Source organism: Bacillus sp. RC251 (genome assembly GCF_044908765.1).
In the GTDB taxonomy this organism is placed as follows: Bacteria; Bacillota; Bacilli; order Bacillales; family Bacillaceae_G; genus Bacillus_A; species Bacillus_A wiedmannii.
Genome location: NZ_JBIYDP010000001.1, coordinates 1,844,477 through 1,901,087, shown reverse-complemented (window position 1 = coordinate 1,901,087; position 56,611 = coordinate 1,844,477). Strand labels below are relative to the sequence as shown.

71 protein-coding genes (1 of these 71 only partly in view) are annotated in these 56,611 nt (G+C 32.9%); 49 read left to right on the top strand and 22 right to left on the bottom strand.

Going from position 1 to position 56,611, the window contains the following annotated elements:
- Positions 1–282: 282 nt before the first annotated feature.
- The 13 genes from aacC to ABH961_RS09640 all read left to right on the top strand — a co-directional run bounded on the left by aacC (position 283) and on the right by ABH961_RS09640 (position 10,433).
- Positions 283–1,083: a BA2930 family N-acetyltransferase gene (gene aacC / locus ABH961_RS09700; RefSeq protein ID WP_404519329.1), complete on the top strand. Its 801-nt coding sequence runs from the start codon at positions 283–285 to the stop codon at positions 1,081–1,083.
- A 12-nt stretch (positions 1,084–1,095) separates the two neighbouring features.
- Positions 1,096–1,785, top strand: coding sequence for a phosphopantothenoylcysteine decarboxylase domain-containing protein (locus tag ABH961_RS09695; RefSeq protein ID WP_404519303.1), 690 nt, complete (start codon positions 1,096–1,098; stop codon positions 1,783–1,785).
- A 137-nt stretch (positions 1,786–1,922) separates the two neighbouring features.
- Complete coding sequence (locus ABH961_RS09690) at positions 1,923–2,396, top strand: tetratricopeptide repeat protein (RefSeq protein WP_141545766.1); 474 nt, start codon at positions 1,923–1,925, stop codon at positions 2,394–2,396.
- Between the two features lie 12 nt (positions 2,397–2,408).
- Entirely contained in the window at positions 2,409–3,458 is a 1,050-nt protein-coding gene (locus tag ABH961_RS09685; protein ID WP_098681448.1) for a hypothetical protein, read from the top strand.
- Entirely contained in the window at positions 3,451–3,945 is a 495-nt protein-coding gene (locus ABH961_RS09680) for an NUDIX hydrolase (protein WP_098079265.1), read from the top strand. The genes ABH961_RS09685 and ABH961_RS09680 overlap by 8 nt, the downstream gene beginning before the upstream one ends.
- A 103-nt stretch (positions 3,946–4,048) precedes the next feature.
- Entirely contained in the window at positions 4,049–4,558 is a 510-nt protein-coding gene (locus ABH961_RS09675; RefSeq protein ID WP_098079268.1) for a ribonuclease FAU-1 family protein, read from the top strand.
- Between the two features lie 202 nt (positions 4,559–4,760).
- Entirely contained in the window at positions 4,761–5,351 is a 591-nt protein-coding gene (locus ABH961_RS09670) for a TetR/AcrR family transcriptional regulator (protein ID WP_098132741.1), read from the top strand.
- On the top strand, positions 5,348–6,076 hold the full coding sequence (locus ABH961_RS09665; RefSeq protein WP_098681449.1) for a hypothetical protein: 729 nt from the start codon (positions 5,348–5,350) through the stop codon (positions 6,074–6,076). The genes ABH961_RS09670 and ABH961_RS09665 overlap by 4 nt, the downstream gene beginning before the upstream one ends.
- A 227-nt stretch (positions 6,077–6,303) precedes the next feature.
- On the top strand, positions 6,304–7,059 hold the full coding sequence (locus ABH961_RS09660; RefSeq protein ID WP_098681450.1) for an ABC transporter ATP-binding protein: 756 nt from the start codon (positions 6,304–6,306) through the stop codon (positions 7,057–7,059).
- 18 nt (positions 7,060–7,077) lie between these two features.
- Positions 7,078–8,064 (top strand): aliphatic sulfonate ABC transporter substrate-binding protein, encoded by a 987-nt coding sequence (locus ABH961_RS09655; RefSeq protein WP_048547539.1) that lies wholly within the window; start codon positions 7,078–7,080, stop codon positions 8,062–8,064.
- Between the two features lie 16 nt (positions 8,065–8,080).
- A complete protein-coding gene (locus ABH961_RS09650; protein ID WP_048547537.1) occupies positions 8,081–8,929 on the top strand; it encodes an ABC transporter permease in 849 nt (282 codons plus the stop codon).
- A 76-nt stretch (positions 8,930–9,005) separates the two neighbouring features.
- Complete coding sequence (ssuD, locus tag ABH961_RS09645; RefSeq protein ID WP_098079284.1) at positions 9,006–10,118, top strand: FMNH2-dependent alkanesulfonate monooxygenase; 1,113 nt, start codon at positions 9,006–9,008, stop codon at positions 10,116–10,118.
- Positions 10,119–10,340: 222 nt separating this feature from the next.
- Entirely contained in the window at positions 10,341–10,433 is a 93-nt protein-coding gene (locus ABH961_RS09640; RefSeq protein WP_001289320.1) for a putative holin-like toxin, read from the top strand.
- 228 nt (positions 10,434–10,661) lie between these two features.
- On the opposite strand, the gene ABH961_RS09635 is transcribed toward ABH961_RS09640, so the two are convergent.
- On the bottom strand, positions 10,662–11,483 hold the full coding sequence (locus ABH961_RS09635; RefSeq protein WP_000189705.1) for an HNH endonuclease: 822 nt from the start codon (positions 11,481–11,483) through the stop codon (positions 10,662–10,664).
- Positions 11,484–11,632: 149 nt separating this feature from the next.
- On the opposite strand from ABH961_RS09635, the gene ABH961_RS09630 reads away from it, so the two are divergent.
- On the top strand, positions 11,633–12,718 hold the full coding sequence (locus tag ABH961_RS09630; RefSeq protein WP_000837880.1) for an AI-2E family transporter: 1,086 nt from the start codon (positions 11,633–11,635) through the stop codon (positions 12,716–12,718).
- A gap of 241 nt (positions 12,719–12,959) precedes the next feature.
- Here ABH961_RS09630 and ABH961_RS09625 read toward each other — a convergent pair whose 3' ends face one another.
- The 6 genes from ABH961_RS09625 to ABH961_RS09600 are packed head-to-tail and all read right to left on the bottom strand — an operon-like array spanning position 12,960 to position 13,945.
- Entirely contained in the window at positions 12,960–13,100 is a 141-nt protein-coding gene (locus tag ABH961_RS09625) for a YrzI family small protein (RefSeq protein ID WP_000668503.1), read from the bottom strand.
- 25 nt (positions 13,101–13,125) lie between these two features.
- Positions 13,126–13,266: a YrzI family small protein gene (locus ABH961_RS09620; RefSeq protein WP_000669812.1), complete on the bottom strand. Its 141-nt coding sequence runs from the start codon at positions 13,264–13,266 to the stop codon at positions 13,126–13,128.
- Between the two features lie 25 nt (positions 13,267–13,291).
- Positions 13,292–13,435: a YrzI family small protein gene (locus ABH961_RS09615; RefSeq protein WP_098079287.1), complete on the bottom strand. Its 144-nt coding sequence runs from the start codon at positions 13,433–13,435 to the stop codon at positions 13,292–13,294.
- 26 nt (positions 13,436–13,461) lie between these two features.
- Entirely contained in the window at positions 13,462–13,605 is a 144-nt protein-coding gene (locus ABH961_RS09610) for a YrzI family small protein (RefSeq protein ID WP_000668975.1), read from the bottom strand.
- A 28-nt stretch (positions 13,606–13,633) separates the two neighbouring features.
- Positions 13,634–13,777: a YrzI family small protein gene (locus tag ABH961_RS09605; protein ID WP_000142721.1), complete on the bottom strand. Its 144-nt coding sequence runs from the start codon at positions 13,775–13,777 to the stop codon at positions 13,634–13,636.
- Between the two features lie 27 nt (positions 13,778–13,804).
- Positions 13,805–13,945, bottom strand: coding sequence for a YrzI family small protein (locus ABH961_RS09600; RefSeq protein ID WP_000156189.1), 141 nt, complete (start codon positions 13,943–13,945; stop codon positions 13,805–13,807).
- A 438-nt stretch (positions 13,946–14,383) separates the two neighbouring features.
- Here ABH961_RS09600 and ABH961_RS09595 point away from each other — a divergent pair, with 438 nt between their 5' ends.
- From ABH961_RS09595 to ABH961_RS09565, 7 genes are all read left to right on the top strand, one after another.
- Positions 14,384–14,962, top strand: a complete 579-nt coding sequence (locus ABH961_RS09595; protein ID WP_048547530.1) for a DUF4825 domain-containing protein — start codon at positions 14,384–14,386, stop codon at positions 14,960–14,962.
- Between the two features lie 23 nt (positions 14,963–14,985).
- Positions 14,986–15,474, top strand: coding sequence for a DinB family protein (locus tag ABH961_RS09590; RefSeq protein ID WP_048547528.1), 489 nt, complete (start codon positions 14,986–14,988; stop codon positions 15,472–15,474).
- A 125-nt stretch (positions 15,475–15,599) separates the two neighbouring features.
- Complete coding sequence (locus ABH961_RS09585) at positions 15,600–15,974, top strand: GntR family transcriptional regulator (RefSeq protein ID WP_048547526.1); 375 nt, start codon at positions 15,600–15,602, stop codon at positions 15,972–15,974.
- A gap of 2 nt (positions 15,975–15,976) precedes the next feature.
- Positions 15,977–16,849: an ATP-binding cassette domain-containing protein gene (locus tag ABH961_RS09580; RefSeq protein ID WP_098079289.1), complete on the top strand. Its 873-nt coding sequence runs from the start codon at positions 15,977–15,979 to the stop codon at positions 16,847–16,849.
- Positions 16,846–17,517, top strand: a complete 672-nt coding sequence (locus tag ABH961_RS09575; protein ID WP_098079292.1) for a DUF4052 family protein — start codon at positions 16,846–16,848, stop codon at positions 17,515–17,517. The genes ABH961_RS09580 and ABH961_RS09575 overlap by 4 nt, the downstream gene beginning before the upstream one ends.
- Positions 17,518–17,553: 36 nt before the next feature.
- Positions 17,554–18,033 (top strand): CcdC family protein, encoded by a 480-nt coding sequence (locus ABH961_RS09570; protein WP_404519295.1) that lies wholly within the window; start codon positions 17,554–17,556, stop codon positions 18,031–18,033.
- A 117-nt stretch (positions 18,034–18,150) separates the two neighbouring features.
- A complete protein-coding gene (locus ABH961_RS09565; protein WP_088608854.1) occupies positions 18,151–18,660 on the top strand; it encodes a 2'-5' RNA ligase family protein in 510 nt (169 codons plus the stop codon).
- A 6-nt stretch (positions 18,661–18,666) separates the two neighbouring features.
- Here ABH961_RS09565 and coaW read toward each other — a convergent pair whose 3' ends face one another.
- The 8 genes from coaW to ABH961_RS09525 form a co-directional block, all read right to left on the bottom strand.
- Entirely contained in the window at positions 18,667–19,497 is an 831-nt protein-coding gene (coaW, locus tag ABH961_RS09560; protein WP_404519293.1) for a type II pantothenate kinase, read from the bottom strand.
- Between the two features lie 92 nt (positions 19,498–19,589).
- Positions 19,590–19,988: a 3-hydroxyacyl-ACP dehydratase FabZ family protein gene (locus ABH961_RS09555; protein WP_098079295.1), complete on the bottom strand. Its 399-nt coding sequence runs from the start codon at positions 19,986–19,988 to the stop codon at positions 19,590–19,592.
- A 56-nt stretch (positions 19,989–20,044) separates the two neighbouring features.
- Positions 20,045–21,244, bottom strand: a complete 1,200-nt coding sequence (locus ABH961_RS09550; protein ID WP_404519291.1) for an LL-diaminopimelate aminotransferase — start codon at positions 21,242–21,244, stop codon at positions 20,045–20,047.
- Positions 21,245–21,929: 685 nt separating this feature from the next.
- Positions 21,930–22,292 carry a hypothetical protein gene (locus ABH961_RS09545; RefSeq protein ID WP_098076216.1) on the bottom strand — a complete coding sequence of 121 codons (363 nt, stop codon included), beginning with the start codon at positions 22,290–22,292 and terminating at the stop codon, positions 21,930–21,932.
- Between the two features lie 170 nt (positions 22,293–22,462).
- The gene (locus ABH961_RS09540) at positions 22,463–22,762 is read right to left on the bottom strand and encodes a hypothetical protein (protein WP_116443016.1); all 300 of its coding nucleotides are present in this window, start codon (positions 22,760–22,762) and stop codon (positions 22,463–22,465) included.
- Positions 22,763–22,913: 151 nt separating this feature from the next.
- Positions 22,914–24,116 carry an MFS transporter gene (locus tag ABH961_RS09535; RefSeq protein ID WP_000269246.1) on the bottom strand — a complete coding sequence of 401 codons (1,203 nt, stop codon included), beginning with the start codon at positions 24,114–24,116 and terminating at the stop codon, positions 22,914–22,916.
- A 305-nt stretch (positions 24,117–24,421) separates the two neighbouring features.
- A complete protein-coding gene (gene exsC / locus ABH961_RS09530; RefSeq protein WP_098681453.1) occupies positions 24,422–24,856 on the bottom strand; it encodes an exosporium protein ExsC in 435 nt (144 codons plus the stop codon).
- Between the two features lie 169 nt (positions 24,857–25,025).
- Positions 25,026–25,178 (bottom strand): YqbF domain-containing protein, encoded by a 153-nt coding sequence (locus ABH961_RS09525; RefSeq protein WP_071680000.1) that lies wholly within the window; start codon positions 25,176–25,178, stop codon positions 25,026–25,028.
- 451 nt (positions 25,179–25,629) lie between these two features.
- Here ABH961_RS09525 and ABH961_RS09520 point away from each other — a divergent pair, with 451 nt between their 5' ends.
- The 8 genes from ABH961_RS09520 (at position 25,630) to ABH961_RS09485 (ending at position 30,931) form a co-directional block, all read left to right on the top strand.
- The gene (locus tag ABH961_RS09520) at positions 25,630–25,998 is read left to right on the top strand and encodes a hypothetical protein (RefSeq protein WP_048547509.1); all 369 of its coding nucleotides are present in this window, start codon (positions 25,630–25,632) and stop codon (positions 25,996–25,998) included.
- Between the two features lie 196 nt (positions 25,999–26,194).
- On the top strand, positions 26,195–26,980 hold the full coding sequence (locus ABH961_RS09515) for a class I SAM-dependent methyltransferase (protein WP_098076210.1): 786 nt from the start codon (positions 26,195–26,197) through the stop codon (positions 26,978–26,980).
- A gap of 69 nt (positions 26,981–27,049) precedes the next feature.
- Entirely contained in the window at positions 27,050–27,238 is a 189-nt protein-coding gene (locus ABH961_RS09510) for a DUF3970 family protein (protein ID WP_087980738.1), read from the top strand.
- 77 nt (positions 27,239–27,315) lie between these two features.
- Positions 27,316–28,281 carry a nucleoside hydrolase gene (locus ABH961_RS09505; protein ID WP_098642451.1) on the top strand — a complete coding sequence of 322 codons (966 nt, stop codon included), beginning with the start codon at positions 27,316–27,318 and terminating at the stop codon, positions 28,279–28,281.
- Between the two features lie 172 nt (positions 28,282–28,453).
- The gene (locus ABH961_RS09500; RefSeq protein WP_000638305.1) at positions 28,454–28,696 is read left to right on the top strand and encodes a GlsB/YeaQ/YmgE family stress response membrane protein; all 243 of its coding nucleotides are present in this window, start codon (positions 28,454–28,456) and stop codon (positions 28,694–28,696) included.
- A 77-nt stretch (positions 28,697–28,773) separates the two neighbouring features.
- Positions 28,774–29,169 carry a hypothetical protein gene (locus ABH961_RS09495; protein WP_000847586.1) on the top strand — a complete coding sequence of 132 codons (396 nt, stop codon included), beginning with the start codon at positions 28,774–28,776 and terminating at the stop codon, positions 29,167–29,169.
- 219 nt (positions 29,170–29,388) lie between these two features.
- Positions 29,389–30,234 carry an aminopeptidase gene (locus ABH961_RS09490; RefSeq protein ID WP_098076207.1) on the top strand — a complete coding sequence of 282 codons (846 nt, stop codon included), beginning with the start codon at positions 29,389–29,391 and terminating at the stop codon, positions 30,232–30,234.
- Positions 30,235–30,262: 28 nt separating this feature from the next.
- The gene (locus ABH961_RS09485) at positions 30,263–30,931 is read left to right on the top strand and encodes a YjgB family protein (protein ID WP_404519288.1); all 669 of its coding nucleotides are present in this window, start codon (positions 30,263–30,265) and stop codon (positions 30,929–30,931) included.
- A 79-nt stretch (positions 30,932–31,010) separates the two neighbouring features.
- Here ABH961_RS09485 and ABH961_RS09480 read toward each other — a convergent pair whose 3' ends face one another.
- Complete coding sequence (locus ABH961_RS09480; RefSeq protein WP_098047744.1) at positions 31,011–32,237, bottom strand: MDR family MFS transporter; 1,227 nt, start codon at positions 32,235–32,237, stop codon at positions 31,011–31,013.
- Positions 32,238–32,338: 101 nt separating this feature from the next.
- On the opposite strand from ABH961_RS09480, the gene ABH961_RS09475 reads away from it, so the two are divergent.
- From ABH961_RS09475 to ABH961_RS09455, 5 genes are all read left to right on the top strand, one after another.
- Positions 32,339–34,075, top strand: coding sequence for an ABC transporter substrate-binding protein (locus ABH961_RS09475; RefSeq protein WP_098819492.1), 1,737 nt, complete (start codon positions 32,339–32,341; stop codon positions 34,073–34,075).
- A gap of 158 nt (positions 34,076–34,233) precedes the next feature.
- Positions 34,234–34,857, top strand: coding sequence for a YhbD family protein (locus tag ABH961_RS09470; protein WP_098047743.1), 624 nt, complete (start codon positions 34,234–34,236; stop codon positions 34,855–34,857).
- A gap of 13 nt (positions 34,858–34,870) precedes the next feature.
- Entirely contained in the window at positions 34,871–35,581 is a 711-nt protein-coding gene (locus ABH961_RS09465; protein WP_098047742.1) for a bactofilin family protein, read from the top strand.
- Between the two features lie 18 nt (positions 35,582–35,599).
- Complete coding sequence (locus ABH961_RS09460; protein ID WP_098047741.1) at positions 35,600–36,307, top strand: cytoplasmic protein; 708 nt, start codon at positions 35,600–35,602, stop codon at positions 36,305–36,307.
- Positions 36,308–36,330: 23 nt separating this feature from the next.
- Positions 36,331–37,866, top strand: a complete 1,536-nt coding sequence (locus ABH961_RS09455; protein WP_404519285.1) for an MDR family MFS transporter — start codon at positions 36,331–36,333, stop codon at positions 37,864–37,866.
- Between the two features lie 54 nt (positions 37,867–37,920).
- On the opposite strand, the gene ABH961_RS09450 is transcribed toward ABH961_RS09455, so the two are convergent.
- Positions 37,921–38,241 carry a hypothetical protein gene (locus ABH961_RS09450; protein ID WP_046954336.1) on the bottom strand — a complete coding sequence of 107 codons (321 nt, stop codon included), beginning with the start codon at positions 38,239–38,241 and terminating at the stop codon, positions 37,921–37,923.
- A gap of 253 nt (positions 38,242–38,494) precedes the next feature.
- Here ABH961_RS09450 and ABH961_RS09445 point away from each other — a divergent pair, with 253 nt between their 5' ends.
- Together ABH961_RS09445 and ABH961_RS09440 are read left to right on the top strand one after the other, a co-directional pair.
- Positions 38,495–39,274, top strand: a complete 780-nt coding sequence (locus ABH961_RS09445; RefSeq protein ID WP_098642449.1) for a BC_2878 family exosporium-associated protein — start codon at positions 38,495–38,497, stop codon at positions 39,272–39,274.
- Between the two features lie 259 nt (positions 39,275–39,533).
- Entirely contained in the window at positions 39,534–40,304 is a 771-nt protein-coding gene (locus ABH961_RS09440; protein WP_098642448.1) for a GNAT family N-acetyltransferase, read from the top strand.
- A 119-nt stretch (positions 40,305–40,423) separates the two neighbouring features.
- Here ABH961_RS09440 and ABH961_RS09435 read toward each other — a convergent pair whose 3' ends face one another.
- Together ABH961_RS09435 and ABH961_RS09430 are read right to left on the bottom strand one after the other, a co-directional pair.
- Positions 40,424–40,597, bottom strand: a complete 174-nt coding sequence (locus tag ABH961_RS09435; protein ID WP_088122379.1) for a hypothetical protein — start codon at positions 40,595–40,597, stop codon at positions 40,424–40,426.
- Between the two features lie 247 nt (positions 40,598–40,844).
- Positions 40,845–41,276, bottom strand: coding sequence for a GNAT family N-acetyltransferase (locus ABH961_RS09430; RefSeq protein ID WP_098076197.1), 432 nt, complete (start codon positions 41,274–41,276; stop codon positions 40,845–40,847).
- A gap of 213 nt (positions 41,277–41,489) precedes the next feature.
- On the opposite strand from ABH961_RS09430, the gene ABH961_RS09425 reads away from it, so the two are divergent.
- Positions 41,490–42,350 (top strand): DegV family protein, encoded by an 861-nt coding sequence (locus tag ABH961_RS09425; protein WP_048547477.1) that lies wholly within the window; start codon positions 41,490–41,492, stop codon positions 42,348–42,350.
- 33 nt (positions 42,351–42,383) lie between these two features.
- Here the strand turns inward: ABH961_RS09425 and ABH961_RS09420 are convergent, their stop codons facing one another.
- Positions 42,384–42,818, bottom strand: a complete 435-nt coding sequence (locus tag ABH961_RS09420) for an Lrp/AsnC family transcriptional regulator (protein WP_404519281.1) — start codon at positions 42,816–42,818, stop codon at positions 42,384–42,386.
- Between the two features lie 142 nt (positions 42,819–42,960).
- Here ABH961_RS09420 and ABH961_RS09415 point away from each other — a divergent pair, with 142 nt between their 5' ends.
- The 7 genes from ABH961_RS09415 (at position 42,961) to ABH961_RS09385 (ending at position 50,264) form a co-directional block, all read left to right on the top strand.
- Entirely contained in the window at positions 42,961–44,229 is a 1,269-nt protein-coding gene (locus ABH961_RS09415) for an APC family permease (RefSeq protein ID WP_098132730.1), read from the top strand.
- A 114-nt stretch (positions 44,230–44,343) separates the two neighbouring features.
- Positions 44,344–45,933, top strand: a complete 1,590-nt coding sequence (locus tag ABH961_RS09410; RefSeq protein WP_098076191.1) for a M3 family metallopeptidase — start codon at positions 44,344–44,346, stop codon at positions 45,931–45,933.
- A gap of 12 nt (positions 45,934–45,945) precedes the next feature.
- The gene (locus tag ABH961_RS09405) at positions 45,946–46,698 is read left to right on the top strand and encodes a WecB/TagA/CpsF family glycosyltransferase (RefSeq protein ID WP_048547473.1); all 753 of its coding nucleotides are present in this window, start codon (positions 45,946–45,948) and stop codon (positions 46,696–46,698) included.
- A 15-nt stretch (positions 46,699–46,713) separates the two neighbouring features.
- Positions 46,714–47,712 (top strand): phosphotransferase, encoded by a 999-nt coding sequence (locus ABH961_RS09400; RefSeq protein WP_048547471.1) that lies wholly within the window; start codon positions 46,714–46,716, stop codon positions 47,710–47,712.
- A gap of 20 nt (positions 47,713–47,732) precedes the next feature.
- Entirely contained in the window at positions 47,733–49,124 is a 1,392-nt protein-coding gene (locus ABH961_RS09395) for a 5'-methylthioadenosine/adenosylhomocysteine nucleosidase (protein ID WP_404519278.1), read from the top strand.
- Between the two features lie 81 nt (positions 49,125–49,205).
- Positions 49,206–49,664, top strand: coding sequence for a GNAT family N-acetyltransferase (locus ABH961_RS09390; RefSeq protein WP_048547468.1), 459 nt, complete (start codon positions 49,206–49,208; stop codon positions 49,662–49,664).
- Between the two features lie 102 nt (positions 49,665–49,766).
- Positions 49,767–50,264: a DinB family protein gene (locus ABH961_RS09385; protein ID WP_048547466.1), complete on the top strand. Its 498-nt coding sequence runs from the start codon at positions 49,767–49,769 to the stop codon at positions 50,262–50,264.
- Positions 50,265–50,308: 44 nt separating this feature from the next.
- Here ABH961_RS09385 and ABH961_RS09380 read toward each other — a convergent pair whose 3' ends face one another.
- On the bottom strand, positions 50,309–50,725 hold the full coding sequence (locus tag ABH961_RS09380) for a hypothetical protein (protein ID WP_048547464.1): 417 nt from the start codon (positions 50,723–50,725) through the stop codon (positions 50,309–50,311).
- Between the two features lie 121 nt (positions 50,726–50,846).
- On the opposite strand from ABH961_RS09380, the gene ABH961_RS09375 reads away from it, so the two are divergent.
- The 3 genes from ABH961_RS09375 (at position 50,847) to ABH961_RS09365 (ending at position 54,861) form a co-directional block, all read left to right on the top strand.
- Positions 50,847–51,494, top strand: a complete 648-nt coding sequence (locus ABH961_RS09375) for a response regulator transcription factor (protein WP_098076181.1) — start codon at positions 50,847–50,849, stop codon at positions 51,492–51,494.
- On the top strand, positions 51,487–52,863 hold the full coding sequence (locus tag ABH961_RS09370) for a sensor histidine kinase (protein ID WP_098079512.1): 1,377 nt from the start codon (positions 51,487–51,489) through the stop codon (positions 52,861–52,863). Before ABH961_RS09375 ends, ABH961_RS09370 begins: the two co-directional genes overlap by 8 nt.
- 201 nt (positions 52,864–53,064) lie before the next feature.
- Positions 53,065–54,861, top strand: coding sequence for a Xaa-Pro dipeptidyl-peptidase (locus tag ABH961_RS09365; RefSeq protein WP_048547458.1), 1,797 nt, complete (start codon positions 53,065–53,067; stop codon positions 54,859–54,861).
- A gap of 62 nt (positions 54,862–54,923) precedes the next feature.
- Here the strand turns inward: ABH961_RS09365 and ABH961_RS09360 are convergent, their stop codons facing one another.
- Positions 54,924–55,205 (bottom strand): hypothetical protein, encoded by a 282-nt coding sequence (locus tag ABH961_RS09360; RefSeq protein WP_095205752.1) that lies wholly within the window; start codon positions 55,203–55,205, stop codon positions 54,924–54,926.
- 194 nt (positions 55,206–55,399) lie between these two features.
- Here ABH961_RS09360 and ABH961_RS09355 point away from each other — a divergent pair, with 194 nt between their 5' ends.
- Entirely contained in the window at positions 55,400–56,164 is a 765-nt protein-coding gene (locus tag ABH961_RS09355) for a class I SAM-dependent methyltransferase (RefSeq protein WP_048547454.1), read from the top strand.
- A gap of 204 nt (positions 56,165–56,368) precedes the next feature.
- A protein-coding gene (locus tag ABH961_RS09350) for a hypothetical protein (protein WP_000432423.1) crosses the window boundary here: on the top strand, positions 56,369–56,611 show its 5' portion. The gene runs 21 nt beyond the window's last position; the window shows 243 of its 264 coding nt (coding positions 1–243); it begins with the start codon at positions 56,369–56,371; its stop codon lies off the right edge, out of view.

The following is a 56,611-nucleotide window of genomic DNA, read 5'->3' as shown; positions in this document are numbered from 1 at the left end:
TTTATATAGTGTTTGTATTGTTTTAACGTATCACTATTATTTTGCTACATACTGAAAAAACGTATGCAATTAAGCAAATTAGTTCAAATAGTAGAAAAGAGAAGAAAGTTTTTTTATTTATCTGCTTTTGTTATTTGAGATCAATATATAGTCACTTAATTATTATGCATGTGAATATATACCCTTTTTTCTAGTGACAGAAATGATTAAGTTAAAAATTAAGAAAAATATGATAATATATGTATGTATTAGTTTTAAAAAAATGGGGGAACAATCGTGAAAATGAATGACATAGTGGCAAGTACACAATTGCCAAATACAATCAAAACAATTACAAATGATTTAAGAGAATTAGGGTTAGAAAAAGGAAGGACGGTTATTGTGCATTCTTCGCTCAGTTCTATTGGCTGGGTATCTGGCGGAGCCGTTGCGGTAGTAGAGGCGTTAATGAAAGTGATTACGGAAGAGGGAACAATTATTATGCCAACTCAATCTTCGGATTTATCTGATCCGAAACATTGGTCAAGACCACCTGTACCTGAAGAATGGTGGCAAATTATTCGAGATAACGTCCCGGCTTTTGAGCCACATATAACACCAACAAGGGCAATGGGAAAAGTAGTTGAATGTTTTCGTACATATCCGAATGTAGTACGTAGCAACCATCCATTAGGAAGTTTTGCTGCATGGGGAAAACATGCAGAAGAAATAACGATGAATCAGTCGCTATCAATGAGTTTAGGAGAGGAATCTCCATTAAGAAAAATATACGATTTAGACGGATACATATTATTAATTGGTGTTGGATATGATTCCAATACGTCTGTACATTTATCTGAAGTACGTACTGGTGCATGTGAGTTAATAAAAGTAGGGGCACCAATTATAGAGAATGGTGCAAGAGTATGGAAAGAGTTTGTTGATATGGATTACGATTCTGATAAGTTTGTAGAAATCGGTGTAGAGTTTGAGCGAAAAGGAACTGTAACAAATGGAAAAATAGGAAATGCAACGTGCCGTCTTATGAAGCAACGAGATATCGTTGACTTTGGAACAGAATGGTTTCGTAAGAAAAATCAGTAAGGGATGGTTACAATGAAGGGGAAAAAGGTATTAATTACGAGTGGTGGTTGTTTAGAAAAATGGGACCAAGTGCGTGGTCATACGAATATGGCAAAAGGAACAATTGGTAGAATAATCGCGGAAGAATTTATAAGTAAAGGAGCACATGTTATATATTTACACGGTTATTTCGCTGAGAAACCGAACGATGTAAACAATCAATTAGAATTACACCCGTTTGAAGGAATTGTTGATTTACAAGATAAAATGAAAAGTATAATTACACATGAAAAAGTCGATGCGGTCATTATGGCAGCGGCTGGATCAGATTGGGTTGTAGACAAAATTTGTGATCAAGATGGTAATGTTCTTGATATGAAAGGGAAAATTTCAAGTAATATAGTGCCAATTATTCATTTTCAAAAGGCTCCAAAAGTATTAAAGCAAATAAAAGAGTGGGATCCAGAAACCGTACTCGTTGGCTTTAAACTTGAAAGTGATGTAAATGAAGAAGAATTGTTTGAAAGAGCGAAAAATAGAATGAAAGAATCTAAGGCAAATGTAATGATTGCAAATTCACCACATTCTTTATATTCACGCGGAGCGGTGCACTACGTAATTGGACAGGACGGTAAAGGGAAGTTATGTAATGGGAAAGATGAAACGGCGAAAGAAATTGTCAAAAGGTTAGAAGTACTATGTAATCACATTACTGCTTTATAATTTTAAGTATTTGGATAAGAGTGAATCCGCATAGTATATATAGGTAAGCGAAACTTTAATTTATGGGAATTTTACTTTTACACAAATGTTAACCATTCGAGATGGATACATAAAATAATTGGTGAGGAGTGGATTCTATGGAACATTTATTAAAGCAAGCGATTAAACTAAGAAATGAAAAGAAATATGCGCAATCTAGAGAGATACTTATGGGGTTAACCAATTTTACGCGGGATGCAGAAGTGCTTTTTCAATGTGCCTGGATACATGATGTAATGGGACTTGAAACAGACGCTGTGCCGTATTATGAACAGGCAATTGCAAATGGTCTTGATGGGGAGTCACTTTGCGGTGCATATATCGGTCTTGGCAGTACATATCGTTGTATAGGTGAGTATGACAAAGCAATTACTGTTTTAGAAACAGGTTTGCAGCAGTTTCCGGATAATGCCGTGATGAAAGTATTTTTGTCATTAGCAAAATATAACGTTAACGATTATGAATCCGCGATGAAATTATTACTTGAAACGGTTATAAAAGTAGACGAAGTTAAAGAATTTGAACGTGCCATTACATTTTATAAAGATCATTTAAACGAGGTTTTTAAATAGAGGAGTGAACGTATGAATGACTCACTATCGCGAAGGCGAAAAGGTATTTGGGTTGGACTCGTATCTTTCATCTTGTTATCAAACTATTTATTGTATGCCCTTCCGATTGTACCAGCCGCTCCGAAAGAAGTAGTGCTTGGTTCTTTGTTAGATTGTATGTTTGTAATTCCGGTTATTACATATTTCTTTATTATTCGAAAAAGATACTCGCTAACGTATATATTTCCTGTCGTAATAGCTGGATATATATTTGCGAGATTTATTATTCCAAGTGACTATTTACAAGCTTTTTCAAACGTTTCTTATATTATAGTTGCGGGAGAAATTGCTTTTGTAGGTCTAGAATTATTCCTTCTCTATAAAATCGTTAAAGTGCTTCCTGAAACAATCAAACGATATAAAGAATATAGAAGAGAATATTCTTCATTTTCTTATGCGATTGATGCAGCGTTTGATGCTACTATGAAAAGAAATAAATTAGTAGATATCATTGTAACAGAGTGTAAGTTAATCTATTATGCATTTTTATCGTGGCGTGCAACAGTACAGGAAGGTGAATCTGTATACTCATATCACAAAAAGACTGGTGCAATAGGTGTATATATTATGATTATCCATGCAACCTTAATAGAAAGTATTGGTTTTCATTATTTGCTTCATCAATGGAATCCAGTAGTAGCATGGGTGTTACTTATTTTAAACGTATATGCAATGTTTTATTTTTTAGCTGAAATACAAGCAATGCGTAAAAACCCAATTATTGTTACGGAAGAAAAAATAATTATTCAAATTGGATTAGGGAAGAAAATCATTATACCGTTTACACAAATTGATAAGATTACGTTTTATAAAGGAGAACTTTTAAAAAAAGAGAAAGAGGTTCTTGACGCAACGGTGATGGAATTTATAAAGGAACCTCCAACATTTGAAATAATACTCAAAGAGCCAATGGAAGCACAATTATTATATGGATTTTCTAAAACAGTAAGTCGTGTTTACTTAAATGTTGATGAGGAACGGAAATTTTATGATGTGATAGCGGAGAAATTGAACCATGAATAATGCTACTAATTTTCATCGTGCGTTTGGTGTGTACGGCATTTGTATCGAAAACAATCACATATTAGTAATAGATAAAATTAAAGGTCCATATAGAAGTCGGTATGATTTACCTGGTGGTAGTTTAGAAGATGAGGAAGCATTATTAGCTGGACTTCATAGAGAGATTAAAGAGGAGACCGGGCTAAATGTAACGGTAGTAAAACAAATAGGTACAATTGATTTCCAATTTTCATCAAAATTTCAGGAGTACACACATGTACATCATATCGCAGTTTTCTACGGTGTTGAAAGATGCGAAGGTGAATTCGTAGTACCGGAACAATTTGAAGGTCAAGATTCTTTAGGAGCGAGATGGGTTTCAATAGAAAGCATTACAGAAGACAATTCATCTCCACTTGTATGTAGTGCAGTGGAGTGGTTGAAAACGAATGAGCTTCCATTAGAAGTGAAAAAATATGAAACATGGACAGCGAAAAACTCCTTCTAAAATAAGAGGGAGTTTTTATTGTGTATTTGGAGGCCAAACACTTCTTTATCACTATATAAATGGATATAATTAAGATTAGAAATAGCATAAGGGGAAATAAAGAATGAATAAATTACTAACACTGAAAAGTAAAATTGTAGAAAGAAAAATCCGGTATGACTCAACCGTAGTAGATCACACTTGCTTATTACTTGAAAAGCAGTTGCAAAGTATCGTGTTATTTCATGAGGTTCAGTATTCATTTACAATGACTGCACATGGTGCGAGTTTAACAATCCCAAAAGGAAGTTACACCATTGCATACTACTGGGAAAATCGTCCGTACAATTTATACATATGGAGAGATAAAAATGGAATGTATGTAGGCTCTTATTTTAATGTTGTAAAAAATACGCAAATAACAGACAAATTCGTGTCATTTGAAGACTTAATTATTGATATATTGGTACTTCCAAGTGGAGAATATTTTATTTTAGATGAGGATGAGTTACCTGAGCCTTTAGAGGGTTTTGAGGGTGGTTATGTGAATGAAGCTCTTAATGTATTAGAGGAAATAATTCAAAAGACGCTTCCTCAAATGATTGTAGAGACAGAAATGGTGTGGTTAAACTAAAGCGATTTGGAAAGAAAATATGTGTTTAATGAAATTGAGTAGTCTTAAGTTATATGATCTAACTTTTTTGATAAGTCTAAGGTTAGATGTGTATTTCTTGAGATTACTCTTTTTTGTGGAAACTAATATTGACTGAATATAGTTCAGTCGTTTATGATTGAATCAGATTCAGTCGAAGGTAAAACATAGTAGGAGATGACCTATGAAAAGAATATCAAAAGAACCAGATGTTAGAAGGCAAGAGTTAATGGATATTGGTTTTGAACTATATATGAAAAATGGTATGAAAGGATTTGGCATAAAAGATGTTGTGAATCATGCTGGTGTAGCAACGGGCTTATTTTATTATTACTTCAAGTCTAAAGAGAATTTTGTTGATGAAGTATTAAATGATTTTATTGTGAAAAATCTGGAGTTAATTGAAGAAATACTTATTTCTAATGAACGGTCTGTCATGCAAAAGCTGAAAGATTCTCTAAATATATTTTGGGCATTTATCGAAAAATTAGCACCTTATAAAAATGTAAGTTCGTTTCAGACGGAACAACATTTTCAACTGGAACAGAAATTATTTACGCGAATGCAGCCATTAATTCGACAAGTAATCGAAGAAGGGGTGAAAACTGGGATTTTTAATACTGATAACTCATTATTAGCATCAGGATTTATTTTATACGGTCTTAGCAGTATTGCTCATTCAGAGGTGAATTTGAATCTAGACACGAAGCAAGAAATGATTAATTTAGTATTAAATACACTACGATACGATCAAATCGAAGGAGAATGTATATGAAAATTATTATTGATGGAAACAATATTTCGAATGAACAACTTACAAAGTGGAAAAGAGAACGTATTAAAAAAGTTTTAAATACATTAGGACATAAAGAACCGGAATTAAATGATACAGACGTTATGATAAAAAAACTAACGGAACTAAAGTTAAATTATTCATACAATGAAATGTATGATAAGTTGAAAATTAAACTGAAATTAAGTGAAATGGGTATGCGTATTTGTACTGTTTTATCTGGTGATAGACGAAAATTTTCAAAAACAAGTATCTATTTAGATGGGATTACAGCAGAAGAAGCGATAAATGGAATTGATAGTTTTATGCTTGAACAATCGGATGAAAATGATCAAGTGAATTTATCAGCCTGTCCAGATCACTACGTACTAAGACCCTTTGGGGAAAAGGAATTAGAGGTTATCGAAACTACTGGTAATTCTCCATTTCCAGTTCAATTTTTTATTGTTTTTGGTGACGAAACGGGATTGAAGACACCTAGAGATAAGTCTTATCAATATCAATCAATGGGTGTTGCACGTATGAAAGATGGTACTACAATTGGTGGAGTTCGACATCAATTCAAAGATACAGATACTGGTTTAGAAGTAAGTCTAGTTGTAGAGTTTCCAGCACTTTGTCCAAATAGCCTTATTAAATCGCATCAAATGCATTTGGCATGTGAGTTTTCTTATTGGTTACAGTGGATTAAAAGCCATAAAAAATAATTTTTAAATAAATAACAATAAGGATGTTCAAACAAATCATATGTATTTTTTCACAAAACCCAGTTGACTTATCGGAAATATTTGTATAATATGTACTTAATTCTATTACGTATTGCTGATTGGAGAAACCAAAGGCATTTTATCTATTGATAAAATGCCTTTGGTTTTTTTATTGCATAAATACTGAATCTGTTCATTTAGATGAAGCATTTCAAGGAGGGGGAAAATTGACTGTTTCAATTGATGGAGTATCAAAATATTTTTCGAAACAAACTCGTACTGTTCAAGTATTAGAGAATATTAATTTTCAATTAGAGAAAGGGGACTTTGTTACAGTAATTGGTCCGAGTGGTTGCGGAAAAAGTACACTGTTAAAAATTATTGCAGGTTTAGACAGCGATTTTGAGGGAGAAATCATTATTGACGGGGAGCGTATAACAAAACCGAGTAAGAAGCAAGGATTTATATTTCAAGAGCATCGATTGTTCCCATGGCTAACAGTGGAAGAAAATATTGCAGCTGATTTGTCATTAAAAGATAAGTATGTGAAGGATAAGGTAAAGGAATGGGTTGAAATTGTTCGATTAGACAGTTTTGAAAAATCATATCCGAAAGAAATATCAGGCGGGATGTCACAACGTGTTGCGATTGCAAGAGCGTTGTTAAGGGATCCGAATGTATTATTGCTTGATGAACCATTTGGAGCACTGGATGCATTTACCCGAAGTCATTTGCAAGAAGTACTGCTCAACATTTGGGAACAAAAAAAGACGACAATGATATTCGTTACACATGATATAGACGAAGCAATATATCTTTCGAACCGAATTGTCATCATGAGTGCAAAGCCTGGAAAGATACATAAAGTGATTGAAAATAATTTACCTTATCCACGAAATAAAACTTCTCAATCGTTCCAACAACTTCGAACGAAGGTGCTACATCAGTTTGAACACGGGGGACTGATTCAAACAAGTATATAGGAAAAGGGTGGATTATATATGTATAAAAAATGTAAGGTTCTTTCTTTTGCGTTAGTTATATCTTTGTTTCTATTAGGTTGTGAAAAAAGTACAGCGAGTAGTAAGAAAGAAGATGTAACAATACAAATTGGTATACAGCAAGGATTAAGCCCGCTATTATTAGCACAAAAAAAAGGATGGTTTGAAGAGGAGTTTAAAAAAGAAGGGGTTAAGGTGAAATGGACAGAGTTTCAAAGCGGACCTCCTTATTTTGAGGCAATCGCATCAAATCGGTTGGATTTTGGTGAAGTGGGGAACTCCCCAGTTATTTCAGCGCAAGCTGCAGGTATTGAATTTACTGAAATTGCTAATACAAGTTATGCGAGAAAAGGAACAGGGATTCTTGTACAAAAAGATAGCAAGATTACGAGTGTAAAAGATTTAAAAGGTAAAAAAATTGCAGTAGCAAAAGGAAGTAGCGCATTTAATTTATTATATCGAGCATTAGAAAAAGAAGGTATAAATGCGAAAGATGTAAATGTCATTCAACTGCAACCAGATGAAGCGCAGCCGGCATTTGAATCCGGATCGGTAGATGCATGGGCCATTTGGGATCCCTTCATTTCACTACATACGTTAAATAAAGGGGCAAAGGTTATTGCAGATGGTGAACGATTAAATGTTTCTTCACCAGAGTTTTTAATTACGAGAACAAAATTTGCGAAGGAACATCCAGAATTAGTTGAGAAATTCCTTAAAGTTTATGAAAAAGCACGTGTATGGCAAGAGTCAAACTTAGATGAAGCGATAAAAATATATACTTCTACAAAGAAGATAGATGAAGAAATTGTAAAAGAAGTGTTTGATCACGACAAACCAATTTTAGTTCCGGTAACGAAAGAAATAATAGCCGAACAGCAAAAGACAGCGGATTTTCAATATAAGCTCGGCTCTATAAAGAAAGAAATCAAAACAGATAAAGTTGTAGATAATTCTTTCGTAGAAAAAGCATTAAAGGCGAAATGAAAAGAGGTTTTGTAAATTGGAGAATACGAAAGCTGTTATGAAAAGGGTGAGTATAACGATTGGCAAAAACAATGTAAAGAAAGTGCGAAAGACGAATGTAAAAGTGCTAGTAAGAGCGATTACTATACCGATTATCGTATTAATTATTTGGCAGTTAGCCGGCGTATTCGATTTAGTTTCTAAAACAGTTTTACCAACGCCAGTAGATATATTACTAGCTTTTCAAGAACTTATTAAAACAGGAGAGTTATTCGGTCATTTAAGTATTAGTGTGTTCAGGGCTGCGGCTGGTTTCTTTATCGGCGGGAGTTTAGGAATTATTTTAGGAACGATTGTTGGATTTTCAACGAGAAGTGAGCAATATTTAGATCCATCTGTACAAATGTTAAGAACTGTACCTCATCTAGCTGTTGCGCCACTTTTCGTATTATGGTTCGGTTTTGGAGAAACATCGAAAGTATTATTAATTGCGGACGGTGCATTTTTTCCTTTATACGTAAACGCATTTTTAGGAATACGAGGTGTAGATTCAAAATTATTTGATGTTGCGAGAGTGCTAGAGTTTAGTAAAAGAAAATTAATTACGAAACTAATTTTACCAGCGGCACTGCCGAACCTATTACTTGGAGCAAGATTATCTTTAGGAGTTGCTTGGGTGAGTTTAGTAGTAGCAGAACTTATGGGATCTACAGAAGGTATTGGCTATATGATTATGGATGCAAGGCAATTTTCAAATACAGACATTGTATTTGTCGGTATTATTATCTTTGCGTTCGTTGGGAAGTTTTCTGATTCACTCGTACGTTTATTGGAAGTGAAGTTTTTAAGATGGAGAGATAATTTTAAAGGCGAGACAGGGAATTAGCATATAAATTATTAGGGGTAATTTATATAGAGTGTTTTAGTAGGTTTTTCAAAACAATTAAGGGGTGTGTAATAGTATGGAATTGTTATGGTTTATTCCAGCTTATGGAGATGGTCGATATTTAGGAACGACAAAACGAGGAAGAGCAGCTGAATATGGTTATTATAAACAAGTTGCACAGGCAGCTGATTATTTAGGATTTACTGGTGTGTTACTTCCAACGGGTCAAGGTTGTGAAGATCCATGGGTATTAGCATCAGCTCTTGCGGCTGAGACAGAGAAATTAAAATTTTTAGTAGCAGTTAGACCAGGGTTAATGTCACCGACAGTTGCAGCGAGGATGGCATCTACATTTGATAGAATTTCAGATGGGAGATTACTTATTAATGTAGTTGCTGGAGGAGATCCTGTTGAATTGCAAGGTGATGGATTGTATCTTGAACATGATGAAAGATATGAAGTTGCAGATGAATTTTTAAAGGTTTGGAAGTCAGTATTACAAGGTGAAACAATCTCTTTAGAAGGAAAACATATTAAAGTTACGGAGAGTAAAGTTGTATTTCCTCCGGTTCAAACACCGTATCCACCAATTTATTTTGGCGGATCGTCCGCTGCAGGTAAAGAAGTTGCGGCTGAACATAGTGATGTATATTTAACTTGGGGAGAACCACCAGAGCAAGTGAAAGAGAAAATAGATGAAGTAAAAAAACTTGCGGAAGAGAAGGGGCGTAACGTACGATTTGGTATTAGACTACACGTAATTGTAAGAGAGACAGAAGAAGAAGCATGGGAAGAGGCTGAAAGGTTGATTCAATATGTAGATAATGAAACAATTGAGCTCGCTCAAAAAACATTTGCAAGATATGATTCAGTTGGACAAAAACGAATGACACATTTAAATAAAGGAACGAGAGAGTCGTTAGAGATAAGTCCTAACTTATGGGCTGGAATTGGGCTTGTAAGAGGTGGTGCTGGCACTGCGCTTGTTGGAGATCCGCATACAGTAGCAGAAAGAATAAAAGAATATGAAGCGTTAGGAATTGATACGTTTGTATTATCAGGATACCCCCATTTAGAAGAGGCATATGAAGTGGCAGAACTGTTATTTCCTTTATTGAAAGACGAGAAGAAACAAGAAAATAAAATTGTTGGTGAAATGATAGCTGATGCATATGCATTAAAAAAATAGTGAGAAATAAAGTTGAACCAATCGGTCATTAACAGGCAGTTTCACCTATGTTTTGCTTCATTTTGTTTACTGCCTGTTAATACGGGATAAAAAACTCGCAAGTATTTCACTTGCGGGTTTTCGTCGTAAACTATTAGAAAATATGGTAAAATTAAATAGTAACTTAAGGTACGGTTGGTTGTTCAATTATCACTTCTCCAAATAGGAGGGGGGTGATAATACGTGAGTGAAATAGCGTTGCTACTGCAGGGTGGACTGTTTCTCGTTGCATTGTTAACGTTCGTCGTCGTTTTAATAGACAAGCTCAAAAAATAACAACCCACCTATGCCAATAGAATGTGGGTTGTTTTGTTTGTAAGAAACAAATAGGATAAATGAACAATCCAATCTGCTAAGTTACGTGGACTAGTGTGTAGCCGCACACTGGTCTTTTTTATTTATTTACAATTAATAATTGGTTTATGTGATTGTATTGTTCTTTTCATACTTATTATAACACAGTGTCTTTTCATCAAGAAAGGAGACCGTATGTTCTGGTTTCGATTAAATAGTAGGTTTTTTTTCTTTAAATAGCCCATCCATATACTGTTTTAAAGTTTGGACATAAAATTCCTGCCTATTTACATCATTTACGCCGACAATTGGAGATGAAAGTTCATATCTCTTTTCTGATAAATGAACGACAACGTCAAATATATCAAATAGACGAATGAAACAGAACAGGCCATCTTTATCACTTAATAAAATAAAGTAATGGTTCTCGCTATTTGTATTTAATGTATTCCATAAAGAACTTTTACTTAAATCGCGAACTATACTTTTTTCTTTTAATTCCATAAAATCGGCATTTGATAGAATGTTTGAAATAACAATCGCATCTGGATCTTCAAAATAGCCATCAACAGCTTGGACAGCGAAAGTATAAGCTGTTTTTAATACACTCATTTTGTATTTACGGTTATCTAAAAGTAATTCACGTTGAATAGAGCTAGCAACTTTCGTTACACGTTCTTCTTTCCAAATTTCATTATGTAGCGAAATATCGTGCTTTTTACATAGTTTCATAATTAATGCATTGGAATAAAGTATTTCATCACTTACTTCAACAACATCTGTCTCAGCAGCCGCAAGTTCCTCACCATGTTCATTCGTATAGAGCGGAGAATCAATTTGTTTTTTCATTTGCTCAATCTTAAATTGACTTAATTTATGCCGAATTAAGGGGCGATCAATATTTGTTGTCATTTGTTCGTGGCAAGTATCACAAATTGAGTTTGTGAAATAATATCCACATAATATTTCGGGGATGACATATTGTTCACTAAGTTCTTTCGTATCTTTTCTGCATATGATGCATTGTGTCATTTTTATCACCTTTACCTGCAAATTTGTATGTAATCTCATTGTAGTGTATTTATTGGTATTTTGGAATATTGTAAAGGAAAATATTATGTGAAATTCGTGCTTATTTTGGTACAATGAAGAGAAGTGCTAGTTTAAAGGAGGACGTTTTTTTGAAATCGAAAGTGCACTTTTGGACATTAGAAGTGCTAATGGTTGTAGCGATCATATTTATTTGCACAAAAATATCGTTTCTATTTCAACCGATTGGTATCTTCATATCAACGTTGTTTTTCCCAATCTTAATCGCGTTATTTTTATACTTCATATTTAACCCATTGTTAGTCTTTTTGGAGAATAAAAAAGTACCTAGAAATTTAGCGATTTTACTGTTATATCTTTTTATTATAACATTAACTGCAGTTGGAGTTGGGGTAGTTGTTCCAACGATCTCGCAACAGTTAATGGATTTAGTAAAAAATATGCCCGGTTATATTAAAGAGGGAAAACTATACATACAAGATTTATCCCATCACAGATTATTTGAATGGTTATCTACACAAAACTACGTTTCCATTGAAACAATTGAGAAAAACGCGATTGAATACTTAAAGGATATACCAAACACGATTACGTCGAGTGCAACGGCTTTATTTGGTATTATCACAAACGTTGCATTAGTTATCTTCACAGTGCCGTTTATTTTATTTTATATGTTTAAAGATGGACATGCGTTTCCAGGGAAAGCAGTTAGTCTATTACCTGAGTCTTACCGTGAAGAAGGACTTCGTATCATTAAGGAAACGAACGAAACATTATCTGCATATATTCAAGGGCAAGCGCTCGTTTGTATATTTGTAGGTGCTTTTACTTTTATCGGTTATTTAATTATCGATTTACCGTACGCTTTCGTTTTAGGAATTATAGCAGCATTTACAAATATCATTCCTAACCTAGGTCCATTTATCGGTGCAGCACCAGCTGTTATTGTAGGTCTGTTCGTATCTCCGATGCAAGCGTTGTACGTAATTATTATCGTAACAATTGTACAACAGTTTGAAAGTAACATCATTTCACCGCGTATTATGAGTTCAAAATTAAATATCCATCCGTTAACAATTATTATTTTAATTTTAGGGGTAGGTAACTTTGCGGGAATTATCGGAATGATTTTGGCAGTACCAGTTTATGCAGTAACAAAAACAGTTGTATCGAACTTAGTGAGATTGTTTAAGACGAAACGAAGTAATCGAAAATAGTATAAGTTGAGAAAGATACACCGCTTTTTAAGTGGTGTATCTTTTGTTTGTTAATCAATGTAAAAAAGTGTATGCATAAACTTTTATTATATATTTATTACATATCAAATATAACGATAAACTTGTATGATATAGCCTCTATAAAACTATGTGGAATCCCTCTGAACTATCCAAATCATTTCCTTACAGCGTGCTAGCAACATCATAATCGACCCCTTTCAAATTTTATATTTTTAAAGGATTATAGATGAGAGTAGTACTTGCTTCTACGATCTCGAATTTCGTCCATAATCTCTTTATATTGTTCTTCTTGTTTTAATTCAGCTTCAGAAAGGTTCTTTTTCTGAATTGTAATTGTTAAAAAGAATAGGTGAAACTTCATGATACATTCCTCCTTTCGAAAGGAATTATAGATGGCTACAGTAGTGACTTTGACGTTCTTTTACATCCTCCATAGCTTTATTAATTTGATGGTCATGCAATATCTCACTGTCTGAGAACTTAGTTTTTTGAATGGTGATCGTTAAAAAGAATACTTTAAATTTCATTTGTTTTTTCCCCTTTAAAAGTTATTTAGAAAAGACGGCTATAATAAGAGGCTTGACGCTCTTTCAGTTCGCCCATAATAGTTTGAATGTGTTGCTCACGCAAAATTTCTTGCTGTGAAAGCTTACGCTTTTGAATGGTAATCGTTAAAAAGAATGCTTTAAATTTCATTAGGATAATGCTCCTTTAAAAGTTATTTAGAAAAGACGGCTGTAATAAGAAGCTTGGTGCTCTTTCACTTCGTCCATAATAGTTTGAATGTGTTGCTCACGCAAAATCTCATTCTGTGAAAGCTTACGTTTTTGAATGGTGATTGTTAAAAAGAATGCTTTAAATTTCATGAAGGTATTGCTCCTTTAAAATATATTTTTAATACATTTGCGTATAGTATGAACTTTTAATGTCAGTCATTTTATCAGTCAGTTGTTTTAATTGTTGTTTACGAATGATTTCATCTTCTGATAAAGTATTTTTCTGAAGTACAGTTGTAAAAAAGAAAATATGAAAAGTCATAAATGAATTCCTCCTTTCGAAAAGGAATTACAGGTGATCACAATAAAGCGCTTGGCGCTCCTTAACATCATTCATAGCTTTTTCAATTTGCTCATTATGAAAAATTTCATCTTTGGAAATTGTATTTCTTTGAATCGTAATACTTAAAAACAATACGCTAATAGTCATCGAATGTTGCTCCTTTCTTTAAAAAATAATACAAGAGGCTAAAAAATCGCACAAAAAAGCCACAGGAAGATATAGTTCTCCTATGGCTGGGCGTCAAAAAGCCACAGGAAAGTATACGACCTCCTGTGGCGAATTTATGAATTAATAGAAATAAAGTGCGATTTTCAATTCTCCATTAGGGTGGTCGAATTCATATTTAATTGTCCGAAAAACAAAGGTGCAGTTAACGCTAAAGTTAAAGCATGTAATTGTAATTTCATCATTTTCTTCGACCTCCTTTTAGAATTTTTTCTTACGTTAGTAAGTATATACAATTAATGGATAATTGTAAACATAAAAATTGAAAATTTTTAATTTTGATTAAAATGCGTATATTTTAAAGGGTTTTGGAAAGAAGTATTGTAATGAACGAAATATCGATAAAATGGGGGATGCTAAATGAAATATATGCATCGTAACGTAGTTGTTATGCTAACAATTTTTTTATGTATTACTGCTTGTTCTAGCGGAGAAAGAATAAAAGAAATATCTGATGTTGAACCTAGTGACTTTAAGAAATATGCTTGGACATACGTTGGTAATAACTCAGATGTAGTTGCAATTGTTAATCATTTACCCGGTGGTGATACATTTCAAAGTATTAGTTTGGAGAATGAAAGTATAAAGGTAAACTATGGTGCAAATGGAACTCTGACAGAAGACATGGTTGAGACGTATTGGTTTGATGGCAAGGACACAATGGAGAAGAATTTTCTCTTTAACGTTATTTATCTAGCGATTTTAGTACCAAATGCGAAAAGTTACGAGTTTCAAGTAGAAAATAAAAATTTCACGATAAAAAGAGAAGATATACTATCAATCTTGTATGAAAAATTTGATGATTTTCCAAAAGAAAATGATAAATGGGATAAAAAGAAAGTAGTAAAGTTCCTTAACGATAATAATGAAAAAATTACAATGCTTATAAATGATAAAGAGTTTCGGAAATCTATATTTGTTAAATATCCAGTGCAGTAGTTGAAATGATAGGAGGAGAAAAGGTGGAATTAGTATACAAAATTATCTATCATAGAATGCAGGATCATTATTTACCTAAGCTAGTACATGCAATAAGGCTCATTAATGAAGAAGATTTGTGGAAACAAGGGGACTCTATTAATTCAATTGGTGGAATCGTACTGCATATTTGTGAACATATACAGAGAAATACTAGTCGTTATAAAGATCCAAATATAGTTTTGGAAAAGGGAATCGAGGAGTATTTTCCAGTAAAACGACAAAGTTCTGAAGTTTTGCTACAGTACGTTGAAGAAGTATTTGATGAATGGGGAAAAGCATATTTACAAGCATGCGAAGAAAAAAAGCATATGGATCTTCATAGCTTATTACATTTAGTGGAGCATACAAGTTATCATTTAGGGCAAGTAGTAGATCGTACAAAGTCCATAACGGAACAACAATTTAACTTTTGTCAAAATGGAATAAATGAAAAGAATTTGAGAACAAGAGTTGAAACTTCAACATTTTAGAAAGAGAGCCATTCTTAAACGAATGACTCTCTTTTTTTGTAAAAGAAATTTATGGAAATAAATAATTTGATGTGATATGGTTAATTACATAAGTAATGAACCTAAGAACCTAAGGTGGTGAAATTGTGAAACCTACTCTGGAGCAAAATAAATTAATATACTTACAAATTGCAGAAACGATTGAATCTGATATTTTAAAAGACATATTACTTGAAGAAGAACAAGTTCCATCAACAAATCAATTTGCGAAGATGTTACAAATAAATCCAGCTACTGCAGCTAAAGGGGTAAATGTATTAGTGGATGAAGGGATTCTATATAAAAAGAGAGGGATTGGGATGTTTGTTGCAAAGGGAGCGAAAGAAGTCGTACTTAAAAAAAGACAAAATACTTTTATGACTGAATATTTACCTAAAGTGTGGGAAGAAGCAAAAGTACTAGAAATATCCAAAAATGAATTGATGGATATGATTCAAAAAATTACGAAGGAGGGGAAATAGGGATGATTGCACTTGAAACAAAAGCCGTAACGAAAAAATATAAAAAGAAAATAGCAGTAAATGAAGTAACGATTTCATTGGAAGAGCATAAAATATATGGTTTGCTCGGTAGAAACGGGGGAGGAAAAACGACACTATTAAATTTACTTGCAGGCCAAATTACTTCAAGTAGTGGAAGTATATCAATATTTGGCGAACATGTTTTTGAAAATAGTAAAGCAATGCAAAATATTTGTTTTGTTAGAGTGAAAGAAGAAGCACATCTAAGTTTTAAAGTAAAAGAAATTTTTAAGATGTGCAACATGTTTTATAAAAACTGGGATGGAAAGTACGCTGAAGAACTCGCTGATAAATTTCAGCTTAATATGACAGTGAAATATCATAAATTATCACATGGCATGCAAACAGTCGTCGGCATTATTCAAGGGTTAGCAAGTAGGGCACCTATAACAATTTTTGATGAACCGACTACAGGTTTGGATGCAGCACATCGAGAGTTGTTTTATAGTTTACTACTAGAAGAGTACGGTGAGTATCCACGAACAATTATATTATCAACACATCTAGTAGAAGAAGTAACCCATGTTATTGAAGATGTAATCATCATAAAAGAAGGAAAACTAGTTGTTCAATCATCGGTAGAAGATTTATTGCAACAAGCTCATATTATTTCAGGAAAAAAAGATAAAGTAGATGAGTTTTCAATAAATAAAAAAATTATAAATCGAGAAGTTTATGGGAATAAGGGGATTGCTGTTATATGGGAAGAACTTTCTAATGAAGATTATTACTCTCTTGAAAAAGAAGGGTTACTGATTGATAGAATTACATTACAAAAGCTATTTATTCACATAACTGGTGGTGAAGTGAAATGACGATGTTAATGAAGCAGTTGAAGTTACATATAAATTTTCATAATAAAGCAATTATAATATTTTGGATTGTAGCTTTATTAATAAAAGGGACGTTAAATGCTGCTCATTTAAATGGAGCGAACATGGGTTATTTACCCAAAATTATAAATAACCCTTCAATAGCAATTATGTTATTTATAGTGGGGAGTGTTTTCATCATACAAGATGAGCTATTTCGTTTAGCTGTTTCATTCGGTGTAACGAGAATACAATATTTTATCGGAGCAATTTGTTACATTGTACTTCAATCTGCATTATTTTCATTTCTTCAAGTTATGCTTTTACAAGATTTAAAATATAACGTAGTAAGTGTTAATTTTTGGGAGCAATCGGTACAACAATTTATTTTGCAATTTTTATTTTATGTTACAACAGCATGTTTCTTTCAAGTGGTAGTAGTTTTTAAGCAACGATTTAAGTGGATTGGTCTTATGATTGGTGGAACACTTTTCTTATCAACAAATAGTGTGCTTTATGGAGAGGCGGGAGTAACCAGTTTATTATTTACGAGTGATGTATCCTCAGTAGATATTCCATATTTTACTGTTATTTCAATTGGATTAACTGTTCTTTATATCATAACTAGTAGTATATTTATTCGAAAAGTATCATTCGAAAAAACGATTTAAAATAGTATTAGATTACTATAGAGAGAAGGGTAGCAAATGGGAGACACATCTTCACTCATTACAGTTTTTTTATGCATTGCACTAATAATATTCTGGCGTCGTTATCGATCTATGTATAAACCTATAAAGGGAACTGGGCTACGTATTTTGTGGCCATTACTATTTTTAACACCGGGTGTTTTATGGTTTTTTGGTCCCGTGCATCCAGCTATCTTACAAGTTATAATAGCAGCATTCATTGGAGTTCTTTTCGCCGTACCACTTATAGTTTTAACAAATTATGAACGAAGAGATGATGGGAATATTTATACGAAAAAAAGTGCAGCTTTTTTAATTACTTTTATTGCACTTGTCTTTTTAAGATATGGTTCAAGACAATATATTGTTGACTTAGATCAACAAACAATAGGTTTATTATTTTATGTTGTTGCTGTCTCGTATATTATCCCTTGGAGAATTGCTTGTTATATAAAGTTTAGGAAAGTTTGGCGGGAAAATAGTAATCATGCTTTATAAGAAAAAACTTTTCTTTTGAGAAGTTTTTTCTTTTTATATGTAATTGAAATCATTTGTTGAAGTGCAAGTTACCATACAATATGATGAATATAAAAAGAGAAAGTAGGGGATATAAAAATGCGTACAATTTTACTTTTTCTAAACGACATGTCTATTAATGAAATAGAGAACATTAGGAAAAAACATGATCCTTTATTTGGTTTAATCCCACCGCATATTACAGTTGTATTCCCATTTGAAAGCTCGATTTCAAATGATGAGCTGAAATTACATATTTTAAAATTATCAAAAGGGATACAAGAGATAGAAATAGAATTTGCGAATCAAATTTCGGGTGAAGGGGAATATTTATTTTTACGAGTTGAAAAGGGGCAAAAACAAATAGAAGAACTACATGACTTGCTATATACAGGAGCCTTATTACAATTTTTGAAAGAAGATATTCCGTATATACCGCATGTAACAGTCGGGAGAAAAGAACGTACTGAGTTAGCTGCTGAAGTAGCTAAGGATATTCATAATTTCCCTGAAAAGTTACAATGTATAGTTGATAGAGTTAGTGTAGAGCGAATTGGAGAGAATGGGGAATCAATTATAGAATTTGAAGTACCGTTGCAAAAAAGCTGACAAAAGTCAGCTTTTTTTATTCGTAACATGAAGTAAAGCACCAATCGCACCGCTATTACCACCATCTTGTGAAAAAATAGGTATTTTATTTTGATATTTAGTGTAGCTACTAATAATATTTTGAAGGTGTACGTTATTACATAGAGTCGAACCAATATAAATAATATGGTTTATGTTTTTTGTTTCGGCGAATTGAAGACTTAATGCAGTAACAACTTCACCGACAAGTCCTTGCACAGTAGCAAGTATGTCTGAGCTATTATATTTTGATTCCGAAATAGCGGCTTTACCAAAATTGCTAGCAGTTAAGCTATTATCAATAGGAGAGAGAATACCACCATAAATATCTCCAACCGTAATATCTAAATCTGTTCTAGAACCTAATTTTGTTAAAGGAATCACATCTTCAAAATGATCTATATTTGTTAACAATTTTGAAAGCCCCATAATAGTACCACCACCAACACCGGTTCCACCAGCACGAACATATTTGTCATTATACACGTAATGAATGGAAGTACCTGTACCAATATTTGTTAAAATGAAGTTATTTATATCATATTTCTCTTCTTTTAATATGTATCGTACACCTACAAGAGTAGCTTCAAATTCGTTTAGTTCTACTATTTTATATGAGGGGGAAAGTAGTTGCTGTAATTGTTTTGCTTTACCACCTGTAATACATATTTGTTTTATACGAGTGCTTTTCTTAAGCCAATCTATTATTTTATCTTGTTCATTTGAATAAAATTTTTCAAAAGCTAATTGCTTTTGTTCGTTCAAATAAGCAATTTTCGTTAATGTTCCTCCAGCATCGATACCGATCGTACTTTCCATTTTCCTGCTCCTATCCAAGTAATTTGTTTACTCTGTTCATGTTGGTGAGACGAATTTGTAGGAGGGAGATATCCTGACGAATTACATCGTCTCTATTCTGCTTGATATATTAATAGCTTTTCTATCGTTACAATCGGTTGATTATTAACAGTTGCGGTGCCGTTGCCTAGAATAAAACCTCGGCGATTACGAGTTAGCTCATAATGTAAATCCAGTTTATCACCGGGGTATGCTTTTCCGTGGAATTCAACCCCATCTAATGAGGAGAGGAAGCCTAGTCCTTCAGAGCCAATCGCATGTACAAATGCACTAAGCTGAGCAAGTGCTTCTACAATTAACATATGAGGCATATGTTTTTGATTATCATTTATAAACCACTCATTATTTGAAATCAATTTATATCCCGTAACGGATTCACCATGTTTTACATTTGTTACTTTATCAATCATTAAAAAAGGATAACGATGAGGAAGAGTGTCTTGAATATGCATATGAAAGTACCTCCAACAAATAATAGCCCTGCTACAGTGAAGCAGGGGAGTTATCATTAATTCTTAACTAATTCATTTACTTTTTCAAGAGAAAAAATACCGCTATTTCTAATGTTTTCAACAACTTGTTGTAACACTTCTTTATCTTGAACAAGTGCAATACGTACAAAGCCTTCTCCATGTGGTCCAAATGCATGACCTGGTGTAACAACGACATTCGCACAATCTATTAATGCATAAGCGAAATCTATAGAAGTCCAGCCTTTCGGAATTTCGGCCCAGACGAACATACTACCAGCTGGTTTATCAACATTCCAACCAAATGTTCGGAATCCATCAACTAAAGTATCTCTACGTTCTTGATAAATACCGCGATTTTTCTCACAAAACGTAGCGCCATTTCTTAGTGCCGCTGATGCCGCTTTTTGAATTGGTAAAAACACACCATAATCTGTATTTGATTTAAATTGAGTAAGTGCACGAACAATTTCTTCGTTTCCAATCATATATCCAATACGGCTACCTGCTAAACTATAACTTTTTGATAAAGAGTTGATTTCTACTCCAACTTCTTTAGCACCAGGTACAGAGAGGAAGCTAATTGGTTTATTGCCATCAAAATAAAATTCAGCATAAGCAAAATCATGGACAACAATAATGTTATGCTTTTTCGCGAATGCAATTACCTCTTTAAAGAAATCTGCATGAGCCATTGCTGGAACCGGATTCCCTGGGAAGTTTAAAATCATCATCTTCGCTTGATCGGCAATTTCTTCAGGAATTAGCTCTAAGTTAGGTAAGAAATCATTTTCTTTCTTTAATGGCATGTAGTAAGATGTTGCACCAGCCATTTGAATTCCAGTTTCATAAGCTGTATATCCTGGATCCGGAACTAATATAATATCTCCCGGATTTGCATAAACCATAGGTAAATGAACGAGTCCGTCTTGTGAACCCATTAATAATAAAACTTCTTTATCTGCATTTAATTTAACGTTATGAGTGTTGTTGTAATATTCAGTTACAGCTTCGTGAAATTCTTGAATACCACTTAATGTGTATCCATAGCTTTCTTTATCATTTGCTGTATGTACCATTTCTTCTCTTACGAAGTCAGCAGGCGGCATATCAGGATTCCCGATACTTAAATCAATCATTTTGTGGCCTGCTGCAATCTTTTCTTTTTTATAGGCCCCTAATTCACTAAATATAGAAGATTGGAATGCTTTCATTCTAGTTGCTAACGTGTAAGTCATCAAAACCCCTCCTAAAAACAGTGTTTTCTTTCTGCGTTTTTAATTATTCTGAAAACACATGAGTACATTTTATCATTTTTTTATGAAAATTAAAATGATTGACAAATTTAAAGGAAGGGTTAGTCTTTTTTGAAAGGGGAGCTGCAAATAAGTACCGGTTAACTGAACTGTCTATTATATCTTTTTAGATGGTTTAGGATGTTTTGTAGTTTTTGTTAAGTATATCCCGCATATTTTGGATGAAAAAGAACACGAAAACGAGGCCTAATATACCACTAAGCCAATAGTATGAATTTCCTGTCGTGAATTTTTCATAAAATGAAAGTCCATTCCATAGGATTAGGATAATGGAACAGATTGTTGATATAATTAATGAACTTAAACTTCTCAAAAAAAGCACCTCACATTAAAATATTGTTATTATATAATGGTACATTTAAATTTAAAGATTTAAAAGGGGAAAATATTTTGAGTTAGCTTTGTAAAATAAAGTGAAACTTTAATCAGTGGGGGTTTTCTTCATCCCCCACTGATTATTAGCCCTCACCAATCGGACTTTTATGGGCAGCCCGACCCCCACCTAACTTCTTTGCTTTCGCTGCATTTTGAGGTGGGGTCTTATTGCCCATTAAAGCAGGATAAAAATAACGCAGAAAATATTTTCTGCGTTTTAAATGAAGAGTAATCATTTCTTTTTATATGTACATAATTTTTCAACTGCATAAAAGTATACGTTTAATTTGCCATCGACAACTTCTAAAGTTTGATCTGATGTAAATGAGTTACCATAATCAATGTGATATACATTAGAATTCTTTACAAAGGAACCTTTGTATAAATCTTCTTTTTTCTTCGTTGTTTGCATTTCTACTAAGTTTTGAACAATTTTTTCTTTCTTTTCTTCTTTTACAACTGTTTCAAATTTATAAGATGCAGGGCAAAGTCCATTTTTGTTATCAACGACTTCCCAAGAACCGTATATATCATTATTGCTACAGCCACTCAGTAGAACGATAAATATTGGAATAATTAATAAAACCTTTTTCATTTTGTACTCCTTTCTTTTCATTTTCAATAAACGTGCGAATACGATACGAATATTGTAATAAATAAAGTTTAAATTTTTATAAAGAATTATTTAATTTCATATAAAAATTTAGCGGGAATTGAAGAAACATGAATCTAGTATAAAGACAGATTCATGCCGAGTACTGTGGCCTATGTTATGTCCCTTTTGAGGAAAAATAAAGAGGAAAGTAGGATCACTATTCCATTTAAGACATATATAATTGCAACAATGAAGGCTATCCCGCCTACGCCAAATCCAGCTTTATCAAATATAGAAGCGAATGCTGTGTTAGTCAAAAAGATAATAGGAGTCAGTAATAAAAATATGAAACCCGCGACAATTCTTCTTTTAAAGTTACGTTGAGAAAGGGAAATAGCTAAAAAATTTAAGGTACTAAACATAGCAATTACAAAAAGAAGGATAATTAATACTTGTATGCCATCAGACATTTTCGCACCTCCAGTATATATCTTGTTAATATACTATATTCGAATGCAAAAGAGGGTACTCCTTTAAATAATTTCAATAAGCGTAAGAAAGAAGGTTTTATATAATAAAGAAGCATGAATTAATCTAATAATCCATGCTTCTTTAATTATGTTATAAATTCGCAGATTGCGAAGGTTGTTTTTCATATTGTTTCTGTTTAGATAGTGATATGAAGATAATTAATAATGAAATAACACCGAAAATGAGAACCATATATTGCAATCCGATTGTATCTAAGAAGAAGCCTGTGCCAAGTAAGACAATTTGGAACATAACTCTCTCAAACATATTACGGAATGAGAATAGACGGCCGTGATAGCTTTTTTCCACTTTCGTTTGGAAAATTGTCGACATAATAGGGAAGAAGCAACCGACACTAAAACCAAATAAACCAAATGATGTAAGAGACATCCATTTTATATCGCTAAAGAACAATGATAGATGTGCAAAAGCGGTACAAACTGCGAAGAAATATAGTAACTTTTCAGGTTTGAAATGATCAGATAAACGTTTAATAACGAAGGCACCTAACATAAATGCGATACCTTCAATGGTATATATAAATCCTTTAATCGTTGGATCATGTTGCATTTCACTAATGTTGATTACCATTAAATTAAATCCGGCTATAAATAATAGAGGGATAATACTTAATATAAGTGCTGTGAAAGCAATCGGAATTCCTTTTAAAATACGAAAGACTTCCATAAAGCTATTATCTTTCGCAGCTTGTTTACTTGGTGTTGTTGATTTCTTATCTTCGAATTGTAGGAAGAAAGTTGAGAGGAATAATAAAGCGTATGCTGCCATTGAGAAGGCATACATATACTGTAAACTCATTACAACTAAAAGAATTCCACCTAGTGAAGTACCTGCAATACGAGCGATTGTACCTACATTCATATGTACACCGTTCATCTGTAATAACTCATGCTCACGTACGATAAGTGGGATTACAGATTGTAATGCAGGGAAATAAAATGCTGCTGAAATTTGAAGAGCAACCATAAATGCAATCATAAAGGCGATACTTTCAAATTGGATAGCGAAAAACATAAAAATAACACTAATAACACGACCAAACCCGGCATAAAGAAGAACTTTTTTCTTTTCATACTGATCAATAATGCGACCAGCCATAGGCCCCACTAGAACACCAGCTAATAGTCCGATAAATAATATAACTGATTTCATGAAATCAGAAGGGACATATTTTTGCATAAATTCCAGATTGCCAAGAATACCAAGCCATAACCCTAAACCAGCAATAAACTCCCCAATTAAAACAATCCAAACATTTTTATTACGCCACATAATATAAAACCTCTCCGTCTTTTAAAATGAAAAACTCGTATATAAAACCTCCTTATTTTATGTATAATTTATAACGAACTTTTTTAGAGTCAGAGTCTATATTACGTGTTTCATGAGTGGATTTCAATTTTTTTGATTTGTCAAAAAAACGATTCGTTAATTGATAAAATAAGCGCATCAAAATGTAAATACGAGATGATTGAAAACTAACTGAAAGTAGGGGTAAATATCGCAAAAATAAAAAAAGCAAGAACGTATAATTACGTCTCGCTTTTCTCAATAGCAAAATTAAACATTAGATTCACTTAGCAGCATTTACGCTCTTGTCCAATAGCTAAAGCGCTAAAAGATAGAGGACCAACAACTTCTGCGCTTGCACCACTAGTAAGGTTTTCTACAGTTAATGAATATTCGTGTGTTCCACTGCTAACGTTTTGATCAATAGCTTGAAATGTTTGTACGTAGAATTGTTCAGAATCTGTAGATTCAATACCTACTTGTGCATTAAAAATTTCAATATTATCACGGAAAATTCGGAATAAAACTTGTGAAGTCCCAGTTATACCTTCTACACCAATTGTAGCGATTAATTCTACGCGATTATTACGTGAATCTCTACTTGGAATTCTTACTTTCAAATTTGCTAGAATTGCTTTATTTGGAGAAGCTGGGATTGCAAAAGTGGTTTCACCCGTTTTACTTATAGGTTGAGTAGCTTGGTAATCAATGATATGAGTCATATTCGTCACCTCCTCATATACTAAAATATGAAAATGGCAATGAAATAGCTTGGACAAATAATAGAGTATTTTAATAGAGTCGACAATAATTATTGAAAAGGAGTAATTCATAAAAAAGCATCAAGAAAATATCACAATAAAGTGAGATTTTTCTTGATGCTTTTTGTAATTAAGCAGAATATTCTTCTTTACGTACTTCGAAAAATTCATTACGACGTAAGTAATTATAAACTTTCTCGGAAACCTCTTCTTCTTCAGACATTAAGAAACGATGATCAAAAGCATAGAAGGATTGACCTTTAATTAATTTTACGTAGTATATTTTACACGCCTCCTCTAGCAAAATTAGTATTTACTTAATATTATGATGACCTATATGCATATGAATCATACTTGAAGTTTCAAAGGATAGAAGCTAAACAAAATAAAAAAGCTTACAAAACTGTAATGTTGTTGTCACGTTTTCCGATAGTTAAAAATAACCAATCTCTTCTATACTACAAATAGGTTACATAAAATAAGGGGGTAAAAAGATGGATGAAGTGATTGGAGAAGTAGTAGCAGGTATTTGTGAATTTGTGGTGGAAGTAACGGCAGATGCTATTGGAAATTTAGTTTCTAGAAATAATGAGGAAAAAGAAACGATATAAAAATATAAAGGCTGATTTCTAAAGGGAAATCAGCCTTTATATTTTTACATTATATTAATATTATTTAAATATTTGTTTGTTAGGATGGAGATGAAATCAATATTGGAGGTGATTAAAATAAATATGCCGAGTTTGGGATTAGATTTATCTAATTCTCGTTTAATTATGGCGAATGTAGACGAAAGGGAATATCATTTTATTATACGTGAACATCCGATTTTAGGGAAAATTATATCGCTACTTGAAAATGGAAAAGAATACGGCTTAATGGATAAACAAATCGCTAATAAAGATAAATTTATAAAATCGGAGCTTATTAAATTAGATTATTTTAACATAGATGTTCTACAGCATACACCTGAATGGATATGGATTGGTATGGATCAATTTGGTTTACATGCTCGTGAGGCTACTTATAACGAAGTAGACGTTATTATGAAGTTGAAAGAGGATTTATATTATATAGATGTATATGAAAAAGTAAAAATGTAATAAATATTTAGTCAGGTTAGGGGACAAGTTCCCGTAGCCTTTTTTGTTTCGTAATAAAACGTAAAATTAATATTATATTGATGATAGGACAGCATGATAAGAAGTAAGCTGAAAAGAGGATTTGAAAATACATAAAGAGAACTTTAATTATTATATGAATTCTATATGTAAATAACGATAGAAAGAAGATGATAAAATGAGTAAAGAAGAGCTTGTGAAACAACAGTTTGGTAATAATGCGGAAAAATATGTAAAAAGTAAAATTCATGCTAATGGACCAGACTTACAATATGTAGTTCAACAAGTTGAGTCTCGTCATAATAATCGTCTTCTTGATATTGCTACTGGCGGTGGACATGTTGCGAATATATTAGCTCCATTGTTTCAAGAAGTAGTTGCCTTAGACTTAACAGAAAAAATGTTAGAGAATGCGAAAAATTTTATTATCAGTAATGGACATGAAAATGTATCTTTTGTTGCTGGAAACGCTGAAAGTTTACCGTTTGCTGATGGTTTTTTTGATACGATTACATGCCGAATTGCAGCACATCATTTTACGAATCCACCGCAGTTTATATATGAAGTAAATCGTACGTTAGAACATAATGGATTGTTTATTTTAATAGATAATGTTTCACCGGAAAATAATGAATACGATACATTTTATAATTTTATAGAAAAAAAGCGGGATCCGAGTCATGAACGAGCGCTGAAAAAAACAGAATGGATTACCTTGTTAGAAAAAAACGGTTTGCAAATGCAGTCATGTCTTACTTTTGACAAGAAATTTGAATTTGACTGGTGGTGCGATATGATGAATGTACCTTTGCAGAAACGTATGAAATTAACAGAGTGTATGATGAAAACACCAGTTGAAATGCAAGAATTCTTTAATATTCAAATTGAAAATAATAAAATAAATTCGTTTTATACTGAAATGGCATTGTTTGTATGCAAAAAAAGCGCGACATTAAAAAGATAAATTTCTTGCAGTCTTTTCAAAGTACGTTATACTTAGTACAGAGAAAATGAGAATTGAGGAAAAGTAATAATGATTCGCGTACGTATTGAAGGAACTGAAGAAGAAATGCTTGAATTTATGGAGAAAATGCCGGATATTCCTGGATTTGAAAAAATACATATGAGAGAACCGAGAAAAGGAAATAATCCAAAATACGATTCAAGTAAAAATGTACTAGCATATTTATCTTATAAAAAGATTGAAGTCGCCAATAAATAGGCGGCTTTTTTAGTTTGCACTGTTTCACAGCCTTGTCTTTTTTACATAATAATAATAGTAGATTATGTTGAAGAGGGGTGAGGATAGTTAAAAAGAAAATCATCTTTTTTGGAGACTTTGGTATTGACGATGCTGTGGCGTTAATTTATGCAAATAAAACATGTCAATTGGATATTATAGGTATTGTTGCTGAATATGGGAATGTATCGCGAGAAATCGTAACGGAAAATGTGTATTTTTTAGAAAGATACTATGCTACAGAAGTAAAAATCATTGAGGGTGCAGCGAGGCCGATGACTGCTGAAGAACCTTTGTTCTTTCCTGAAATTCATGGGGAGCACGGCCTAGGCCCAATTATTCCACCTGATATGAGGATTTGTAAACGGGAAAATTTTTGTGAATTAATTAAATTAATTGAACCTTGTCCAGAAGATATTATTATCGTAGCGACAGGGCGTTTAACAACATTGGCAACGTTATTTTTATTATATCCAAATGTAATGGATAAGGTATGTTCATATTATATTATGGGCGGTGCGTTTTTATTTCCTGGTAACGTTACTCCTGTATCAGAAGCTAATTTTTATGGAGATCCAATCGCCGCAAATATTGTGATGAAGTACGCAAAAAATGCGACTATTTATCCGTTAAATGTAACGCAAGCAGCCCTCATTACTCCTGAAATGGTGGATATTATTAATAAAGAAGGAACTGGGCAAGCGAAGCTTATTAAACCAATGATCGATTTTTATTATGAGAACTTTTATAAAAAAGAATACCTGGGTATTGCTGGAAGTCCAATTCACGATTTACTTCCGTTCATTTCATTTATAAATGATGATATTTTTGAATACAAAAAATCTGCAGTTTGGATTAGTACGACAAATGACGTAACTAGAGGACAAAGTGTGGCAGACTTTAGAAAAATAGCCGATCCAACAACATTTGATAATAGACCAATTCAAAAAATTGCAGTTGGTTTTAACTATCCTGCATTTAAAGAAGAGTTTATGCGGACAATATTAAAGCCTGACTGTCCTTAATATGTGTATTACGAATAACATCAACCTCGAGTCGAAAAACTGGCCGTTCATTATTTTGAAATAGTCTAATAGTTGATTCGTATGAATAACTACTGAAAAATGTAACATAACTAATGGTAAGCAATTGTTTCTAATTATATTTTGATTGGTAAAATATAAAGGAGGTTATTATATGATTTGGTCTTTAATCGTCGGTGGTATATTAGGATGGCTTGCGAGCTTAATTACTGGAAAGGACGTACCTGGTGGTGTAATTGGTAATATTATTGCTGGTATTATTGGTTCATGGATTGGTTCGAAATTACTTGGTAGTTTTGGTCCAGTCATTGGTGGATATGCAATTATTCCAGCTTTAATCGGTGCGATCGTTTTAATTTTCATCGTAAGCTTCTTATTACGAGCAATGCGAAAATGAATGTAAGGACTGTTTACATTTGTAAGCAGTCCTTTTTATATGTTATGCTAGTATTATACAATCAGGAGGTGTCAGCATTGAAAACATTTACAGTAAATTTCCATCAAGAAGATAATGCAAAAGCGACAACAGTACATAAATTAAGTGAAGAGGACTTCAATAAAGCAACAGAAAAAGGCACTCGTCATCTATTTGATTTAGATACAAACGTTGGATTCTTCGTATTCTTTGACGCAGAAGATGCAGAAGGTAATGATCAATACTTAATGTTACAATACGAAGGGGATCATGAAGAGCCAACTGCGTGCTACGGATTTGATTTAAAACTATACTATCAATTTTTAGCACTATACTTAAATGATCTTGAATTCCACGGTGAAACAGATGAGGAAGAGGAAGAGTATGGCCCAATTCATCATTTAGCTCACTTACTTTATCATATTGTTGAAGATGGTAAGTCAATCGAAGTGTAAAAATACATATGTAAAGCTGTCCTTTATGGACAGCTTTTTTTATTATTATGATGAATGTTATGGTTTGAATAATGGTAAATGGATTTCTGATGGTGATAAATGGTTTGATTAAACAGAAAAAGCAACAAAGAAGACTTATCTTTCTTTGTTGCTTTTTCTACGTTTCAGGAAGGATTGCAGTGTAAATGGCGAGAAGGGATATATAAGGAGATGGAAAAAATGATAAATAATACAATTCCAAGTTTTTTAAAATTATGGGGAAGTGACGATGTAGAATTAGAAGTTCTTAATCAATATTTCATTTCGCATCCTGAGGTATTTGAAGAATACTTTAAGTATCATTGTCCTAAAACGAGAGAACGTCTTTCGAATGCAATTAAACAATATCCGGCGAAACTAGAAGATATTCGTATCATTGCAGAAACATTACCGATTATTATTCAAGAGATAACGAATGAATATCATAATAAATATAATCTTGATGTAAATATGAAGTTTCATTTATTTGTTGGAGCTTTTGGCTCTAATGCATTTGTAGAAAGGGAAATTATTGGAGACATCTTTTTTGCGGCAGAAAAATTATCTCCAGATGTAAATCACCTTCGTGTTATTGTCGCTCACGAAATAGGACATATATATCATAATGTTATGTTACAAAATGATGGAATGGATTGGACAAAAGCTGAGTGGACTGACGCGGCAGTTACTTTGTATCGTGAAGGTGTTGCAACATATTTATCAAAGCAAATTATAAAAGGCGTAAATGAATCAGTGTACTACTCATATAATAATGATGGTGAACGTTGGTTACAATGCTATATAGAAAATGAAAAACAAATAAAGAATCGTTTTTTGGAAGATTATATAGAAGGATGGACGTTCGAAAAAGAGAAAGAGTGGTTCCGGTTATCTGGCGGACAATACTTTGGATACAACCGAATTGGTTATTTTTTAGGAACAGCTTTTGTAGAGGATGTTGTACTAGCACTAGGAGAAAGTGAAGCATTTACTTTTTGGAACAAATATAATTTGAAAAGTAGCGTAATGGATTGGTTATTAAAATGAATAGGATTACAATAGGAGGCTGAAATATATGAAAGTGTATGTAAAGATAGCTATGTTATTTCTCGCTTTTATGTGCCTATTTGCATTAGCAGCATGTAAAGGGACCGATGAACAAAAGGAAACAAGCCGAACATCAGAAAATAGTAAAAATGAACAGAATAATTCTTCTGAAGAAAAGAAAGAGCCTGATGCAAAATCAAATAGTGAAGGATCAACAAAATCAGACACTGACTCACGCCCGAAAGATACAGTAATAAATCAAAAATCAATTAACTATGTTAAAGAGTTATTTGAATTAGCGAAAGAAGGAAAAGTACCTAACGTTCCGTTCGCAGCTCATACAGGAGATATTGAAGAAATAGAAAAAGCGTGGGGGAAAGCAGATAAAACGGAACAAGCAGGAAATGGAATATATGCTACTTTTACAAATAAAAATGTTTCCTTCGGTTTTAATAAAGGATCACAAGTTTTTGATGTACGCTCCTATCATGCAGAACTAAAATCAATTACATTACAAGACATAGAGAAAGCATTAGGAAAACCAGCTTCAATTAAAGTAAATGGCGAAGATAAAATATATGTATATAGAGTAAACAATCAGTTTGAGCTAAAATTTATTATTCCAAAATCGACTGGTAAGATAAATCATATTTCGGTATTTTCGCCTGAAGATAGTATTAATAAAATGGCAGGGTAATAAAGAAAGGATGTCACAAAGGTCATCGATACTTTTGTGACATCCTTCTTTTTACTGTTAACAGGGTGAGGAATGCAGACTATAAAACATGGGGAGTATGCTCCGAAATGTTTTTTTTTATTTTATTACGTTCTACATTTTGAATAAACAATGCTTGCATAATGCCTCCAGCTATTAAGAAACAAGCGCAAATATAAAATAGTATGCTACCGTTTAGTTTACTTAATAAAACCGCACCAAGTACAGGACCGCACGTTCGGGATATATCCCAGTGTAAGCCGTAAATTGAAAAATACAATCCACGTTTATCTGTAGGAGCGATTTCTGAAACGAATCGAAATAAATGGTTTAAAGCAATACTTTCCCCAATAACTAAAAATAGTAATGTGAAAAATAGTGACGAGATTGTTGCTGAAAATCCGTAGCCAATGGCAGCTATTGTATAGCAAGTGTAAGAAATAAGAATAATTTTCGTCATAGAAAATCGTTCGGACCATTTCACGAGGAAAACTTGTAGAGTGATTTCCATAATAGCTTTGCATGTTGTAATAAACACGAGTATGCGTTCGAAATCCAGATGCGTATGTTTCACGAAAATAAGATAATTTGTCTCAGTTTGTGCATAAAAAAAGCTAATAGGAAGTGTAGTAATCATAAGTCCTAAAACGGCGTAATGTTTGTGTACAAATTGTTTTGGAATTGATACTTCAAGTTTTTGCGTTGGTTTTGTCATTGCTGGAGCAGTTTCTGGCAGCTGCGTCCAAATAACGATTGCATATACTATAAGTGAAATGCTTTGCACCGTAAATACATATTCAGGGTGAGTCCGATAAAATATAGAACCGATTAAAGGACCGATTACGGAACCAATTGCAGACATCGTATGCAAAAGAGCAAAAATTTCTGCTTGTTGTTTTTGTTTTGTTAAATCAGCAATTTGTGCCCGTTGAGCGGGAATATATAAGGAGCGGCCAACCCCATTTATGACGTATAATAATGCAAATATAAAAACAGATTGAGCAAAGACGAAGCTGCCAATTGCAATACCTTGTAGTAATAAGCCGAGTAACATAATTTTTTTTCGTCCATATTTATCAGTAACTCCCCCAGCAATAAGTGTAAATACAATGTCTGAGAGAGGTTGTAGTCCGAAAATGAGCATAGTTATTATTATATTACCGTTTAACATTTTATTAACGTAAATAATCATAATGAGAGCTAACATAGATTCAGTTGTTCGGGTTAATAATTCGCCGCACAGTCTAATAATAATGGGTTTATTATAACGTAGTATGAGATTGTTCAATATTAATTCCTCCTTTCTATATTGAAATGATAAGATGAAAGGAGAAGTGGAAAAAGGGTAGAAATAAAAGGGGTTATTTTTCACCTTTTAGGGGGAGTATGATGTTTATTTTAGATCAATATATTGAACTATGGTGTGTCTACGGTAAAGGGAGACGAGAAGGAGAACGATTAGAAGTAACCGTACAAATGATAGCAGAAACATTATTTTGTACAGAGCGTAATAGTAAATTAATTATAAAAAAATTAGAAGAGTTACATTGGATCACTTGGTTTCCAGGTCGCGGGAGAGGGAATCGTTCTAAATTAATATTTCAAAAGCAACCAGTTCCACTAATTTTAGAAAGAGGAAAAGAATTAACGAAAAAAGGGGATGTGAAAAGTGGAATCTCATTTGTGGAACGCTACAGCTCACAATTTCCATTAGTAAAGAAAGAGTATGAAGCTTGGGTAGATTCCATATTTGGTCATAAAATAGAAAGGACACCTGAAGGAAGAAAAGATGTCCTTCGGTTGCAAGTACAAATGAATCTAGACATCGCTTTAGATCCGGTCTACGCTACGATGCGCTCAGAATGTCATATGGTTAAACATATTTTTGATACACTCGTATATGTGAATGAGGAAACAAATTCTATAGAGCCAAGACTTGCTTTTCACTGGCAATATAATGACGCTGAAAAGGTTTGGACATTTTATTTAAGAAAAGGCGTTCATCTTCATAATAGAAAACGACTTACCGCACATGATGTTATACATTCATTGAATCGATTTATGAAAGCGGAAAACAACCCACACGCATGGATGTTGCAACATGTTGAAAATGTCCGTGCAGTGGATGAATTTGTTGTTGAAATTCAATTACATACGGAAAATAGGATGTTTTTACATATGCTAAGTGCAGAACAGTGTTCTATCGCAAATGAAGATGAAGCAGGAAACTTTATTGGTACAGGACCTTTTATATTACGCGAGAAAAATGCACAATTATTTGTATTAGAAGTGCATGATTTATATTATCGTGAAAGACCTTTTCTTGACCGAATTGAACTAATGAATGTAGAGCAAAATGTAAATACGTATGACGTGTTAGTAAAGGCGGAATATAAAGATAAGGAAAAGCCTAATAAAGAGTTGTCTCGGCTTGAATCGAACGTGACATATGTAACGTGCAATCTTGTAAAAGAAGGACCAATGCAAGATGAGCTGTTTCGAAAGGCACTACATAAAATCATTCATGGCGATAGGATTGTTCAAGAACTCGGCGGAGAACGTGGAGAAGTGGCAAAGAAACTAATATTAGCAAATGAAAGAAAAGTAGAGATTAAGGAAGAGATAGAATGCTTAGTGAAAAGGAGTATGTATCATCATGAAGTGCTACAACTCTACACATTTACAGGACAAGATCATGTAGAAGATGCACAATGGATTCAGAAAGAGTGTGCGAAGTATGGGATTCGTGTAGAAACTAATTTTCTTGAAGTTGAAGAGTTATTGGAAATCAGTACGATACAAAAGGCTGATATGATGCATGATAGTGCAACAATTAGCGAACGAATAGAAGATAGTCTGCTATATATGTTTCTTACAAAAAATAGTTTTATTCATGGGCAAAGCAGCATGGACTTTCATAAAAAGTTCTCCCCTTATTTTAAAGAAGAAGATTTAGAGAATAGAGTTACATTGTTACGCGATATTGAGGACACTTTGTTGCGTCACATTCATATTATTCCTTTATATCGTAAAAAACAACAAGTAACTTCTCACGAAAAAGTACAAAATATAATGATTAATTCACAAGGGTGGATTGATTTTTATGAAATATGGTTTACATGTTGATAAATAAGGGTTTTTACGCATTTTACATGATGTGTAAGAGCCTTTTTTCGTGTGTGAAACAGGTTTGTTTTACACATTGTTACGATACTTACGATAAAAGTCTATTTACAGCGTAACAGTGTTATGTTACATTGTTACCAGGAAGGAGTGTTATACAGTTGAGTACAGATTTAATTTCAAAAAAAGATTTATTAGAACTAACTGGTATTTCATACGGACAGTTATATAGGTGGAAAAGAAAAAATTTAATACCGGAAGATTGGTTTGTACGAAAGTCAACATTCACGGGTCAAGAGACATTTTTTCCGAAAGAAAAGATATTAGAGCGTATTGATAAAATCCAAACGATGAAAGAAGATTTATCACTTGATGAACTAGCAAATATGTTTTCACCGAGTGTTAGAGAAATTCTTTTAACAAAAGAAGACGTCATACGTAAAGGAATTGCATCAGAGCCAGTTTTACAATTCTTCATAGAACAAACGAATAAAACAACAGAGTTTCAATTTGTAGATATTCTTTATGTGTATATGTTAGAAGAGTTACTACAATCGGGAGAGATTAGTTTAGAAGAAGGAAAAATGGTCTTGCAAGTTTTACGTGAAAATTATGAAGCGATTAAGCATAAAATTTGTGACTTAATCATCGTCCGAAAGTTAGGGATTTCTACATGTTTCTTAGTTTCAAATGTGGACGATTTAATTTTTGAAAAAGGTACCAAAATTGTTTTACGCGAAGCGATTATGAAATATACGGAAGCATTAAAAACGAAACTGTTGTAGTGGAGGAGAAAGTATGCGTACAGATAATTTGATTATAAATGGTTACGGTTCATCGAATGGCGGCGAGTTTCATAAAGTGCAATTAAATGGAAAAGGGACTGTTAATGGAAATATTGAATGTGACCAATTTGAATGTAACGGATATGGTGCTGTTACTGGAAATTTGAAAAGTAGCAATGCAAGAATTAGTGGATCAGGTAAAGTTGATGGTACAGTTATTGCGGAAACGATGCGAATTGATGGGAAAGCAACAATTACGCAAGATGTGAAGGCAAACAGTTTAAAAATTGCAGGAAAAGGTACAGTAGGTGGAAATGTAACTGGAGAAGAATTTAAAATCAACGGTCAAGCAACGATTGATGGGAATTGTGAAGTGGATACTTTTTCTTCAGAAGGACAATTTACAATTGGTGGATTATTAAGCGCCGATGAAATAAATATTAATATTCACGGTACATGTCGAGCAAAAGAAATTGGTGGTCAAACGATTAAAGTAAAACATAGACTAAGTACTTTTAGTAGACTGTTTAAATCAGTATTCGGTATGCAATTAGAGGCTGAACTATTAGAAGGTGACAATATTGATATTGATTATGCTCACATAAAAACGGTAAGAGGAAACAATGTGACGGTAGGAGCGAACTGTGAGATTGAACTCATTGAATATACGGGTGTTCTTACTGTCGATAAAAGCGCAAATGTAAAAGAAATGAAGCAGGTTTAATGGGAGGGAGAAAGTAATATGGAACATCAACATAGTCTTACTGTCAATGGCTCTGGTAGTTCAGCAGGCGGGGATTATAACAAAGTGAAGATACGCGGCGAAGGAACGATTTCTAATGACATGAGTTGTAATGAATTTAAAACGTACGGAACGAGTGATGTACAAGGTAATATGAAAGTGAAAAATTATGTTGTGTATGGAGATAGTGAAGTACAAGGAAATGTAACTGCGGAATATGTAAAAGTATACGGAAATACACAAATGAATAGTGATGCCCATATTGAAAAAACGAAAGTAAGAGGTATGATAGAAGTTAAAGGAAAGTTTACTGGTGATTTCGTAGATGTGAAAGGCGCTTTAAATGTGAAAGGAGATATTGAAGTTGAAGAACTATCACTAACTGGTGGCCTTGAAAGTGATGGATTACTTAATGCTGAAAATATTGAAATTTCACTTCGTTATGAAGGCAGCAAAGTGAGAGAAATCGGCGGTAAAAAGATTACCGTTCGTAAAAAAGCGAGATTTATTCCATTTACAAGTCATGCTGGAAGCCTCCAAACGTCTATCATTGAAGGAGATGAAATTTATTTAGAGCATACGATTGCTGAAGTAGTACGAGGAAATAACGTTACCATTGGTTCAGGATGTGAAATTAATGTTGTAGAATATCATACTAGTTTTAATCAAAAAGGTAATGCAGTTGTAAAAGAACATAAACAAATATAAGTAGTACGAGGGAGAGCAAGGTTATGGTTGAGAAGAATAATAAGCTCGGCTTTGTTGTGGCGGGCTTATTGCTAGGTATTTTAATGGCATCAATGGATAATACCATTGTCGTAACGGCGATGGGAACGATTGTTGGTGACTTAGGAGGCCTTGAAAACTTTGTATGGGTCGTTTCTGCCTATATGGTTGCAGAAATGGCAGGTATGCCGATATTCGGAAAACTATCAGATATGTATGGTAGAAAGAGATTCTTTATTTTCGGTTTAATCGTCTTTATGATTGGTTCGGCACTTTGTGGTACTGCTGAAAATATTACACAGTTAGGTATTTATCGTGCCATTCAAGGTATTGGCGGCGGGGCATTAGTGCCGATCGCGTTTACTATCGTTTTTGATATTTTCCCTTCTGAAAAGCGCGGGAAGATGGGTGGATTGTTCGGAGCAGTATTTGGTTTATCAAGTATTTTTGGTCCGTTGCTTGGTGCGTATATTACAGATTACATAAGCTGGCACTGGGTATTTTACATTAACTTACCGCTTGGCGTTTTAGCACTTATTTTTATTACATTCTTTTATAAAGAATCACGAGTTCATAGAAAGCAAAAAATTGATTGGTTTGGCGCAATTACTTTAGTTGGTGCAGTAGTTTCGCTAATGTTTGCTTTAGAACTAGGTGGACAAAAGTATGATTGGGATTCTAACTTTATTTTAAGTTTATTTGGCGGATTCGCTATTTTAATTATTGCATTTATTTTTATTGAACGTAAAGTAGAAGAACCGATCATTTCATTTGAAATGTTTAAACAACGTTTATTCGGAATGAGTACCATTATTGCATTATGTTACGGTGCTGCGTTCATGTCAGCAACTGTATACATACCGTTATTCATTCAAGGTGTATACGGTGGTAGCGCAACAAATTCGGGATTATTACTTTTACCGATGATGTTAGGATCAGTCGTAACAGCGCAGTTAGGTGGATTTTTAACGACGAAGCTTAGCTACCGAAACATTATGATTATTTCTGCTGTTATTATGCTAATTGGACTATTCTTATTAAGCACATTAACACCAGAAACAAGTCGAATATTATTAACGGTTTATATGATTATCATTGGATTTGGAGTAGGTTTCTCATTCTCTGTACTAAGTATGGCAGCTATTCACAACTTCGGTATGGAACAGCGTGGATCTGCAACTTCAACGAGTAATTTCATTCGTTCATTAGGAATGACACTAGGTATTACAATCTTCGGAATGATTCAAAGAACAGGTTTCCAAGATCAATTGGAAGAAGCTTTTAAAGGTATGGGCGGAGGAATGAATACAAACGCTTTAGGAGATTCAAGAGCTATTCTATCAGAATCGGCAAGATCTCAAATCCCGCCGCACATATTAGATAAAATTATTGACGCTCTTTCTAGCTCCATTGTTCAAACATTTATGTGGGCATTAGTACCAGCAGGTCTAGCATTCATATTTATTTTCTTTATGGGAAATGAGCGTATGGTAATTAAGAAACAGCAAACGAATAAAAAGAGTGAAACATCAAAAGCGTAATGAAAAAGCTCCTTTCCAATTGGAAAGGAGCTTTTTCGTATGTACGGATTTAGATTAGCCTTCAATAATTTCGTATTCTTCGTCTGCTAATAATAAAATTTGTGTTTTCTTACCTTTGTTTTGAACTTCGATTACATCGTATGCACCTAAGTCTCTTAGTTTGTTTTGAGAAGCGTTAACCATAACTTCCATAGAATCAATTAAGATATCTTCTTCAATGTATGATTCAGGCAATGCCATATCTTCTGTTTCTAATACACATGCATATAGATTTTGTAAGTTTTCAGTAGTTGGGTTTTGTTCCTCAACATCAATGATGTTCTTTACTGCATCCATATTTTCTTCTTTTGCTTGGTATACTTTAATTTTAGCCATTGTTTTATTCTCCTTTATAACGTAATCGTAGAGGCTACACCTTATTATAACGTGTTTTTCATGAAAGATGAAATTGTTATATGTATTTATAGGGAAATTTATGTGCTATTACACATTATTGGCGTAATTTCATTTTTAATGTGATAAGTAAGTACCTATATTCCTGAGTTAAAGTTATATTGTCCAAGCTTTTTTATACTCCGTTCATAGTATATGTATTAGATAAAACATATAGGGAAGGGATGGAGTGTAAGTGGGTTGTGAGCCGAAACGAAATTATCAATGCTGCCAAAATAGTATTTGTGAATTTTTGCGAAGTCTAGAGCCTTTTACAAAAGTTGAGAGTATTGTAATCGCCGGAAACGAAATTGTTGTATCTTATTTTCTTTCATTTAATAAGAGGAATGGTATCGTATCCTTCGCACAAGAGGACAATGAGGTTATTTTTGTAGATTGCTCTACGATTGATGCAATTCGAATAGGAAAAGTTTGTAGTTGTAAAACGAAAGTTAAATTTATTGAAGTGGATTTTAGTTTACTTGGGAATGTTTGTCCGCAATGTTTAACAGAGGGTAGTACACTCTTTTTTGACTTTCACAATCTAGAATTGAATTTATCACTACAAGCAAAAACAATTGATGCACCTAGTTGTACTGAATTTATAGATGAGATGGGGAATGTCGTAAAGCAAATTACTATAATAGGTGAAGCGATTGTTTCTAAAGATTTTGTTCAAGTGCCGGAACTATTAAACTTTCGATTAGTTTTATCTGATACGGCTACGAATCCTTTAAAGTTTGGAATACTGTTCATTAATTTCCCTGATCTTACGTTTATTATTCTTTTCGCATCGAGTGGATACCTAAATATTTCGAACTGTTTGAAAACTAAGGGTGGAACTGGTAATGTTGAAATAGAAGATATGAAAAAGATGGTGACGAATGACAATAATACGTACAAGTCAGTTGTTAAATTGACTAAAGTATATAAAAATGGAGAAACAGAATCATATATTTATAAGAATGAGTTATAACATACGTATTTAAATGAACCCTCAAACGAGTATTGAGGGGTATTACATAATAAAAGATGATAATCGGTTACATGTAGATTGCAAATTATTATTAAGTATATTTACTGTTAACCTTTAAACAGGACAGTCGCTCACTATTTATTAGATGTTATAATAATTTTATATTTACGAATATTTTACGATTATATATAGTTTAATAAACTTTTGTTTATATATGAAAAGTAGAGTTAAACTGATTCCAAAGAAAGCGGGAATGTAAATGATATATGAAGCGAGTATACATACGAGAGAAAAATTAGTTACTATGTTCGAGGATTTCAATAACGTTGTTTTACTTTCTTATTTACAAGGACATATGGGTACTGCTTGGGTAAATGATCTTGAAAACCCAACAGTAGCGCAAGTTACGGTAGGGATTTTCACATTTTACGCTGGGGATCCAAATAGGAAAGAAACAGAAGAATTACTACGTAACATTCCTGATAGAATGTTAGTAATCGTAAATAGTGAAGAGTGGAAAAAGCGTTTAGAAACATTTTACGAAAGAAAAATAGATAAGTTTTTACGCTATAAATTCAAACGTAATGCGGAAGTTTTTAATCGTCCAAAATTACAATCTTTTATATCAGCGCTTTCAAAAGGATACGAGTTAAGAAAAATAGATGAACATATTGTAAATACCCCTACATTACATAAGGTCTCTGAAGATTTTACAAGTCAATTTCAATCGGTAGAAGATTATTTAAAACGAGGTATAGGGTATAGTATTTTGTACCAAGGTGAAGTTGTATGTGGTGCATCATCATATAGCATTTATGATGATGGCATTGAAATTGAAGTTGCGACTGATCACACTCATAGAAGAAAAGGATTGGCAACTATAGTTAGCGCGGCGTTAATCTTGGACTGTTTAGAAAAAGGGATATATCCAAACTGGGATGCTGCGAATACTACGTCTGCTAAACTGGCAGAAAAACTAGGATATGTTTTTGATAAGGCATATGATACGTATTTTGTGGATAATAGATGAAATCATTTTTAAATAAAAGAGCAGCTAGCAAAAGCTAACTGCTCCTCTCCAAAGGAGAATGGAGAAATACAATCATGTTACTTACATTATGGACAGAACAGTAATTTTTAATCAAATAACTATAAAAGTTTAGATAAAATATCTTTGATTAAACCTGAGGCACCGATAAAGAGTACTGATAAAAAAACGATTGAGAATATACTTTTTTTAGGTTTTTTAAATTCTAGGTAAATGTTAAAAATGGCACCAATTGCAACTACAATAAAGATAACGAGTCTTATTACATCTATCATGAATAACGCTCCTTTTAATTACTTAATTGTATTATATAGGAATTCACCTTCAGATTAGTTTATTAGAATACGAATTAAGGTAATTTTAAACAAAATAATCTTTTATACGAAAGTAAGGTTAGTGGAAAAAGGAAACGTATATAGTAATTGTATAACTTGTAGAAGCTGATGGTGACCAAATAAAGTACGGTTATTATTTGAGTGGTATAGTAATCTATATTTTTGTATACGCTCTCTTTAGGCATACTTACAGCTTAAATAATAAAACAGGTTTATCATAATGATCTAAACACCAATTATATTTTTTTAGAATAATTGGGTGAACTACTTCTTTCGTAGTATCGACCTCAGTATAGCCATATTTCTTATAAAAATTTTGTAATTCCTCAAAAGGAAGACAGTATACATGTTGTACTTGTAATCTCTTCGCAGTTTCTACTAAAAATGAAACAAGTTCCCCAGCTAATTGTAGACCTCTAAATTTAGTGAGAATAAAAATCCCGCCCATTTCTATCGTATCTTCATCTATTTGGACTAATCGACCAACACCTGCATACTCGTTGTTGTAAGTAATAATTGCAACTTTATCCCTTTTTAAATCACTTCTTACAAAACCTATTGAGTCATATTGATTATTAATCCATTCTAAATCATTAGATGTGGCTAGTTGAATACTCATTTGTATCACTCCTTTGGAAAATTCGATATATTTGTATTATACAGAATGTAAAGCGGTTAAATTTAGATGATTTTTAATAACAGGTCAAGTTTTGAAGAATAGTGCATACAATATAAAGTCTTTTCCTTTCTTCATTTAAGTTTTACGTATATAATTTAAAAGTACTATTTTTATTTTATATTTTTATATTTATAACAGAATAGAGGTTTAAAAATGGGTGTTAAAATCATTACGGATAGTGCGGCGGATTTACCGGTAGAATTGCTGCAAGCATATGATGTTGATTTAATTCCACTCCGTGTTTATGATGAAGCAGAAACAGAGTATTTAGATGGAGTTACATTAGAGTCAGTTACATTATTGCAAAACATGAGAGAAGGCGCTGTTTATAGAACGTCATTGCCTTCACTTGAAACTTTCCAAGAAAAATTTGTTTCTTATGCAAAAGAAGGTAATCCTTGTATATATTTAGCTTTTTCATCTGAACTGTCTGGTACATATCAATCGTCAGTTGTTATTAAAGAAGAAGTGAAAGAAACATATGCTGATTTAGATTTAGAAATTATTGATACGAAATGTGCTTCGCTTGGTCAAGGGCTTGTCGTATTAGAAGCTGCTAAAATGGCGAAAGACGGTGCATCAAAAGAAGATATTTTAAAACGTGTTGATTTTCTAATGAACCATATAGAACATATCTTCACAGTAGCTGACTTACAGTACTTAGTGAGAGGTGGGCGTTTAAGTAAAGTAGCTGGTTTTATCGGTGGTTTACTAAACATTAAACCGATCTTAAACGTAGAAGAAGGAAAACTTGTACCACTTGAAAAGGTAAGAGGGAAAAAGAAAGTACTAAGCCGAATTGTAGATATTATGGAAGAGCGTGGAAAAGACCTTAAAGGTCAAACAATCGCTATGACTCACGGTGATGATTTAGAAACTGCCGAAGCATTAAAGGCATTAATTACTGAAAGATTTGGCTGTGAAGTATTTATCGTAAATACAATTGGAGCAGCAATCGGAGCGCATACAGGACCAGGTGCGTTAACATTGTTCTTCTTAAATGAGGTAGAGTAAAGGATTGATCTTTTGATCAATCCTTTTTTCTTATTAATCAGTAATAATTGGTCGATATGGTATCGGTGAAGATAAAATCATCGAAGTTTTGACTGTTCCAAATGGTATAACGATATCAATTAATTCCTCTAATTCCTTCATAGAGTGAACCGCTACTTTTAAGTAATAGCTACTTTCACCTGTTACTCGATGACATTCGAGTATTCTATATTCCTCGTAGATTTTCTCCTCAAATTTTTTACAAGGAATCTTTAGATTTTCAATTCTTAAAAATGCTTGAATTGATTTTCCAACTGCATCTAATGATATCCGTGCGGTATATTTTTCAATTATTCCAGTATCTTGTAATCTCTTTAGTCTCTCGGTAACACTAGGGAGGCTGAGGTGTAAGTGTTCGGTCATTTCTGTAATTGTCATTCTGGCATCTTCTTGTAGTAATAGCGTTATTTTCTTATCAATTTCATCCATGAATTATGCTCCTTTGCAAAATTGAAAGTAAATTTCTTAAACAAATACATAATATAAAACCTTATGTAAAAATACATACACTTTTGCATATTGAATAGACTGATAACTTTCTATAATTAAAATATAAATGGAGGTGCTTGTAATGTCTAATCATTTTGATGAAACGATTTCTATTAAAAGGGGAATAGCCTTATATGTCGGAGCGGTTTTAGGATCGGGAATCCTTATATTACCTGGTATGACGGCGAGTGTAGCAGAAGGGAATGCGATTTTTTCTTGGCTTGTTATGATATTACTTAGTGTTCCACTTGCATTCGCATTCGCTTTTTTATCGATTGAGTACTCAAGTGCAGGTGGAATTGCCACGTTTGCAGAAAAAGCTTTCGGTAAAAATATAGGTGCTATTATAGGATGGTGTTTTTTTATTGCGGGTAGCGTTGGACAAATCGTAGTCTCAATGACTGGTGGAATGTATATAGTGAAAGTGTTTGCTTTATCACCATATTTCTCTTACGTTATAGCGCTTATTATTTTAAGTATTTCAATTAGTTTTAATTTATACGGGTTAAAAATGAGTGGGTGGTTTCAAGTATGTATTGGTGTATTAACTTTCTTTATTTTAATTGTAACAATTATTAGTTCACTACCTTATATTGAAATAAAAAATATAAATGTACATATTTCTATGCAAGAAATAAATCCAATTTTAGAGGCATCATTATTAATTTTTTGGTCTTTTTTCGGCTGGGAAGCTATTGCAAGTTTAGCTCCAGAATTTAAAACACCTAGAAAAAGAAATATTATTCTATCTACGGGATTTGCGATTATAATTATTGGAGTTTTATATATAGGTATTGCATTATCGGTAATTGGAACGAAATCTTATTATATAAATGCTGATAATACTACAGCTCTCGTGCTTGTTATCAAACAAACATTAGGTGACCAATTTGCTTGGATAATTGGATTTGTAGCTTTTATTATTTGTCTAGGGACGACAAATGCATTTATCGCAAGTATCGGGCGCTTAGGTTATTCACTAGGAAAAGAAGAAGTTGCACCGCGTTATTTAGCACGTATTAATAAAAAAAGAGAAACACCAACAAATGCAGTAAAAGTTGTAGGTTTTATTGCATTTGTTGGTTTGTTAATAAGTTTCGTTTTCCATATTAGCATAGATAAAATTGTTTTAATACCGAATTCGTTAGGAATTGTTACATATATAGTCGGTACTGCAGCTGGAATGAAATTAATAAAGAATAGGTTAGGTAAAATTTTTTCTATAGTAGCTTTTACATGTTGTGTGGTTGTTTATCCTTTTATTGGAGGAGTAATACTGATTCCAGTAGCTGTATCGTTTATCTGTTTATGCTATGTACGTTGCAGTAGCAGAAGAAAAGAATATAAATAAGAATGCGTTTGTAGAAATCTAAATATTTAAAGATATTAAAATTTTTACATTTCGTTTATAATTGTGAGGGTAAATATCTGTAACTATTTGTAAAAATAGGAGGCGGCTATAAAAATGCATGAAATTACTAGGTGGGATTTAGATCGATTGTATCCAATCGAGGATATTGTAACGCCAATATTGAGGTTGAAAGAACAATATTATGTGACAAAAGATGTAGAGATTCTTTCAAAACTTATACAAGCTATTGAAAAAGCAGAATACTATTTGTATTGCCGATCTGCTGAAGAAAGTAATTCATCTGACCTTTCTGTATCGACTACGACAGTAAAAGATTTGAAAAAAGAAGTACGGCAAGTAATACAGAAAAGTGAAATGGAAACTTCCAATAATATTAATACTAATTTAATAAAAGATGAACTTGGTGCATGGGAAAATATGTACATACAATTAAGAAATAAGATAGAAATAGAGCACAATAATAAGCAAATATCATTTGGACAAGCAAATAATATTGCAATGAATAGTGATAATGAAAAGGAAAGAGTAGAAGTATTCGAGTTATTAACAAATGCCTTACATAAGGAAAAAGAAATCTTTGCTACTGTATTGAATCAAATAGGGAGATTACGTAATACAAAGAGTAATGAATTAGAAGACATAGATATTTTAACTCAATCTTTACATGCGAATGGCATTTCTGAAAATGTATTATTACAAATGTGGAATGTGGCAGAAGAAAACCTTGATAAATTAGCGAGTATTGTAAACGTGTATAAGAAGGAAGAAGCTTCGATTACATGGCATGAACTTATGACCGTAAAGGAGAATAATGAGATTCATATCCCTTTTTCAGTAGCAGTTCAAAACATATACGATGCGTTTGAAAATATAGATAAAGAATTAGCAGAATTTGCACGGAATGCAATAGAGAGTAGATGGGTGGATGCGGAGCCGAGAGATAATAAAGCACCAGGCGGGTTTTGCGCTCCTTTTTTCAGTGAGAAAGAATCGCGAATTTCAATGCGTTATGATGGAAGTATTGATAGTGTAAGAGTACTTGCGCATGAACTAGGACATGCTTGGCATTTTTATAATATGAGCTTTGAACAATCTACTTCTTTTTTAGATGATTATTTGCCAATGAGTACGGCTGAATCAGCGTCTATTTTCTTTGAAACGGTACTCTTAAACTATCTAATTCAAACAACAGATTGTATAGATATGAAAAAGTCATTGCTTAGTTGGAAAATAAGAAACTGTTTTAATTATGTAATGGCAATACGATCATCGTTTGAATTTGAGAAGAACTTTTATGAAAAATGTAAAGAAGGTTCTTTAAGTGCTGATGAAATCGAGAAATTATCTATAGTAGCGCAAGAAAAAGCATATGGGCATGCGTTATTAGAATATCAGCCGTTTGTTTGGATGAAATACATTCAGTTTTATATAGCAGATGTTCCTTTTTATAATTATCCATACACATTTGGGTATTTAGCTAGTTTTAGTTTATTAGAAATAGCTAATGAAAGTAAAAGTACTTTTCATTCGAAATATAAGGAGTTTTTACGAGAAACAGGAAAAATTTCAGTGGAAGAGCTTATGAAAAAACATTTTGAAATAGATATAACAAGTTATGCATTCTGGGATAAAGCTTTTAAACAAATTTCTAAAGATGTTGATGAATATTTGAGGCTTATGTAAGGAGAGAGTATAGTGGATCACCAACTTATAAAGGGAATACCTTTTTCAACTTTAGAATATGAAAAAGCTATAAGTTTATTAAAAGGTTGGCTACATGAACAACAAGAGAAACCAAGGTTTGTAGTAACTGCAAATCCTGAAATTGTTATGTCTGCAAAGGAAAGCACGGCTAAATCAAAGCAGTTTAAAAAGATGTTACTTTCTGCAGATTTAATAACAGCGGATGGGATTGGCGTCATAATAGGCTCGAAAATATTAAAAGGAACTTTGAAAGAACGTGTTACTGGGGCAGATATCACTCACGATTTAATAAAATATTGTAATGACAATGAATATCGTGTCTTTCTTTTTGGAGCTGCGCCAGAAAGTAATAAAAAGGCACTAAAAAAATTAAATGAGCAGTTCCCAGGAGCACAGTTTAAAGGACAGCATGGATTTGTAAATGGCGAAGAAATAGAAGAAGTAAAAATGAAAATTAAGCAATTCAAGCCGCACTTACTACTAGTAGGACTAGGTTCACCAAAACAAGAAGAATTCATCTATGAAAACATACAAACATTAAACGTGCCGCTATCTATTGGTATAGGAGGCATGATTGATATAATATCTGGTACTGTAAAAAGAGCACCCAAAATTATGAGGGATACAGGAACTGAATGGCTGTATAGGTTACTTTCGCAGCCGAAACGGTTAAAGAGACAACTTATACTTCCGAAATTTTTAATTTCAGTTATGGTAGAGAGGATGAAAGGAACACCAAGTTAAGAAAGGATAAACAAGATGATAGAGCCGTTATCTAATGAAAAAGCTAAAGAAATTTTTCGAGAGCTGAAAGTAGAATGTGAATATTTATTTGAATTTAAAATTCAAAAAGCAATACCTATTCATCGCGGTTGGCTAAATTTGAAGTGGAAACTCGAAACGGATGCAGGATCTTTTGTATTAAAGCAATATAATAAAGAACGGTACAAAATGTATAACCCAGAACTTTTAATACAAGCATTACATCACCAGCAAAGACTACATAATAATGGTGTATGTTGTCCGAAGCTTCTAACTTATAAAAATAATGTAATGCATACATCAAAAAATAATGAAAGATTTATAGTTTTAGAACATAAAGAAGGTAATCTAATTTCACCAGGAAAAGTGAATGAAAAGGAAATCTACTCTCTTGGTAAGACAATAGGTCAAATGCATAATCTGTTAAATGATGGCTCTTTAATAGAGGGAGAAAACCCTAAATTTGTTCCGCCTACTAAAGAGGAAAGGTTGAAACATTGGGAAGATAAAAGGAAAGAAGCAGAACAGTTAGGAAAAGAACATATTCTCTCCCATATAAAATTGCAGCAAGAAGCAACACAATTAGTAAATATAGATCAATTTTATAGTAGTAAAAAAGGATGGGTGCACCGTGATCTATGGGTAGATAATTTCTTATTCCATAATGATGAAGTCTCAGCAATTCTAGATTTTGATCGTATGGATTATGATTATGTAGAGTTGGATATTGGGCGTGCGGTTATATCTTGTGCCTTACATGATGGGGTATTAAATAAGAGTATTGTTGCATCATTTTTAGCCGGATACCGTAATAAATTAGACTTTCCAATAGGGAGTATTGTTCGGGCAATTCAAATGCTTTGGTATATGGAGAGTACATGGTGGATTCATACTAATATGGATCAGAATAGTGTACCACCTTCACGTTTTGCAGATGAAATGAATTGGATAGCTGAAAATTATAGTGCATTACATAATATATTGGCAGACTTATAAGAAAAAAGGAGATAACATTCATGAACAGAATCGGCATTATCGGAGCAATGCAAATCGAAATAGACTTACTTCTAGAAAAACTAGCTATACAAGAAGAACAGACGATTGCGGGAATGCCTTTTTACATTGGCGAATTCATGGGAACAAAAGTAATTATTACACGTTCTGGTGTAGGGAAAGTAAATGCAGCCGCATGTACGCAAACATTAATTCATAAATTTGATGTAGATGCTATCATCAATATAGGTGTTGCTGGCGGATTACATCCAGATGTAAAAGTTGGTGATATCGTTATTTCAACGAATGTTACCCATCATGATGTAAGTAAAACTCAAATGAAAAACTTATTCCCGTTCCAAGAAGAATTTAATGCAAGTAAGGAATTAATAGAGTTAGCACGTACAGCATGCAATAGTAGTAGTTTACATATGGAGATTCATGAAGGAAGAATCGTCAGTGGTGAATGTTTTGTTGAGGATTCAAAACTAAAAGCGAAATTAATAGACGAATATGCGCCGCATTGTACAGAAATGGAAGGCGCAGCAATTGGCCATGTTGCTTACATAAATGAAGTACCATTTCTTGTTATAAGATGTATTTCTGACAGTGCAGATGATGAAGCGCAAATTTCTTATGACGACTTCGCGAAAACTGCCGCAAATTATTGTTCAGAAATTATCGTTGAGATGCTGAAAAATATATCGAGTAAAACTTATAGTTCAAAAGGGGAGAATGACATGTTACAAGCATTAATTTTTGATATGGACGGAACGTTATTTCAAACTGATAAAATTTTAGAATTATCGTTAGATGATACTTTTGATTACTTAAGATCACTACAATTATGGGATACGGTAACACCTATTGAAAAATACCGTGAAATTATGGGTGTGCCTTTGCCGAAAGTCTGGGAAGCTTTATTACCGAATCATTCTATTGAAGTAAGAGAACAAACAGATGCATATTTTTTAGAAAGATTAATTGAAAACATTAAGAGCGGAAAAGGTGCTTTATACCCGAACGTAAAAGAAGTTTTTACATATATAAAAGAAAATAATTGTTCAATATATATTGCTAGTAATGGTTTAACTGAATATTTACGAGCAATCGTATCTTATTATGATTTAGACCAATGGGTTACTGAAACATTTAGTATTGAGCAAATAAACTCACTTAATAAAAGCGACTTAGTAAAAAGTATTTTAAACAAATATGATATAAAAGAAGCAGCTGTAGTTGGGGACCGGTTATCTGATATAAACGCAGCTAAAGATAATGGCTTGATTGCGATTGGATGTAATTTTGATTTTGCGCAAGAAGATGAACTTGCTCAGGCGGATATAGTAATAGATGATTTATTGGAGTTGAAGGGGATATTGCATGAAGTAAAGAATATGCACACTACGAATTAAATAAAATAACAACCATAAAAATGCTCAGAATAAATAATTCTTGAGCATTTTTACGTATTTTTATATTAAGGGGGAATTTACTTGAAAGACATACATATTCAACAAATTGAAGATTTAATGATATACGAATACGACTATCTCATTGAAGAAAGTAAAGAAGAAGGATTTAATTTCTTAATAAGACTAATAAGTGAATATGAAAATAAAATAAACATATTTAACAAAACTGGTGAATGTTTATATGGCATTTTTCAAGGGGAAAAGTTGATTGGAATAGGAGGGCTGAATGAGGATCCATATACAGAAAACAATAAGATTAGCCGGTTAAGAAGATTTTATATTGCAAAAGAATACCGCCGGAAAGGATTAGGTAGGTTATTATTAGTAAGAATTATAAGCGATGCGAAAAAATATTTTAATATTGTTGTTTTAAATACAGATACAGTACAGGGTGACAAATTTTATACTTCGATTGGATTTGTGAAAGGGATAAAATTTGTGGGAGCGAGCCATTATTTGAACTTGAATAAAAGGATGTAGTGAATTTATATGTATCGCCCTCTTGATAGAACTTTTGTTCTATTTCGTGTGGATTGATGCTATAATTTATTTGAATCTATTATTAGAATGGGGAATTGGATGATGGGAGAAAATAAAATTATTCACGATTTCAATGAATATTCAATTTGGCTAAATACATTGAAAGGTATGAAAGAAGAATTGTGGATGAATCCAATATCAGAGGGGAAATGGACTATTGGTGAGATTGTATCTCATATTATGAATTGGGATGAATGTCTTTTAACTAAAGTATTACCATCAGTGCGAGAAGGACAGGGAATGGAGTTTCCTGATTTTGATACATATAATAAACTAGCATCTAATTATGCTAAATCAGGAATATCTAAGATGAGACTTCTTGAAGAAGCAAAAGCTAAAAGAGAGTTACTCGTAAAAGAACTTAGATTACTGCATGATGAAAAACTAAAGAAACCTTTAACAGCCAATGGAGTATCACACTGTCCTCATACTGGAACGCCGTATTCTCTTATATATATTATTAAAGAATTTATAGAGCATGATAACCATCATAAAAGACAGATTATTCATTTTTTAAATGAAAATGCAGTTGCTAACTGATAATGAAAGATCCCACAAATGATATTTATGGGATCTTTCTTATATTATAATTTAACATTCATCTCTTTCAATAATCCCTTCGGATCACCTTTTACATAATAAAAATGTGGATTATTTTCATCATCGTAAAGCATAATATAAGGTTTTTGATTAAGCGGGAGAAGGATAAGTACTTCATCAATTGTTGTATGTAACCATTGATTTGTAATAGAAACTGGTTTAGATAAAGGGATTTTTATCATGTGACCATCTTTTGGAACGACGTTTAAGTTTTTGAATGGGCCAGTAATCGATTTAGCATATTGAACAGCTTCTTTTTGAATAGCTGGATCTAAAGATTGTTTTTGAACGACCATTTCTTTTTGACAATCAAACACTTCAATTTGTTGATTTGTATTTGCGAACACATTTGTTGATAATAAGAAACAAAGAAAAGTAATGACCCCGATTTTTTTAATCATAATACAACACCTCGTCTTTACTATACCCTTAAAAAGTTTAAATATTTTTCTGTCACATTTATGTAACAAAGAAGTTGTATAATACAATTGGTTTTTGTTTAATAGCAATGGAGGATCATGTATGAAAGTATTAATAGCAGATGATGAACAAGATATGTTAAGGATTTTAAAAGCTTATTTCGAGAAAGAAGGCTTCGAAGTTTTATTAGCGAAAGATGGAGAAGAAGCACTTCAAATATTTTATGATGAAAAAATTGATTTAGCTATTTTAGACTGGATGATGCCGAAACATAGCGGTATTACTGTTTGTCAGGAAATAAAAAAGAACTCAAGCGTTAAAGTATTAATGCTTACGGCGAAAAGTGAAAGCGAAGACGAATTAGCGGCGCTTCAAAGTGGTGCAGATGAGTACGTAAAAAAACCATTTCATCCAGGCGTATTAATAACTAGAGCGAAAAAGCTTATACAGCATAATGATGTCATTCAAGTTCAAGATTTGAAAATAGATTTCACTAAAAATAAAGTTTATAAAAATGACAAAGAGTTAGATATTACAAAAACAGAGCTAGAATTAATAAAGTGTTTTTTAAATCATAAAGGCATGATTTTAACTCGTAAAAAATTGTTAGATATCGTATGGGGATTTGACTATTTCGGAGAAGAGCGAACTGTTGATACACATGTAAGAAGATTACGTAAAAAAGTAGGAGAAAATATTATAAAGACGCACCGCGGGCTAGGATATAGTTTGGAGGAGCAGAGTGAATAAACTTGGAAAAAAGCTATTTCTCAGCATTTCTTTAACTGTTATTCTTATTTTTACAATCTGTTTATTATTAATTAACTATCTTTTACCGAAATATAATATTTACAAAACGCGAGAAAGTTTAGAAGGTATTACAGCACAAATACAGTCCATACCGAGCCAACAACTGGATGAAGCAATTACTAGCATTGAAAATAAAGGAAATGTTACGATTGCGTATACATCAATTAACAATTCGGAAGATCAAATTAATGATGAGTTACGTATGCAACTTACAAGGAAAAGGGTTGCCCTTAATAAACTTTGGATTACAAAAGAAGAAGTAATGAAAGTAAAGAACTTCAGGCAAGCGAATAAAATATATGATCAAGAAAAGATTAAATCTAGTTTTTTTGTGAAATACATTGCGAAAGACGATATGTTAATTTTAGTAGGAGTTTCGATCGCACATTCTAATGAAGTAATAAAAACGTTAAATTCATTTTATTTTTACATTTTTGGCATTACGATTTTTCTCATTATCGTACTTGTATGGATACTTTCAACAACAATCACTAGACCATTGAAAGAATTAAGTAATGTTGCAGAAGATATTTCAAATTTGAAATTTGAACGAACGAAAGTGAAAACAAATGATGAAATAGGAGACTTAGCTAATAGTATTAATATCATGAGTGAAAAACTAAATGAAGCGCATGAAGATTTAACAGATCGAAATGAACATTTAAAACGATTTATGGGTGATGTGACGCATGAATTAAAAACTCCAATCGCATTAGTGAAAGCATATTCTATGGGAATAAAAGATGGTTTAGATGATGGTACATACATAGATACTATTATTAAACAAACTGATCACATTTCAAACCTAATTGAAGAGTTATTACGATTTTCTAAACTAGAAAGAGATGTTTTAGAAAAAGAAGAATTCGATATTAAATCACTAGTCCAAAGTATATTAGATAAGCATAAGATTGAATTGGAATCGAAAGAGATTAATTTGCAAGTGAACTATAATGTTAGCGATGCAGTTGTTTATGCAGATGTAAATAAAATGAGAATGGTGTTTCAAAATTTAATTTCAAATGCGATAAAATATACAGCAAATCAACATATAAAAATTACTTTAGAAGAACGAAATGAAAGTGTATATTTTCAAATTCAAAATGGTATGAATGCGGAACAAATGAAAGATATCGATAAAATTTGGGAACCATTTTACGTCTTAGAATCTTCTCGCAGTAAAGACCATTCAGGCACAGGACTAGGTTTAGCAATCGTAAAAAGCATCTTAGAAAGACATGGTTTTAACTATGGAGTTTCTACTTTAGAGGGAGAGATACGATTTTATATAAATATGAAGAACGATTAATTTAATACTAGTAGAAGCATCGTCTATTAATAGGCGATGTTTTTTATTGATTATATGTAAGTAGTAATTCAAAATATATATACTTGAAAGCCCGTTGAAAGAGTGATCTACAAATTTCTCAAGTGGTTGTATAAAATATAAACTGAATTTTCAGTAATTTTATTGTATAGTAAAAGGAGAAATATATGGGGAGGAAAGAGTATGGGGAAAAAGAAAATAGCAATTACATTATCAACAATTTTATCTTTATCAGTCATATCGGGAGTTTCTAGTATGACTGCGTATGCAGACAATAAAGAAACAAACTACATAAATGAGAATGATGTGAAGTTAAATGGGAAAGTTTCAGAAGGGGTACAATCAAATACGAAGATTGAATTAGAAAATGGGATGACAAAACCGATTTATTCGCTTGATGAAGCAATTATCGAAAATCTATTTGTAGAGACGGAAGTTGATAGCGATCGAGATGGAAAAAAAGACAGAGTGTCAGTAAAAGTTATGCGCCCCAAAACAGATCCTAATGTGAAAGTGCCCGTTATATATGAAATGAGCCCATATCGAGCGGGTTTAAAAGATGTTCCTGTATATAATGTAGATGAAGAATTGTATGCGTATGAAGGCAAACCGTATGGAGCTGTTAATCTTGGTTCGTACGGCAATTATTATGTGCCAAGAGGCTATGCAGTCATTTTAGGTGAAAGTATTGGAACTGGAAAGTCAGACGGATGTCCAACTACAGGGGATGAGCAAGAAATATTAGGGACGAAATCTGTTATTGATTGGGTAAATGGGCGTGCGAAAGCATATACAGAAAATGGTGAGGAGGTTAAGGCTGATTGGTCTACAGGAAATGTAGGTATGACAGGTGTTTCTTATAATGGTACGTTACCGAATGCTGTTGCGACGACTGGTGTTGAAGGGTTAAAAACAATTATTCCAATCGCAGCGATTAGTAGTTGGTATGATTATTATCGTGCAAATGGTGCAGTCATTGCGCCAGGTGGATACCAAGGAGAAGATACAGATAACATGGCCGAAGCAGTACTAACAAGAGAAAATCCTGAAGTTTGCGGACAAGTAATAAAAGAGTTAACAGCTGGACAAGACCGAAAAACTGGTAATTATAATGGTTTTTGGGATAAACGTAATTATGTAAAAGATGCTAAAAATGTAAAAGCAAGCGTATTTGTTGTTCATGGTTTAAATGATTGGAATGTAAAGACGAAGCAGTTCGCGCAATGGTGGGATGCACTTGGAGAAAATAATGTTCCTCGTAAAATGTGGTTACATCAAGGTGGACATGGTGGAACATCAACGAATGACTGGCAAAGAACACAAAATAAATGGCTCGATTATTGGCTGTATGGAATTGAAAATGGAATTATGAATGAACCAATGGTTGATGTTCAACGTGAAAATAAAACTTGGGATAAAATAAAAAATTGGCCGGATCCAGCAGCTGTACCGTCAAAAGTTCGTATGTATTTAAGTAACAAAGCAGTTAATTTGCCATTAAGTATGGGCTCTGCAAATAAAGTTTTCTCATTCGTGGATGATGCAAAAATGAAATCAAATCAATTAATAGAAAAACCAGAATTAGAAGTAGCCAATCGATTAGTGTATACAATGCCTGTACTGCAAAAAGATACGCGTATAAGCGGTACACCAAAGATTTCAATTACAGGAAATATTAATCGATCTGTATCAAATTTAACTGCTTTACTTGTTGATTATGGTGGAGCAAAGCCGGAAATTGTAACGAGAGGCTGGATGGATCCACAAAACTTAAAGAGTATAGAAAATTCAACAGCGATTCAACCGGGCAAAGATTATACATTTACATGGGATATGCAGCCTGATGATTATGTATTTAAAGCGGGGCATCAAATAGGGGTCATTTTAATCGCTAGTGACTATGATTATACAATTAGACCGAAAGCGGGCACGAAGCTTACAGTAAAATTAAGTGAAGTAACATTGCCGATTGTGAAATAAATAGTTATGAATAAAGAGCTTACTGCATAGTAAGCTCTTTAAACTTTGAAATGGGGAGTTTATTATGAATTTTTATTAGTAGATACAAAAATGCTTACAACAAATAAAAAAATTGCATTCATGATCAATAGACCACTAAAGGTTAGCCCAGCAAAACCTCCAGCGAATCCATCTCCTACTTTTTCACCAATTACGTGCAAAGTGGCGAAGAAAACAACGGGAGAAGAAAGTATGAAAATACCACTAGCTATTTTCCATATTCGTTTATATTTCTTTGCTATAAAGAAAATCAGTGTATTAAAAGTGATAAGAAGAAAAATAAGTCCAATTAATGAATTCATCATATCCTCCTTTTAATATAATTCTGAATTTTCATATGTTCATTTTAAATGGAATATTATACAATATAATTATATTGTATGGAAAGCGAGTGATATATTATGACAGTCAGCTCTTTCGAATTTTTATTAAAAATAAAGGTACAGGAAGATTAATTGAGTTAAAATCTTCCGTACGTATAAAACGGAGGAGAAAATAAATGTTTAGTTTTTATAGTACACTTTGCACGGAACTTTATGATTACACTAAGCCTGTCGGGTATTCTTTAAATGGTGATATTGAGTATTACCAAGAACGTTTAAAAAATGGTAGAGGAAGAATTCTCGAAGCGGCAGTAGGATCAGGGCGTGTTATCATCCCACTTCTTGAAGCTGGTTTTAAAGTGGATGGGATTGACTATTCACCTGAAATGCTAGAATCGTGCCGTATACGATGTAATGAGAGAGGCTTACATCCTCATTTGTATGAAGGAAGTTTACAACAATTTTCACTGCCGCATAAATATGAGGCAATTATCATTCCTACTGGATCCTTTTGTTTAATTGAAAATCGTGCGGATTCTATAAACGCATTGAAATGTTTTTATGAACATCTTAATCCAGGCGGGCGATTAATCGTAGATATTATGCTTCCGCATGACTGGAAAACAGGAGAGATTCATACATCGACTTTTTCTTTGCCGAGCGGAGACGGAATTACATTAGAAAATAAATCAATTGAAATAGATTGGCTGAACCAAGTTACTCTATCATATTTAAAATATGAAAAATGGAGTAAAGGGCAGTTAGTACAAACGGAATTGCAACGCTTTGCGGTGCGCTGGTATGGAATAGAAGAGTTTAAACTTCTGTTAGAAAGTATAGGTTTCTCTAACATTACGTGCTCCGCTGATTATGTTTATGAAAAAGAACCGTCAAATGCAAACCAAATGTTTACTTTTGAAGCTGTGCGAAACGAAAAATAAAGAACTATGTATGAAAATAAGGCAATCGATATAATATCGTCTGCCTTATTTCAATTGTATATTACTTACATGGTATTACGTTCCGGTGGTTGTCCAAGCATTCTTCTACTAACTACATATACTACTTATATTAAAGGCAGTTACTATTTCAAATAGAACTGTTATTTTTCTATAAATGATATTTTAGAGAAGTAGGGGATAAATTTGGAAAACGTAGAACAAGACAGAATTGAAAATCAAGTGTATTCCAATCGTGTAGTAAGATCAGAATTTGATGCGAATTGGGAAACATGTATATCAAAAAGTGGCTATGTAATTTATGTAGCAACAAGTAATAATGCTGAAGTAATAGTACTACTTGCAGATGGTTCAAGTAAATTATTAATTTTTGAAAAAGGAGGTAAAGTAGTAGTAGGCGGCGGTGGTACAAGTCATTACAGTAAGCCG

Excerpts from the sequence above, each read along its gene's own strand:
- aacC (WP_404519329.1), top strand. The coding sequence starts at position 283 with ATGAATGACATAGTGGCAAGTACACAATTGCCAAATACAATCAAAACA.
- ABH961_RS09695 (WP_404519303.1), top strand. The coding sequence starts at position 1,096 with ATGAAGGGGAAAAAGGTATTAATTACGAGTGGTGGTTGTTTAGAAAAA.
- ABH961_RS09690 (WP_141545766.1), top strand. The coding sequence starts at position 1,923 with ATGGAACATTTATTAAAGCAAGCGATTAAACTAAGAAATGAAAAGAAA.
- ABH961_RS09685 (WP_098681448.1), top strand. The coding sequence starts at position 2,409 with ATGAATGACTCACTATCGCGAAGGCGAAAAGGTATTTGGGTTGGACTC.
- ABH961_RS09680 (WP_098079265.1), top strand. The coding sequence starts at position 3,451 with ATGAATAATGCTACTAATTTTCATCGTGCGTTTGGTGTGTACGGCATT.
- ABH961_RS09675 (WP_098079268.1), top strand. The coding sequence starts at position 4,049 with ATGAATAAATTACTAACACTGAAAAGTAAAATTGTAGAAAGAAAAATC.
- ABH961_RS09670 (WP_098132741.1), top strand. The coding sequence starts at position 4,761 with ATGAAAAGAATATCAAAAGAACCAGATGTTAGAAGGCAAGAGTTAATG.
- ABH961_RS09665 (WP_098681449.1), top strand. The coding sequence starts at position 5,348 with ATGAAAATTATTATTGATGGAAACAATATTTCGAATGAACAACTTACA.
- ABH961_RS09655 (WP_048547539.1), top strand. The coding sequence starts at position 7,078 with ATGTATAAAAAATGTAAGGTTCTTTCTTTTGCGTTAGTTATATCTTTG.
- ssuD (WP_098079284.1), top strand. The coding sequence starts at position 9,006 with ATGGAATTGTTATGGTTTATTCCAGCTTATGGAGATGGTCGATATTTA.
- ABH961_RS09635 (WP_000189705.1), bottom strand. The coding sequence starts at position 11,483 with ATGACACAATGCATCATATGCAGAAAAGATACGAAAGAACTTAGTGAA.
- ABH961_RS09625 (WP_000668503.1), bottom strand. The coding sequence starts at position 13,100 with ATGAAGTTTCACCTATTCTTTTTAACAATTACAATTCAGAAAAAGAAC.
- ABH961_RS09620 (WP_000669812.1), bottom strand. The coding sequence starts at position 13,266 with ATGAAATTTAAAGTATTCTTTTTAACGATCACCATTCAAAAAACTAAG.
- ABH961_RS09615 (WP_098079287.1), bottom strand. The coding sequence starts at position 13,435 with ATGAAATTTAAAGCATTCTTTTTAACGATTACCATTCAAAAGCGTAAG.
- ABH961_RS09610 (WP_000668975.1), bottom strand. The coding sequence starts at position 13,605 with ATGAAATTTAAAGCATTCTTTTTAACAATCACCATTCAAAAACGTAAG.
- ABH961_RS09605 (WP_000142721.1), bottom strand. The coding sequence starts at position 13,777 with ATGACTTTTCATATTTTCTTTTTTACAACTGTACTTCAGAAAAATACT.
- ABH961_RS09600 (WP_000156189.1), bottom strand. The coding sequence starts at position 13,945 with ATGACTATTAGCGTATTGTTTTTAAGTATTACGATTCAAAGAAATACA.
- ABH961_RS09595 (WP_048547530.1), top strand. The coding sequence starts at position 14,384 with ATGAAATATATGCATCGTAACGTAGTTGTTATGCTAACAATTTTTTTA.
- ABH961_RS09580 (WP_098079289.1), top strand. The coding sequence starts at position 15,977 with ATGATTGCACTTGAAACAAAAGCCGTAACGAAAAAATATAAAAAGAAA.
- ABH961_RS09575 (WP_098079292.1), top strand. The coding sequence starts at position 16,846 with ATGACGATGTTAATGAAGCAGTTGAAGTTACATATAAATTTTCATAAT.
- ABH961_RS09570 (WP_404519295.1), top strand. The coding sequence starts at position 17,554 with ATGGGAGACACATCTTCACTCATTACAGTTTTTTTATGCATTGCACTA.
- ABH961_RS09565 (WP_088608854.1), top strand. The coding sequence starts at position 18,151 with ATGCGTACAATTTTACTTTTTCTAAACGACATGTCTATTAATGAAATA.
- coaW (WP_404519293.1), bottom strand. The coding sequence starts at position 19,497 with ATGGAAAGTACGATCGGTATCGATGCTGGAGGAACATTAACGAAAATT.
- ABH961_RS09555 (WP_098079295.1), bottom strand. The coding sequence starts at position 19,988 with ATGCATATTCAAGACACTCTTCCTCATCGTTATCCTTTTTTAATGATT.
- ABH961_RS09550 (WP_404519291.1), bottom strand. The coding sequence starts at position 21,244 with ATGACTTACACGTTAGCAACTAGAATGAAAGCATTCCAATCTTCTATA.
- ABH961_RS09545 (WP_098076216.1), bottom strand. The coding sequence starts at position 22,292 with ATGAAAAAGGTTTTATTAATTATTCCAATATTTATCGTTCTACTGAGT.
- ABH961_RS09540 (WP_116443016.1), bottom strand. The coding sequence starts at position 22,762 with ATGTCTGATGGCATACAAGTATTAATTATCCTTCTTTTTGTAATTGCT.
- ABH961_RS09535 (WP_000269246.1), bottom strand. The coding sequence starts at position 24,116 with ATGTGGCGTAATAAAAATGTTTGGATTGTTTTAATTGGGGAGTTTATT.
- exsC (WP_098681453.1), bottom strand. The coding sequence starts at position 24,856 with ATGACTCATATCATTGATTACCAAGCTACTCAACCTATAAGTAAAACG.
- ABH961_RS09520 (WP_048547509.1), top strand. The coding sequence starts at position 25,630 with ATGCCGAGTTTGGGATTAGATTTATCTAATTCTCGTTTAATTATGGCG.
- ABH961_RS09515 (WP_098076210.1), top strand. The coding sequence starts at position 26,195 with ATGAGTAAAGAAGAGCTTGTGAAACAACAGTTTGGTAATAATGCGGAA.
- ABH961_RS09510 (WP_087980738.1), top strand. The coding sequence starts at position 27,050 with ATGATTCGCGTACGTATTGAAGGAACTGAAGAAGAAATGCTTGAATTT.
- ABH961_RS09500 (WP_000638305.1), top strand. The coding sequence starts at position 28,454 with ATGATTTGGTCTTTAATCGTCGGTGGTATATTAGGATGGCTTGCGAGC.
- ABH961_RS09490 (WP_098076207.1), top strand. The coding sequence starts at position 29,389 with ATGATAAATAATACAATTCCAAGTTTTTTAAAATTATGGGGAAGTGAC.
- ABH961_RS09485 (WP_404519288.1), top strand. The coding sequence starts at position 30,263 with ATGAAAGTGTATGTAAAGATAGCTATGTTATTTCTCGCTTTTATGTGC.
- ABH961_RS09475 (WP_098819492.1), top strand. The coding sequence starts at position 32,339 with ATGTTTATTTTAGATCAATATATTGAACTATGGTGTGTCTACGGTAAA.
- ABH961_RS09465 (WP_098047742.1), top strand. The coding sequence starts at position 34,871 with ATGCGTACAGATAATTTGATTATAAATGGTTACGGTTCATCGAATGGC.
- ABH961_RS09460 (WP_098047741.1), top strand. The coding sequence starts at position 35,600 with ATGGAACATCAACATAGTCTTACTGTCAATGGCTCTGGTAGTTCAGCA.
- ABH961_RS09455 (WP_404519285.1), top strand. The coding sequence starts at position 36,331 with ATGGTTGAGAAGAATAATAAGCTCGGCTTTGTTGTGGCGGGCTTATTG.
- ABH961_RS09450 (WP_046954336.1), bottom strand. The coding sequence starts at position 38,241 with ATGGCTAAAATTAAAGTATACCAAGCAAAAGAAGAAAATATGGATGCA.
- ABH961_RS09440 (WP_098642448.1), top strand. The coding sequence starts at position 39,534 with ATGATATATGAAGCGAGTATACATACGAGAGAAAAATTAGTTACTATG.
- ABH961_RS09435 (WP_088122379.1), bottom strand. The coding sequence starts at position 40,597 with ATGATAGATGTAATAAGACTCGTTATCTTTATTGTAGTTGCAATTGGT.
- ABH961_RS09430 (WP_098076197.1), bottom strand. The coding sequence starts at position 41,276 with ATGAGTATTCAACTAGCCACATCTAATGATTTAGAATGGATTAATAAT.
- ABH961_RS09425 (WP_048547477.1), top strand. The coding sequence starts at position 41,490 with ATGGGTGTTAAAATCATTACGGATAGTGCGGCGGATTTACCGGTAGAA.
- ABH961_RS09420 (WP_404519281.1), bottom strand. The coding sequence starts at position 42,818 with ATGGATGAAATTGATAAGAAAATAACGCTATTACTACAAGAAGATGCC.
- ABH961_RS09415 (WP_098132730.1), top strand. The coding sequence starts at position 42,961 with ATGTCTAATCATTTTGATGAAACGATTTCTATTAAAAGGGGAATAGCC.
- ABH961_RS09410 (WP_098076191.1), top strand. The coding sequence starts at position 44,344 with ATGCATGAAATTACTAGGTGGGATTTAGATCGATTGTATCCAATCGAG.
- ABH961_RS09400 (WP_048547471.1), top strand. The coding sequence starts at position 46,714 with ATGATAGAGCCGTTATCTAATGAAAAAGCTAAAGAAATTTTTCGAGAG.
- ABH961_RS09395 (WP_404519278.1), top strand. The coding sequence starts at position 47,733 with ATGAACAGAATCGGCATTATCGGAGCAATGCAAATCGAAATAGACTTA.
- ABH961_RS09385 (WP_048547466.1), top strand. The coding sequence starts at position 49,767 with ATGGGAGAAAATAAAATTATTCACGATTTCAATGAATATTCAATTTGG.
- ABH961_RS09380 (WP_048547464.1), bottom strand. The coding sequence starts at position 50,725 with ATGATTAAAAAAATCGGGGTCATTACTTTTCTTTGTTTCTTATTATCA.
- ABH961_RS09375 (WP_098076181.1), top strand. The coding sequence starts at position 50,847 with ATGAAAGTATTAATAGCAGATGATGAACAAGATATGTTAAGGATTTTA.
- ABH961_RS09365 (WP_048547458.1), top strand. The coding sequence starts at position 53,065 with ATGGGGAAAAAGAAAATAGCAATTACATTATCAACAATTTTATCTTTA.
- ABH961_RS09360 (WP_095205752.1), bottom strand. The coding sequence starts at position 55,205 with ATGATGAATTCATTAATTGGACTTATTTTTCTTCTTATCACTTTTAAT.
- ABH961_RS09355 (WP_048547454.1), top strand. The coding sequence starts at position 55,400 with ATGTTTAGTTTTTATAGTACACTTTGCACGGAACTTTATGATTACACT.